The sequence below is a fragment of the Myxococcus faecalis genome (assembly GCF_050039385.1).
GTDB lineage: Bacteria > Myxococcota > Myxococcia > Myxococcales > Myxococcaceae > Myxococcus > Myxococcus fulvus.
In genome coordinates, this window is record NZ_CP144336.1 from 6,864,554 (window position 1) to 6,922,224 (window position 57,671).

Here is a 57,671-nt window from a genome sequence, read left to right on the forward strand (position 1 = left end):
AGGCCCGTGGCCTCGACGACGGCGTGGTCCCCGGGCGCGAGCTCCAATCGCTTGGGGCCGGTGAGCTGGCTGAAGAAGGAGACGAGCTGGTTGGGAGGGAACATGCTGTCGCCGTACGCGTTGGCGATGAGGATGGCGGGCGCGTTGGCGTTGATGCGGTCCACGTAGGTGGAGGCGGAGCGGAGGCGCCCCCACTGCTTGAGGCCCTCGATGTCCCGGTTGGCGAAGTAGTCGTCGATGCGGGTCCGCAGCTCGGGGCTGGGACGGCCGAGGAAGCGCGAGGCCAGGTCCAGCAGCGCCACCGCCTGGGGCCTGCGCGTGTCACCGCCGTACAGCGACGCCACCAGGTCCGTCCATCCGGAGAGCGCGGCCACGGCCTTCACGCGCGAGTCGAAGCCGGAGGCGATGAGGGAGATGCCCGCGCCGTACGACACGCCCGCCAGGCCGATGCGCGCCGCGTTCGTCGGCGTGTTCGCCACCAGCCAGTCGAGCACGCGCGAGGTGTCCGCGATGTCCGCCGGGCCCGCCGTGTCGATTCCACCCCCCGACGCCCAGAAGCCCCGAGGCGTGTACGACAGCGCCACGTAGCCCCGCTCGGCCAGCGCCTTGGCCTGGGCCAGGTACTCCAGGTCGTTGAGTCCCCAACTGGAGATGAACACGACGGCCGGGTGGGGACCGGGCGTCGTCGGGGCGATGTGGTTGGCCTTGAGCACCACCCCGTCGCCCACCGGGATGTCCACGAACTTGAAGCCCGTCGTCGCCGCGGCCGTGAGCACGCCGTGGGCAACCGGGAGCGGCGAGGGCACCGCCGCCGTCGCGAGGACGGGTATCAACAATGCGACGAACAGGGACGAACGGGGGAACCACCGCGAGAGCAGACGCTGCGCCATGGAGCACCTCACCGGACTGCGAGGGGTCGCTCACGGTAGAGAGGGATTGATTCGTCAATCAAGGTTCCCTGACACGGCGTGTTGAGCAGGTTTCATCGCGAGGGGAGGGTGTAGCGGCCTTCCTTGTGGAGCTCGCGGTGGATGCCGTGGAGGAGGTCCGCGGCGCGCAGCTGTTGGGGCATGCGGATGACGGCTTTGAGACACGCGTGGCGGAGCACGTTGATGATGGCGCCGCCGGACAGCTCGTGCTCGCGCGCGAGCTTCGCGAGGTCCACGTCGGGGGCCAGCGGGAAGGGTTTGTCCTTGAAGCACGCCTCCCACAGCCGCAGGCGCTGCGCGGGGCCGGGCATGGGGAAGTGAATCATCGACTGGAAGCGGCGGGCGAAGGCCTCGTCGAAGTGCGCGCGCTGGTTGCTGGCGAGGATGGCGATGCCGGGGAAGTCCTCGATGCGCTGGAGCAGGTAGGAGATTTGTTGATTGGCCGCGTGGTCATTGGCGTTGCGTGACTCGGTGCGCTTGCCGAAGAGGGCGTCGGCCTCGTCGAAGAAGAGGATCCAGCGTTGGAGCTGGGCGTGGTCGAAGAGGCTGGCGAGGTTCTTCTCCGTCTCGCCGATGTACTTGGACACCACCTTGGACAGGTCGACGCGGTAGACGGGCAGGCCGGTGGCCTTGCCGAGCAGGGTCGCGGTGAGGGTCTTGCCGGTGCCGGGAGGGCCGTGGAAGAGCGTGCGGTAGCCGGGCTTGAGCTGCTTCTTCAGGCCCCAGTCCTCCAGGAGCGTCCCCTGGTGTCGGGCCCAGGTGATGATGTCCTCGACGTCGTCGCGCAGGGGCGCGTCGAGCACCAGGTCCTCCCAGCCCTGCATCGTGGTGATGCGCTGCGCGGGGAACTCCGGGCCGAAGGGCGGCTGGTAGTGGGCGCCGGTGGTGAGGCGCTCGAGGGCCTCGGGGGTGAGCTGGAGCGCGGCGGACAGCGGGGGCTCCTCCGGGTGACGGCGCTCCAGTCGCAGCACGCGGCGCGCGAACAGCGGGTGGTCGGGGTGGAAGAGGGGCAGGTGCGTCAGCCGCGTCTGGAGGTCGTCTCCGGCGAGGAGGAACAGCGCAGTCTCGCCGGTGGGGAGGATGCCGCCGTGGGACTGGCCCACGACGCCGCCGAACTCGGTGAAGCGGCGGTCCAGGGCCTGGTTGCGCAGGAAGAGCGGGTCCAGCGCGGCGGGCTGGAGGTGGGGCAGCGCGGCGAGGATGAGGAGCAGTCGCTCGGCGGGGGTGCAGTGGAGTTCGCGGAGCAGCTCGGCGTAGGGGGCGTCGAGGGTGGGGAGGGGTGGCGGAGGGAGGGTGTCGAGGAGCGGCGCGGGGAGGGCGCTTCCGGCGTGTTGTTGGAGTCGGAGGTCCAGCCACTGGGTGAGCCAGGCGACCTCGGCGCGGAGGCACTCGGCGTTGGTGGAGGGCGAGCGGAGGTCCATGGCGCTACCAGGAGACGTAGAGGGGTTGGGGCATCCAGGGGTGGGTGAGGATGGAGAGGCTCCAGGGGACCTGGTCGACGAGCACGTCGAGCGTCTTGCGTTGCACCTGGAGCTTCCAGCGGTCCTCGAGTTGTTCGAGGCGTCCTTCGCGTTGGAGGAAGGTCTCTCGCAGGCCCGCGACGGACGTGCCGGAGAGGATGGTCCAGTTCGCGATGAGGGCCTTGAGGAGCCGGTCGCAGAGGGACTGTTCCTGTGGGGTCATCTCGATGCCGCTGGGGATGGGGGTGGGGACGGAGAGGCCGCAGAGAATCTTGTTGAGGACGAGCAGGGGCTCGGGGGCGCTGGTGCGGCCGTCGACGAGGTACTGGAGCAGGTGCACGGCGCGCGTGGCGGGCTCGGGGTCCAGGCGTGTCTTGCCCTGGTCATCCACGTGCGTGAGGCCCAGCTCGCGGAAGAGGTGGGGCAGGAAGGGGCTGGTGAGGATGAGGCCCGCGTTCTCGATGTAGATGGGGTTGCCGTCGTTGGCACCGTGCTCGTCCGCGCCGAGTTGGAAGGAGGTGCGCTGACGCGAGGGTTTCGTGGCGCGCGCGGGCGGGCGGGGTGGTGTGGTCCAGGCGGCGAGGAAGGTGGAGCGCCGCTGGTGGAGCACGGCGGCCAGGCGGGGGAGGGACTCGTGGTGGGCCAGTTCGATGGCGCGCTCCAGGAGTCGCTCGGCGACGCCGCGTGAGTCCCGGTGCGTGGGGTGGGCGCCGCGCAGGCGGGTGGAGAAGTGCTCGAGGAACGCGGCGATGAGTTGCTCGAGTCCGAGGCTTGCTCCGGGGCGTTTACCGAGCAGCTCCAGGACGAAGCGCCAGAACGCGGAGCGCTCCGTGAGGGAGGGCACGTCGGAGGGAGCGACGTCCTGCCAGGCGGCGATGAGGATTTCGACGGTGGACAGGAGCGCGGTGTGGAGGCGCGGCGCGAGCACCGCGGCGATGCGCGCGAGGAGCGGGTCCGGGAGGATGCGGGCCCAGTGTTCCTGGAGGTGGCGGCGGTGCACGTGACGGCGGATGAAGCCGTGGAGCACGTCCGGGGATTCGTCGAGGAGTGACTGGAGCAGGCGGAGCAGGGCGTCGTCGGAGAGTCCCGCGTAGCGGTCCGCGCTCTCGGCGAGCAGGAAGGCGAAGAGGGCTTCGCGTGCTTCAGGACTGTCGTGCGTGCCGGCGCGTGGAGGGAGTGGAGCGGACTCGGAGGGGCTCCGTGGGACATCGAGCGGGTGGGCGACTCGCGCGGTGGATGGCCGATGACCGCTTGCTTGCGATGCGGTGGGGCGATGGAGGGGGGCTGACTCCGCGCGCGAGGAGGTGTCACCGGGTTGAAGAGGTCTGGCCCCCGCCCGTGGGGCTGTGTCGGAGGGCTGTGTGTCTCTTGCGTGGAGGTCGCCACGTTCGTGATGGACGTGCTTCACGGTCGCGGCGATTGCGTCCGTGTGGCCGTGCGCGAAGTGCTCTGTGGGGAGTGATGCGTGTGCCGCGGGAGGTGGTGCATCCGTGTGGTGCACCGTTGGATGTGTCGCAGGCCCGGAATGCGCGGCACCTCCCGTGTCGACGTTGGGAGGTGCTGAGTCGCTCACGCGCGCATCGAGGGCACTGAGGCTGGAGGGGACTTCGCTTTGGGCGTGCCGACTTGCGCCGTCGTTGCTGAAAGGTGCCGAGTCCCGCGCCGGTGGGACCGAGTCGCTGTGAACGTCGAGTGCATCGGTCCGCGCACGTGCGGACGCCTCGCTGCGACGGAGGAGTTCCTGGGTTCGTTCGTGCGAACTGGGGTCGTCGTGGTCGAAAAGTGCCTCGTCGTGAGCATGCGGAGCTGAGTCGCTGCGACTGAGGAGTTCCTGGGTTTGTTCGTGCGAGCGGACGCTGTCATCGCCAGGAGCGGGCGCGACTTGGGTGCGAGAAACCGAGTCGGTGCGACTGAGGGATGCCCCGGCCCGTCCGCCCGAGTCTTCGCCCTCGAAGCGGAGGGGCACCCCGCTTGGTGCTTGCGAAGCTGCGTCGGTGTGACTGAGGGGTGTTCCGGCCCGTCCGCCTGGGGCAGCGCCCTCGAAGTGGAGGGACACCCCGCTTGGTGCTTGCGAAGCTGCGTCGGTGTGACTGGGAAGGGGGCCAGCTCGTCCGCCCGAGTCTGCACCCTCGAAGTGGAGGGGTACCCCGCTTGGTGCTCGCGAAGCCGCGTCGGTGTGACTGGGAAGGGGGCCAGCTCGTCCGCCCGAGTCTGCACCCTCGAAGTGGAGGGGTACCCCGCTTGGTGCTCGCGAAGCCGCGTCGGTGTGGCTGAGAAGGGGGCCGGCTCGTCCGCCCGAGTCTGCACCCTCGACGTGGAGGGGTACCCCGCTTGGCACGCGCGAAGCTGCGTCGGTGTAGCTGGGGGATGTCCCGGCGAGTCCACGAGAGTCTGAGCTGTCATGACTGAGTGATGCCTCGTCCCGAGCGAGCGAATCGGCGTCGCTGCAGCTGAGATAAGCACGTGAGCCTGATACGTCGTGGCCGGGGGATGCCGCGTCGCTCAAGAGCGAAGGTGCGTCGTTGCGGCTACGAGAACGTCCGGTTCGTTCATACGAGTCGGACTCGTGGCCGAGGGATGCCTCGTCTCCAGCGAGCGAAGGTGTATCGCCAGATGCCCCTGTTCGTTCGTGCGATTCGGATTCGTGGCCGATAGCTGCCGCGTCGCCTGGACGCGAAGGTGCGTCGCTGCGGCTGTCAGAACTCCCTGCTCGTTCATGAGAGTCGGACTCGTGGCCGATAGGTACCTTGCCGTGCTCGCGTGAAGCGGAGTCGCCGTGGTCGAGACCTTCCTCCGCCTGCTTGTTTGCGGCTGGAGCTCCTTGGGCAACGGATTCTCTGTCCTGTCTGCGCGAGGCCGCATGGCCGAGGCCCAGAGGAACGGTGTCTTCTTCGCGTGATGTGGGGCCGCCTTGGTTGAAGGCTGCTTCGTCTTGTCCTGGCGGAGCGTGGTGGACGGAGACACTGCTCTTTCCGAGGGAGGATGCGTCGCCGCGGTCGAAGGATGCCGCGTCTCGCCAGAGAGCGACCGAGTGGCTGTGGGTGCCGGATTCAACAATCTGCACGCGAGGGGCCGAGTCTCCGTGGTCGGTACGGATGCCGTCCGGCGTGCGCGAACTTGTGTCCGCATGAACGTGCGGAGCTTGTTCGCCCGCGCGCCACCGTACGTCGCCATCCTCGTCGCGAGGAGCCTCCCTGAGCGAACCATCAACGTCTCCGGAAGGTGACGTGCCACCTCGCTCACGAAGGTGGCCGAGCGCCGCACCGAAGACCTCCGCATGTTTCTGGAGCACGCCTCCCGATGCGCCCCAGTCCGCGATGACGCGCGACAAGAACCCCTGGGCTTCCAGGGGCATCTCCGCCCCGAACAGTCTCCGCAGCAGTCGGCTCACGGTGCTCCGGGAAAGCGGAGCCGTCTCTCCCAGCAACAGCAGCTCATGGAACACCGTCTGCCGCGCACCCTCGATGCCGCCCGGCAGCACCCGCTCCGGAAGCTCGCTCATCGCCCGGAGCAACGCCCGCATCGACCGGGACTCGCGCGGACGCAGCAAGTCCATCGCCCTGCCGAGAACATCCTCCCCACTCCGGTCGACGAGCACCGTCCGCAAGTCCTCCGTGTCCCGCAGCGCCAGGAGGAAGTGCCGACTGTCCTCAGGAAACGACGTCAGCAGCGCGCCGAGCAACGCCTCCACCGTCGGCCCTGCCTTCGTCCCGAAGCGAAGCCGGCTCACCAGCGCGGACTTGAGCGCATGTGCCTCCCACCGCGACAGGTCCGCGTCACGAACTCCCCAGTCCTCCGTGCCTCCCGGAACCCGCGTCGCCGAGAGCTCCTCCAGGACCACCGGCTTCCCATCCAGCAGCGCCGCGAGCAGTCGCGCGAAGAACAACGGCTTGTCCTCGGCGCGCGCCGCGAACACGGGCAGCGCCGAGCGCAGCGGACTCCCTTCATCTCCGGGGCGCGGCATCAGCCGCACCAGCAGCTTCGACAGCACCTCCTCGGGAATCCGCCGCACCGCCCGGACCAGCCGTGCCAACGAGCCACCCGATTGCTCCCAACCGAGCGCCCGCCGCTGCAGCGAGCGAGGCAGCTCCGGCAGCGTCGCGACGACCCGCTCCGCCGTCAGCTCCGGCATGCGCACGAGCGTGGCCCACGGCAGCTCCCCATGGCGGAGGTAATACCGAAGCGCCTCCGCCAGCTCATACCGCGCCGACGCCGACTCCGTGGTCGCCAGCTCCTCATCGAGCACCGGAGTCTCCACCTCCTCGACCTCGGGGAGCGGCAGCTCGCGCACCAGCTCCCCGATGACGGACGACAGCGACGCCAGCACCGGGTGCCGCTTCCGCACCTGCTCCAACCCGGAGTCCAGCGTCGTCAGCAGCTCCGGATAGTCCAGGCCCTGGCTCTCCGAGACCCCCTCGAGCAGGAGCTTCAACGCGCTCTTTCGGTTGAACTGCGAGCCCGCGTCCTTCACCAGGTACGTCAGCGTCAGCGACCAGAGCAGCCGTGACAGCGCCCGGTCACTCAGCGGCAACACCGGCTCGATGCGATGGAGCGCCTGGAGGCTGACGATGTAGTCGATGAGCAGCGCCGCGTGCTTCGGCTCCAGGAGCATCACGAGCTGCTCCAACTGCCGCTGGTCGAGCTGCAACACCAACCGGTCCAACACCCGCCCGAGCGTGGCGTGCTTGCCCACCAGCCGCACCAGCGAGGCCGGAGAGCTCCGGGCAAGCTCGGCGAAGAGCGCGCCGAACGAGAACGCCACGCCATGCGGTGCCCAGAAGGGCAGGGTGCCATGCAGCAGGTAATGCTCCAGCAACTCCAGCCGAAGCTCCTCCTCGGTCCGAGGCCGGTCCTCCGCCCGTGTCGACGAGCGCCGCTCCCGCACCGCCTGCTCCACGGCCTCCTGGAGTCGCAGGGAGAGCCGCTCCTCCACCACCTGCTCGAAGTCGTCGAACGGCACGGTCCCCAAATCCACATCGAGTCGGTCGAGGCGCAGGTGCAGCCCGGGGACATCCACCGCGTCGAACACCTTCTCGATGATGGCGAGCAGCCGACGCCGGTTGAAGTCACTCAGCCGGGGCTGGAGCGCCAGCGCCTGCTCCTCCGACGCCAAGGTCACCCGCAGCGTCTGCTTGCGGAGATGATGCCGCGAGCCCGTCATGCGGTGTCCGCCCCGGACTCACGGGCCGCCGCTTCCAGGAAGTCCCTCAGCCGCGCCGAGGCCAGCGAGAGCCCGGGCTCATCTGCCTGCCGGAGCGCATTCCTCCAGGCCCAGTAGAGCCGCTCGAAGGCCGCCATGCGCGAGGACCCGAGGAACAGACACTCCGCGACCACCAGCGCGGGCGCGTTGCTCCGGATGACCTCTCGCGCGAACGACTGGAACTCCGGCTCACGCCACTCGCCCGTCGCCGTGGAGATGACCGCCGTCACCGTGAAGCTGTAGGGGAAGGCGTCCTCGCCCTCGCGCCGGGCGGACCGCAGCAGCAGGTGCTCCACGATGTAGAGCTGCGAGCGTTGCCGGTTGAGCTGGCGCGCCTGCTCCACGAGCGCATGCGCCCGCGCCACCGCGCTCTCCACAGTCGGAAACTTCCCCGCCAGGTGCCAGCCCGCCTCGGAAGGCGCCTTGCACACCAGGGACAACGAGGACTCCCCCGGCAGCGTCCCCACGCGGAAGTGCTCCACCGCGCCCGCCGCGCTCAGGAACTCGCCCCCCAGCAGCTGGGAGCGCAGGGGCGGCGCGGGAGGACTCTCCGGCGCGGGCAGCGAGGCGACGGGCGTGAAGCGCTCCTCGAGCATGTCCTCATATCGAGCCAGCGCGCGGCTCTCCGGCGCCGTGCTCGCCGAGTCCGAGAGATTCAACCCATGCTCATCCAGCCCATCGATGAGCGTGCGCGAGTCCGCGACGGGCATCCCCAGCTGGATGCGGCTCTTGATGGCCATGCCCGCGACGTTCCGCGGCCCGGGGCGCTCCAGCGCGTCGATACCGCGTCCACGCGAATGCGTGCTCTCGACCAGGTGCTCGAACAGCGCGAGCTTCGCGCGCAGCACCCGCTCGGCCTGGAGCGCGTCCGGAGTGCCGTCCCACGACGTGCCCGCGACGGAGTCCTCGTCCAGTTGCTCCCCGCAGAGCGCCAGCAGCACATCGAGGAACCGGTTGCGGCGCGCGGTGACGGGGTCCTGGCTTGCGACCAGCTCCTCCAGTCCGAGCGCATAGCCCGGCGAGTCCCCTCCCTCCGAAGGCTCCGCGAGCAACGGCTCCACATCCGGAACCGCGTCGGTGAGCAGCTGGAAGAAGTACGTCCGCTGCAGGTCCGGGTCGCCGGAGAACAGGTCCCGCACGTGCGCGAGCTGCGCGAAGAAGTCCGTGAGGAGCTGCTCGAACACGAGCAGGTAGCCCTTGAGCTGGCGCGCCTGGGCCTGACGCAGCGGCGGTGCGCCCTCGGGGAGGCCCGCGGACCCGATGCCGTAGACCATGGGGTACTGCGTCTGGATGGAGGTGTACGCGCGGAAGTCCTGGCGCTGACCTCGGGGCATGCCGAGGTACTCCTCGTATTGGCTCCCCAGCGGATAGGTGCGGCGCTGCTCGGCCCACAGGCGCTCCAGCTCACGACGCACGCGCGCGGGATGGGGCTTCACCTCCACGCCGTTGCGCAGGAGCCGAATCGAAAACCCGCCCCGCTTCGCGTCCGTGCGGGTGTCGAGCCGCAGCACCTGCTCCGGCGCCACCGGCAGCGCGCCGTCAGGTCCGGTGGCGACCTGGCCACCCGCGCGCAGGCTCACCCCTCGGACACTGGAGACGCCGGGCGTCTGCGCCATGACGCGGACGAGGTCCTGGAGCGCGATGGACGCCGCCTTGGGTTGCAGCTGCGCGTCCGCGATGAAGCCGTTGCGCAGCAGCGGCCCCTCCAGGATTTCATCCGGGGTCCGGCCCGCGTCGAGCAGGGACTTGAGCGACTCGCGACGCGGCTCGGGCGCGAGGAGGTTGCCGACGCGGAAGAACAGCGCGGCGAGGATGTCCTCGGGCGTCCGACGCTCGTCGATGCTGGCCTCGGCGGTGACGACGGCGTCGAGCGGCTCCAGGAGCGAGACGTCGCGGAGGTCCTCGCACAGGGCGCGGTGCCGGCTGTAGACGCGGCGGACGGCGTCGAGGATGGCGTCGGGGGAGCGCTCGTCGGTGGCGCAGTCGTCGCGCCCCGGCGCGAGAATCCTCACGTCGTAGAGCCCCTGGACCTCTCCGGTGGTGACGGGGGTGAGCCAGACATTGGCGACCTGGGGCACGCGGTCGATGAGCAGCTTGCGGTAGTCGCGCTCCGTCACCGGGTCGCACGGGAGGATGTCGAGCGCGGGGAAGAGCCCCTGTCGCGCGGGCTCGATGACGCCCGTGACGGGGTCCACCAGCAGGTCGGCGAGCGGGAACGTCGCGCGGTAGGACAGCTCCGTGAGCGCATAGCAGAGCTGCTGCAGCGTGGTGACGCCGGAGTCACTCGCGTTGTAGTCCGTCCATATCTTCCCCGAGAGCTCCTGGAGGAGCGCGGTGCCCGCCTTCTCGAGCGCGGCGTAGTCCAGGCCCACGTTCGTGGGCGGCGTGGCGGTGACGGTGACGGGCTCTGCCATGGTGTGCTCCGAAAGGGCTCAGTAGCCATCCGCGGCCAGCAGGGCGGCGGGCGCGTCCGCGGCGCTCAGCGCGTGCCGGGTCTCCGAGGTGAGGAAGTACCAGTCGGACTCCAGCGTCTCGGGACGCGGCGAGTGCTCCAGCTCCAGCGAGAGCAGCTCCTCGACATAGGGGCGCGTCTGGATGAAGTCGGAGACGTCCGCGCTCGAGCCGTACTCGCCCTGCCGTGTCGCGCGGGACGCATCGAAGTACCAGGGGGACAGGTACTCCACGAGCTCGCGGTCGAGCCGCTCCAGGCTCGCGCCCGTCTCCTCTCCGGCGCGGAAGCGCACCGCCGCGTCCACCTTCACGCGGACGTAGAGGGGATTGACGGCGCGGACCTGCGCGAAGCCGCTGGCGCGCTCCGCGAGGAACTGCTCGACCTGCTCGAGCAGCTCGGACGTGGCCTGGGGCACCGTCGGGTCCGCCGACGCCGACGCGTCGCGCCCGGGCACCACCACCACGAGCACTGCGCCCGGCACGCCGGACTGACGGGGCGCGTGCGCGGGCAGGGCCTTCACCTTCCAGAGGGACGGGAAGCGCTCCAGGGCCAGCCGCTCGTAGTCCCACGCCAGCACCGCGCGCTCCTTGTGGCGCAGGCGCTCCGAGGCGCGGACCTCGAACGTGTGCGCCGTCTCCGGCGGACGTCCTCCGAACGACGCCATCGGCTGGGAGATGCCGCCGATGTCGGGCAGCGCCTGCACGGACTGAGTGATGCTCCCGGCGGGCACGGGCGTGTCCACATCGACGCCGGGCGCGCTGCGCGTCGCCGTCACCGCGTGCGGCGTGAGCGCGAGCGTCCGGGGGAAGTCGTCCGCCTCATCGGGGACGGAGGCGCGCAGCCACTGGTAGTCGCCCTCGTCGGCGACCTTCGGCATCAGCGTGCTGCCTCGCGAGGTGAAGGTGGGCAGGCCCAGGGTGAGGATGCCCGTGCCCTGCAGTCCCCGCGTCGAGTCCGAGAGGACCTGGTCCGGAGGCAGCGGGCGCCACCCCGTCGCCGTGAGCCACTCCCACTGCACGGTGGGGACCTCGCCCGTCCCGGTGAAGGTGCCGCTCAGCTGGAACAGCATCGTGAGGCCCTGGGCTTCGTCCAGGCCGGTGAAGCCGAGGTACAGGTTCGCGGGGGCCTTGAAGTGGGGGAGCAGCGCGACGGGCCGCTGGGCGTCGACGGTCACCTGCTTGAAGCCCTCGAAGGGCAGCAGGTGGAAGAAGCGCGCCTCGTCGAGCAGGCAGTGCGCGGAGTAGTGCACGGCCAGCGTCCGCACCTGGGGCAGCCAGGGGGGATTCGGGTACTTGATGTCCTTGAGGAGCCGCGACTCCTTCGTGGAGGGTTGCGAGCCGTCGGGCAGCTCCGCCAGCACCGCGTTCAGCACGTTGACGGTGTAGAGCGAGTCACCGAAGGCATACGACGGGGTGGCCAGCCGCAGCTCGAGCGCGCTCGTCGCCGGGTCGTAGTAGTCGGGTGGAGTGCCGGGGGCCACGTCGAACTGCTTCAGCACGGTGTCCTGGCACAGCGTGCCGCGCGGCTCGGGCGGGGGCGTGTCGCAGTCCGGCTTCGTGCGGAAGAGGCAGCAGCGCACGCCCTCCCGGGGGGCGTCCTCGCTCGGGGGAGAGCCGGGGCACCGCGGCGCGTCGGGCAGCACGAGGGGCTGGAGCGTCCAGGCGCCGGGGCGGAGCACGCGCAGGTCCGCGCTGAAGCTCGTGTTGTCGAAGAGGTCCTCCGTCGGCAGCCCGTCCGGCCCCACGCGATAGTCGCGGTAGTAGCCCGCGAAGCCCTCCGTGTCCGAGGGGAGGTTGAACCAGTCGAGCGCGAGCGAGAGCGTGTCGAGGCGTTTGACGAACAGCTCGGTGTGACGCAGGCGCGCGTACGAGCCCACCACGGGCGACGCACCGAAGAGGGCCCACGGGGTGCTCGGGTCCACCTCGCCCTGGGTGTTCTCGATGCTCACGCCCGTCAGCTCGCGCACGTGGACCTGCAGCTCCAGGTTCTGGAAGGCCACCGCGTCGAGCAGCGACACGGGATGGACCTCGACGCCGTTTCGCAGGGCGACGGGCTCGGGGTTCAGCCAGGCGCGCAGCATGGGCAGGTCCGGCGCGGGCGCGGCGCCGTTGGGCACCACGGCGGGCGCGGACGGGGGCAGCTCGAACCAGAGCCCGAAGAACGTGACCACGGGCACCACGCCCACGGGTCCGAGATTCGCGGGGAGGATGGGCTCGTAGCGCTCCACCGTCAGCCAGCCCTCCTCGATGGAGACCTGGAGGGTGAACGACTCGCGCAGCACCTGCAGGAACACGGTGCTCGCGTCGAGGCCGGTGGCCTCGGCGAGCGCCTCCAGTCGGGAGCTCAGGAGGCGAGCGGACTCGGGCGAGAGGGGCACGTTCAACGTCACCACGCGGCTGCCGCCCGTCAGGCTCAGGTAGCCGGAGGCGAGCGCGAAGCCGAGCGTCGCGGGGCCGGTGACGGTGGTGGCGGTGACGCCCTCCCGCACGGCGCCGAACGTCGCCCAGCCGGCAAGGGGCTCCACCGCCGGGTCCGGCGTTGCATCCGGCTCGAGCGGCATCTCCGAGACGAGCACCTGCTTGACGACGGTGAGTGGCGTCGCGCCCTCGACGGGCGCCGCGACTTCCGGAACCAGCGGTCCGCTCAGCACCCGCAGCGCGAGGCGTCGGGCCACGGTGGCGCGCGAGACGCCCACCGCGGTGTCCGAGGCGAAGAGGATGTCCTGGCCGTCCGGACGCTTCCCCGCGGGGAACAGGGTGCCTCGGGGAACGACCTCACTTCGCACCGCCTCGTCATCGGCGAGCGTGAAGGTGAGGTACGTGCTGTCCGGCAGCGCGCCGCGAGGTCGCAGGCGCAGCACGTCGCGGTAATAGAACGACGCATACCGCCCCGACACCGAGTTGACGGTGTCCTGCGCGGTGCGGAAGAGCCGCACGAACGCCATGTAGAGCGCCAGGTGCGGAGGATGGTCTCCATTCGCCAGCACCGAGGGCAGCACCTGCCGCGCGAGCCCCTGGAGCTGCGAGAGCGAATCCAGGAAGGCCCCCAGCAGCGGCTCCAGCTTCGCCATCGCCGAGCGCGCCCGCGCCTCCTTCGTCGCGCCGCGATACGCCGAGCCATCCGCCGGCAGGTCCTCCAGCCCCCAGAGCGGCGACATCCCAGCGACGTCCAAGCGGATGAGCCGCCCCAAGGCCTGCGGCCCGGCCGCGCCCTTCGCCAGGCTCACCAGCGAGCGCAGCGCCCCCGACAGCGGCCCCTCGACGGCCTTCACCAGGTCCTGCCCCAGGAGCCGCGCCGCCTCGCCCTGCGCGCCCAGCCCCGCGCCGCGCAGCCAGAGGTCGAACCGACGCGCCAGCCCGAGGATGAGCTCGAAGCCCTCCGACAGCGTCTGGAAGGCGCGCTCCGGCGTCCGTGACAGGTCCACCTCCCGCTCCGTGCGCAGGAACCGCTCCTCCACCGAGCCCGTGTCCAGCGCGTCGATGGACGCGAGCACCATCACCGGGTCCGCGAGGAAGAACTCCGACCAGTTCCCGTCGCGCTGGTTCTTCAAGTCATAGAAGTAGACGAGCGCCCCGAAGCGCGGCGCGAAGTCGAGCAGCTCCGAGCGCGTGCGCCCGTCCACCGGCGCATACCCGTCCTCCAGCGCGCGCAGCCACCGCGTGAGCTGACTGGGCGCGTCGTTGAGGGCGACCTTGTTGTCGAGCGGAGCCATGGTCTAGGGCCCCGTGACCGGGATGCTCCCCTCCTGCAGATAGAAGGGATAGACGAGGTTGCTGCGCGAGTTCGTCTGCGTGACGACATAGGACACGGTGATGGAGAGCAGCCCGTCCACCGAGGCGTCCTTCTGCACCGTCACCGCGTCCACGACGATGCGCGGCTCCCAGTAGAGGATGGCCTGCTGGACGTAGTCCTGTATCTGCCGCGTCAGCGTGGTGTTCACGGCGCGGAACACCATCTGCCGCAGCTCACAGCCGTAGTTGGGCAGCATCGTGCGCTCGCCCAGCGACGTGGACAGGAGCACCCAGAGGCTCTCGCGGATGTCCAGCTCGCCGCTGGCCATCATCACGCCGCCGGTGCTCCGGGAGAACGTGGGCGGGAAGCTCCAGCCGGTGCCGAGGAACGAAGGGGCCTTGGTCTCCATGGCGCCTCACCCTCCAATCATCACCGTGGGCAGGCCCACGAGCACGGTGCCGCCATGGGCCGTCTTGTCCCCCAGCCGCGCCGCGGGCAGCCCCATCACCTTCACCGTCATGGAGCCCTTCACGATGGCGTCCGGAGGCCCCACGCAGATGGCGATGTCGCCCACCTTCGCCGCGGGCAGCCCGCCGATGAGCACGGTGACGGCGCCAGGGCCCGCGATGGGGCCCCCGACGTGCGGCACCTGCACGGGCCCCACGGGCGTCGTCATGGGGCACTGATGGAAGTCGGTGAGTCGGGCTGCGGGAGGCATGAGGCACTCCTTTCAGGCACGGCACTCAGTTGATTTTGACCAGCGTGCCGCGCACCGTGAGGACGCCGCTGGACGTCACCTCGGCCTGCGCGTTGCCGCTGGCCGCGAACTTCATCGAGGCCTTGTTCGTCACCTGCGCGCCGCTCACGGAGACATTCCCCGTGGCCTCGAGCGTCAGGTTCCCACCCGCCTTCACCGCCACGTTGCGCTTCGCCGTAATCTTCACGTCGGACGCGCTGTCCAGCGCGATGCCCCCCTTGGACAGCGACACGGTGTTGCCGTTGCTGTCCTGGAGCGAGAGGGCCCCGGACGTGTCGTCCAGCTTCACCGTGTGGCCGCCGGGCGTCTTGATGAGGATGACCTTCTTCTCGTCGTCGAACGACAGCTCCAGCTTGGAGCGCGTCACCACGGCCTTCTTCGTGTTCTGCTCGTCCGGCGCCGTCGCGGGCGCGCGCTGCTTGCTGTACACGGAGCCGAGGATGATGGGGTCTCTCGGGTCCTCGTTCATGAAGCCCACCACCACCTCGTCTCCGACCTCCGGGTAGAACAGCGCGCCCACGCCCTTGGACGCGTAGAACATCCCCAGCCGCGCCCACACGCCCTGGCTCGGGTCCTGGAAGAGCGGCAGCCCCACCAGCACGCGCAGCTCCCCGCCGGGGTCCTTGGCCACCTGCTTCACCACGCCCGTCTGCAGGCCCTTGACCGGCGGAAGCTGCCCGGACGCCCCGGGCGCCGCGATGTCGGGGGCCTCCGACGTGAACCAGCGCGAGGACAGCCCGAAGTCCACCGTCGTCAGCCACCGCCCGTCCTCGATGTGGTGCTGCACGCCGCTGATGAAGGCCGTGCCGTTGAAGCGCGGCCCCAGCCCGCCCAGCTCCAGCGTCTTGCCCACCTTGGCGAGCGCGCTGCCCTGGAAGCGCGCCGTGCCGCGAATCTTCGACAGCTTCGACAGGAGCAGCTCCGCCGAGGCCCAGTCCTGGAGGTCCGTGGACGTCAGCTCCGCGCCCGTCTGCACCACCACCTTCTTCGCGCCGAAGACCTTGGCCAGCTCCGCCGAGGAGACGTTGCCCTGCTCCTTCACCGACACCGCGCGAGGCCCCGACTCGATGAGCTTCTGCGCGCCCGCGTCCCAGGTGTAGCCCTTGATGGAGGACGCATCGAACTGCGTCGTCGCGTCCAGCTCCGCCTGCAGGTCCAGCAGCGTGGTGCCGTACGCCACCGCGAGCACCGGCGCCTGGCGCGTGTCCGGCTCCGCCACCGTCACCTTCCCGCCATCCGCCATGACGACCAGGCCGTTGAGCTGCGCCCGCGTCACCATCAGGTCCCAGTCCGTGGCGTAGTACTGGACGATTTCGTCGTGCACGCCGGTGGTGGCCTCCACGCTCCCGGACAGCCCGTTGCGCGACAGCAGCGTCTGGATGAGCGCGCTGTCCTTCACCTTCTCGAAGAAGCCGCTCTTGCGCTCCAGCGTCATCTTCAGCGCCTCGTCGCTCAGCTCCACCACCAGCTTCGAGCCCGACGCCGCGTCGATGTCCAGCCCCTGCCGGCACACCACGCCCTCGAAGATGCGCGTGTTGTCCCCGTCGTAGCCCGCCGAGATGGTGACGCGCGCGCCGGGCAGGAAGGTGGACGTCGCGCTGATGGGGAAGGTGCCCGTGGACGCATCCCCGTCGAACAGCACCAGCTTCGCGCGCGGCAGCTTGTTGACCCCCAGCCACGTGTCCACCGAGACGACGCGGAACGTGGAGGGGATGAGCGCCCCGTTCGCCTGGATGGCGAACGTCGTCAGGGCGCCCGCGTCCTTCGCCGGAGTGGGCGTGCTCATGTCTGGCCTTCCTTCAGCGGCGGGAAGATGAGCTGCGAGCCCACCGTGAGCCGCCGGAAGTCGACCAGGCCGTTGACCCGGGCCACCTCCAGGTAGAGCGTGCTGGTGCCGTAGATGCGGAAGCACATCAACGGCAGCGTGTCCCCCGCCTTCACCGTGCGCACGTGGGTCAGGTCCGGAGAGCTCATCCGGGCCTGGAGCGCCAGCTCCACCTCGTCGTTGTAGCCGAGGAACGTCCCCTTGGCCCGGGCGCGCAGCGGCGTGCCGTCCGGCTTGAACAGCGTGTACGTCATGCTCAGCTTCGACAGCCGGCACTTGAACAGGAACGTGCCCCACGACAGCTTCAGGTAGTTGGGGCTGTGGATGTTCCCGTTGTAGGTGAAGACCAGGTTCTTGAACTTCGACACCTGCTCGGAGATGCCGTCGTCGGTGAAGGGCATCAGCCCCGGCAGCGGGCTGGGCACCACGCCCGTGCCGTCGAACACCAGCTCCAGCTCCACCGTGTCGGAGGGAATCCGGTTGAACTCCGGCGAGCCCCCGCTGCTGCCCTGCGGCTGCACGTCGTTGTACTTGACGCAGTACGTGTGCGAGTACGACGCCGGGTTGATGTACACGGTGTAGCGGCCCACCTCCGACGTGAAGTCGGACTTCTGGTAGGCGAAGACCATCATCTTCTCGAGGCTGCCGGAGAACCCCATGGTCAACGCTCCCGCTGGGCCTTGAGCACCTGGAGCACGCGCCGCACGCACTCCTCCATCATCCGCTCCTTCTCCGCCTTCTCCTCCGCGTGGTTGCAGTCCGCCACCGGCGTGCTGGACACCTCCAGGCCGTCCTCGCCCGAGCCGCCCTTCACGCTGACCTGGATGCCCACCTCGTTGACCTCGAGCGGCATGCGCGCCTCACATCAACCGAGAGGTGAGCTGGGCCAGCTTGATGGCCACGGAGGCCGGGCTGCCCAGGTTCACCCGCTCGAAGTAGTTGTAGGACAGCTCCAAGGACTCGGTGAGGATGCGGTTCTCCTGCGAGCTCATGGGGGAGACCTGCCAGCGCAGCGGCCACGCGTTGACGAAGCCCCACGCCACCAGCGGCAGGCCTTCCTCGTTGAGCAGCAGCACCAGGATGTTCTGCGGGAGCAGGGGCAGGGACAGCCCCGAGCCCACGCTCTGTCCGAACCACTCCGCCAGGAACGAGTCCCGCGTCACCACGCCCCGCTTGAGCACCAGGTTGGAGTACCGGGCCGCCTTGGGCAGCTTGTGGATGAAGCGGTTCTCGCCGCCCTCGGTGACGTCCTCGGTGTCCCAGCGCGCCTCGATGCCGGAGATCTCCTGGAACGACGCGTCCAAATCGCTCGCCGCCGCGAGCAGCGTCGCGGAGCCGAGCACGGAGACGCTGAAGTAGAACGCGCCTGGCGGATAGTAGGGTTCGGACATGGCGATGAGAGGGGATTAAGGCGCGGCGACGACCAGCGTCTCGAAGGCGAGCTCGAGCGTCTCCACGGCCACCTCGTTGCCCTCGGACTTGAGGTCCGTGCCGGAGAGCTTCGTGGGCCACGCGTTGTTCAGCGTCCACGTCATCTTCGGCGCGCCCTGCTCATCCAGCAGACTGATGATGACAGTCCGCCGGGCAATCGTGTTCATCTTGATTTCGTTGTACCAGTCCCAGAAGCGGGCATCGTTCACGAAGATGCCCTTGCGCATCCTCACGTTCCCCACCTTGGCCAGGCCGGGCATCTTGATGGGATAGAAGCTGGGGTTGTTGCCGTGCCGGTACTCGATGACCTGCGTCTCCGTCTCCAGGCCATCCACTTCCTGGAAGCTCACGGAGGTGTCGTCCCCGAGCTGCACGGAGAAATAGAATTTCGGCAACGGCCAGATGTCGTTCTGAACTTCTCCTGCCATGGCGGCTCCTCGTTCGGCTTGAATCGGGTGGAATCAGTCGTGGAACGGCACGAAGGCGCTACGCGCTGGCGCCTTCCATCTTCTGCTTGAAGGTCAGCTCGATGAACTCCGCCGGGCGGATCATCTGCAGGGTGACCTGCACGACCATGTAGCCCTCGAGCACGTCCTGGGCCGTCATGGTGCTGCCCAGACCGCACTCCACGCTGAAGGCATCCGACGCGGTGGCGCCGAGCAGGCCGCCCTGCGACCACAGCCCCTGCAGGAAGCTGGACACCATGGACGTCACCGACGCCCAGGTGCTGCCGTCGTTGGCGGAGAAGACGAAGCGGTCCAGCGAGCTCTTGATGGACTGCTCCACGTAGACGAGCGTGCGGCGCACCTGGATGTAGCGCCAGTCGTTGCTGTTGCCGTCCAGCGTGCGCGCGCCCCACACCACGGAGCCTCGGCCCACGAACTCGCGCACGGCGTTGATGGCCTTTCCGTCCACCGGGACGTTGAGGTCCGCCTGCTGGTCGTTGTTGAGCTTGAAGGTGGTGCTGGTGACGGACGTCAGGCTGACGTTGGCCGGCGCGTTCCACACGCCCCGGTTGGTGTCGTTCCACGTGTAGATGCCCGCCATGGCGCCGCTGGACGGCAGCACGTCGTCCTTGCCGGTGATGACGCGCAGCATGTCCGTGAGCAGGGGCAGCGCGGCGGTGAGGTTCTGGTTGAGCGCCAGCACCTCCTCCTCGAGCGTGACGGTGCCAATCTTGTCGATGTCCGCGTCCACCGCCGTCTTGCGCGTGGGGTTGGTGGCGTAGAGGTTGGCGCTCTCCAGCTTGAGGATGTCCTTGAGCGTCGCCTCCAGGGTGATGTTCCGGTAGTCGAAGTCGCTCACCTCCTGCACGGAGGTGTGCAGGAAGGGGAAGTACGCCATGCCGTAGTTGAGGAACTTGTCCCCGAGGATGCCGCGGTAGTCGGTGATGACCTGCGTGAGGGTGTCCTTGGTGACGGTGGCGGAGCCCCACACGTCCAGGAGCGCCACGCGGTCCTTGAGCTGCCCGCACTGGTCGAGCATCTTCGAGGAGACCTTCTGGTAGTCGGCCAGCGTGGTGAGGTTCACCGCGTCCGGGACGACGAGCATCGTCGGGCCCACCTGCTCGGCGATGACGTCCAGGCCGCCCTTGAGCGCGTCGGCGCCCAGCGTGGCCGTGTAGTCGCCCACGGAGACGATGTACGCGGTGCCGCCGCCGTTCGCGTAGAACAGCCGCAGGCTGTTGAAGAGGTTGAACTGGGTGCCGGTGGAGTTGACCAGGTTGTAGTACTTCCAGGTGGGCGTGGCCGCGTCGTACACCTTGAAGTCGTAGTCACCGGCCTTCTGCTTGGCGGTGTCGGTGACTTCCTCCAGCCGGAAGAGCGGGTCCGGCGCGCCGCCGAACACCTGCTGGTAGTCCGCCAGCGAGTTGATGAGGATGGGCTTGTTGAGCACGGGCTTGCCGCTCAGCTGGGCCGTCTGGGTGTAGCCGATGAAGGCGGGCACCGCCGTCTGGATGCCGACGACGGAGGGTGGGAAGGCGTCCAGCTCGGTGACATAGACGCCGGGAGTCTTGCGTGCGGGTCGGGTGGCCATCGGGTCCTCGTTTCGTGGGTGGCGCTGCTGCTGCTCTGGGGTTTCAGAGGTTCAGGAAGATGTCCGAGTAGTCGCGCGTTGCTTCCGGCGCGGCCCGCGAGTCACGGGAGCGCCGGGTGGGGCGCGTGCTCCGGGGCTTGCCGGGCGCAGGTCCGCTCCGGGGCAGCACCAGCGCGGGCGTGGCGACGGGCACGCGCGACATCAGCGTGTTCTCGAAGAGGCCCTGGGTCCTCAGCCCCTTGAGCTCGAAGACGAAGCTGGAGAGCTCCTGCAGCGGCAGGTCCTGGTCCGCGATGAAGCACTGGGTCACCCCCGCGCCCGGGACGGGGACGGGGACGGGGCCGGAGAAGGTGACGGGCTGGGACGTGTCCGTGTCGACCAGGCGCAGCTGCTCGTAGGTGACACCCTTGGGCGGGACGACGAAGTAGCACCAGCGCGTGCTGCGCCGCTCGAAGCGCAGCTGCAGCTCCAGCGGGACCACGCGCGCGCCCTCTCCCTGCGGAGGCACGTCGCACAGGGGATACAGCCCCGTGTCCTGCGGCGCGGGCTTCGCCAGCATCAGGTCGATGAAGCCCAGCGGCGCGGGGTACGCCTGCGTGTAGAGGACGACCTCCTGGTCCAGCACCTGTCCGTCGGCGGCGAGCTGCCGCAGGGTGTAGAGCCCCTCTGGTACGGCGACGAGGTCCAGGTAGAGGACCGTGCCCACGCGCTGCTCCTCCCCCGGCCCCTTCGCGCGCGCCTGCGCCACCTGCGCGCAGGTGATGAGGTAGGGCGTTCGCTGGGCCAGCAGGGACCTGGGGATGCTGCACGGCTTGCAGAGGACCTGCTCCCCGGACACGTCCATCACCACGACGCGGTCCACCGCGTCGCTCACCAGCACCACCTGCACCTGGGTGCCCACCACGCGCTGCCGGCTGTCGGCGGTGACGTGCTCACCGGGGTTGAGCAGGATGGGCGGGGTGAGGGCGCCCTCGCAGTGGAGCGGCTGGTCCGTGGGGGACGGGGGGCTGCCCACGAAGTGCGCGCCCAGGTTGTTGAAGTAGAGGTTGTAGAGGTTGGGCTGGAAGTCGCTGGGCAGGTCGGTGAAGTTGACGAAGTAGGGCGTCTCGGGGACGAGCACGAACGACAGCCACGTCCACTGGCCCTGCTGGCTCCTGCGCTCCACCGCGGAGAGGAAGGCGTCCAGGCGGTTGGAGTCGAAGAGCACGGAGAAGTCCGTGCCCTCGTCGAGGAAGAGCAGGCCCCAGTCGCGCATCCGCGCTCGCGTGTCGGCCGTGGGCTGGCAGCGCAGCACGGGGCAGCGGTCGTCCGAGCCGTTGAAGTACGTGTGGCGCAGGTCCACCGTCACCAGCCGCTCGTAGGCGTAGCGGCGCGCGGGCCCGTCGTTGCGGTGGGGCACGGGGCCGGGCTGTTGCCGGGGGCCGGGCCTCAGCCGCGAGGGGCCATCCAGGGAGCGCTCGTAGGCGCGGCGGGCGCGGCTCATGGCTCCTGCTCCCGGGGCTGCCCTGGCGCCTCGACACCCTTGGCCGCCGGCACCTGGGCCTGCATGGCCGTGCCCCGGTAGGGAATCATCCGGACCTTGTAGAAGACGGACGGCAGGTACTTCACGCCCGCGAGCCCCATCAGGTGGTTGAGGCCCAGCAGGTCCAGGTTGACGAACTCGAAGGTGAGCTTGTCGATGTCCGGGTCCAGCCCGGGCAGGCTCTGCTGGGTGAACCAGGGCGTCTGCTGGAAGTAGCTGATGACCTGCGAGATGGCCTCCAGGCCCACCGCGTACGCCTGGTCCTCGAAGTTGGCGTACAGGAGGACGAAGAGGTCGATGTAGAGCGGCGGGGAGACGATGCCGTACGTGTCCTGCGACACGGGGGCGTTGCGGTTGTACGTGCTGATGATGGTCTCGTGCTGGAGGTTGGCCAGGTACATCACCACCGCGTCACGCGCGGGCGCGGCCGGACGGCCCTCGGGGTCCGTCAGGTTGGAGAGCACCACCCAGGGCTCCTGCCGGGGTGCGAGCTCCGCGTTGCGGATGAACTCATCCAGCCGCGCGCGGATGAGCTCCAAGGTGCCTCCAATCTTGCCCAAGACATACCTCTCTCAGCGCGCCCCCGGGGCACGTCTGTCTTCAAAGGTGGAGTGAGACCCGGAGGGCCGCCGGGCTTCTTCACGAGGGCGCACCGGAAGAGGGCGCGACGTCGTTGCCGCTGAATGCGCTCACGCGAGGGTTCTGCTCGCGGAGTGAAGTCACAGTAACAGGTAAAACCTGTGTGTCAAACGAGGGGGATTGGGCAGACGTGGCGGGGAGGATGTCTGTTGAAACCCGTCGTGTCTGTCTTTGGCGTCTGGGGAAGGAGGCCGCGCGGGGAGGGGTGGCGGGGCGCGGTGATTCCGACGCGCGGCATTCCCCTCCCCGAGGGACGCACGGGGCCCCAGGCCCGTCAGCCGGGGCGCACCTGGAGGGTCCGGGCGGCGGGTGTTCCCGGACAGCGCGGGTCGGGTGGGGCGGCCCGGGCGTCGACGGGAGAGGGTGAGTCAGCGCCGCCCGGGCCGGATTGTCGGCCTCGCGCGCGTTCGGGCGGGGGGGGACGGAGGTAGGGCTCCGCAAACGAATGAGTCCGCCCTTCTTTCGAAGGACGGACTCGGTGTGGTTCAGCGTCCCCGATGAAGGGGCCGATGGGAAGGAATCAGGCGAGCGACGCGGCGTCCAGGCCGGCGTCGGCCATGAGCAGCGCCAGCTCCGCCTTGAGCTTGTCCTTGGCGCGAATCTCCAGCTGGCGGGCGCGCTCGCGGGAGAAGCCGAAGTGCTCGCCCAGCTCGCTGAGCGTCATCTCGGAGTCGCCCATCACCCGGTTCTCGATGATGAAGCGCTCGCGCGGGTCCAGGCGGCGCAGGGCGCGCTGCACCAGCTCCCGGGTGAGGCCCGCCTGCTGGCGGTCGGCCACCTCGTCCTCGTGCGAGGCGGTGGCGGACTCGACGAAGTCCAGGTGCGTGGCGTCGCCGTCCTCGCCCACGGGGGCGTCGAGCGACAGGTCACGCCCGCCCATGCGCTGCTCCATCTCGCGCACCTCGGAGGCCTTCACGTTCAGCTTGCGGGCGATCTCCTCCGCGTTGACGATGTTCGCGTCGCCGGCGCCCATGCGCTCCAGCTCGCGGCGGGTGCGCGCCAGGCTGAAGAAGAGGCGGCGCTGCGCCTGCGTGGTGCCCAGCTTCACCAGGCTCCAGTTGCGCAGGATGCAGTTCTGGATGTACGCGCGAATCCACCACACCGCGTAGGAGATGAGGCGGATGCCCTTGTCCGGGTCGAACTTCTGCACGGCCTTCATCAGGCCGATGTTCGCCTCCTGGATGAGGTCCGACATCTTCAGGCCGTAGGAGCGGTACTCGTAGGCCACCTTCACCACGAAGCGCAGGTTGCTGGTGACCAGCTGGTGGCCCGCCATCAGGTCGCCCTTGCGGAAGCGCCGCGACAGCTCCTGCTCCTGGGGCTGCGTCAGCAGCGGGTACTGGTTGATCTCCGAGAGGTACGTGGAGAGGGAGTCCGGGGAGGAGAAGTGGGAAGAATCCTGCATGGCGTCTCTCGGGGAAGGGGGCCGTTGGGAGCCGCGCCTCGGCGGCACGGGTGGGGTCCTTCGCAATGCGCATGCCACGGGCCACTTGCGCCATTTCCCAATGAGTCCAGGGGTTTGCATCGAGGCCCAGGGGTGCTTAAGGGCGGACCTCTTTCGTTTTTACAGGGGGCGGATCCGAAGACTCTTCCGACTGTCTTCCAGTCGACGGAGCCTGGGAGTGGGTGTCGGGAGGAGCGCGGGCGAGCGGGGAGGCGGCTGTGCGCGGGGCGTCTCGGGTGGGTGGGATCGTCGCCACCTTGGGTGGATGGCGGACCTGTTCCAGCTCTTCGCGGTGTCGGCGGTGGTGATGGGGGTGTCGCAGACCGTCGCGCGTGAGCGCATCTTCGCGCCGCTCCGGGCGCGGCTGGGGGGCAAGGAGACGTGGTGGGGGTATCTGGTGTCGTGTCCCTACTGCGTGTCCCACTACGTGGCCTTCGTGCTGGTGCCGTTGACGGGGACGTACGCCATCGACGTGGTGGTGGGAGGCTGGGTGGGGTGGGGCTTGAGGTGGTTTCTCTCCGCGTTGCTCGTCACCGTCATCGCGGCCTTCTACCGGGTGCTCTTCTGGTTCGTGGACGAGAGCCAGGGGCTGGTGCGCCGGCGTCAGCGCACCGAGGACGAGGAGACGGCGACGAAGCGGCTGGTGCGAAGACAGGTGGAGCAGAAGGTCTCGGGTGAACCCCCGGAGCCGCTGCCTCCGTCACCGCACTGAGGCGCGGGGCTACCCGTGGCCCGGGCGTCATGAGAAGAAGGAGCCCGTCTGGCGTCCGGAGGACGACTTGAAGCCAGGGGCTCGATGACGGACGAATCGAAGCAGGCGGCCGTCCCGAGCGGGCGCGCCTGGGTGGTGTTCGCGGGGATGGTGGTGGTGGCGCTGGGGTTCTTCGCCCGGGCCGCCTTCTCGAGCGACGTCTTCATCGCGGGCGACACGCTGCGCGCCTTCTATCCGATGCGGGCCTTCTGGGCCGAGCGCGTGTCCGCGTTCGACCTGCCCGAGTGGTACGCGTACGACGGCTTCGGGCAGTCCTTCCTGGGCATCTTCCTGTCGGGCGCATTCCACCCCACGTCGCTCTTCCACCTGGTGCTGCCCCTGGGCGCGGCGGTGAAGCTCACCGTGTTGTCCTGCTACCCGGTGGCCATGCTCGGGGTCTGGGCGCTCCTGCGCGAGTACGGCGTGCCGCGACCGGGCGCGCTCTTCGGCGCGTGCTGCTTCGCCTTCAGTGGCTACCTGGTGTGCATCACCAACAACCCCACCTATCTGCTGGCGGCGAGCACCGTGCCCGCGGCGCTCTGGGGCGCGGTCCGGTTCCTGCGCGCGCCCTCGGCGCGGCGGCTGGCGGTGGGGGCGGGGTTGTTGGCGCTGGTGGCCTTCGCGGGGGACGCGCAGGGCTTCGCGATGACGAACGCGCTCGTCGTGCTGGTGGCGCTGGTGGACCCCGAGGCGGGCGGCTGGCGGCGTCGGGTGACGACGTGTGCGGCGCTGGTGGTGACAGGCGCGCTGCTGTCCGCGCCGCAGCTGTTCCCGGCCGCGGGGCTCGTGTTGTCCGGCGAGCCGGGGGCGCGCTCGGTGGTGGAGGCCCAGCGCTTCTCGCTCCACCCCTTGCGGCTGGGGGAGCTGTTGATGGGGCCGTACCTGGCGGACAAGCACGGGCTGCGCGGCGTCCCTGACGTCGTCGTCTGGAACCTCGTTCCCTCGGGAGGCTTCGGCCGGGTCTGGGTGGATTCCATCTACGTGGGCGCGCCCGCGTGTGTGCTGGCGCTGGCGGGGCTCTGGGCCTGTGCGCGGCGGCCGAGGGCGTGGGTGCTCGCGGGGGCGTGGGTGCTCCTGCTCGCGCTCTGCCTGGGAGACTCGCTCCCTCTCTATGGTTGGGTGTACCAGGTGCTGCCCTTGTGGCGCCCCTTCCGCTACCCGGAGAAGCTGGTGCCGCTCGTCACGCTGGGTCTGGCGGTGGCGGCGGGGCTCGGCTGGAAGCACTGCCTGGTGGAGGACGGCGCGCGCCGCGCCGTCGTGGGCGCGGGGCTGGTGCTGGGCGCGCTGGGGGCCGTGGTGGCGTTGGGGGAGGTGGCGGGCGGGTGGTGGACGCGCGGCGTGCTGACACCGCGCTGGCCGGAGGTTCCCCCAGTCGTCGTGGGGGGGCTGTCGGGCAACGTCGTGTGGGCGGGCGCGGTGACGGCGGTGCTCGCGCTGGCGTGCGCGGCCCTGGCCTGGCCGTGGGGGGCGGCCAGGCTGCGAGCCGGGCTCTTCGTGGCGCTGGAGCTGGGCGCGTTGGTGTGGGCGCACGAGCCGCTGTACGTGCTCGCGCCGGCGGAGTTGCTGGAATTGTCGCCGCCCTTCGCGGACCGGATTCGTGAGCGGGTGCCCGCTGGCGAGCCGGTGCGGGTGGGGTCGTCGGTCCGCGCCATCGGCAACGCGAGGGCGGTGCCGGGGCTCGACCATCACGGCCGGCTGAGCCTCGGCTTCACGACGGGGCTGCTCCCGGACACGGCGACGCTCTGGGGATTGGAGAGCGCCAATGGCTACATGCCCGGGGAGAGCGTGCGGGTGCGCGGGCTGAGGCGGGATGTGTCGCGCTGGTACGGGGAGCTCGCGCCCAGATTGGGCACGCCCTTCTCGGTGCACAGCACGCGCGCGGGCTCCGGCGTGGTGTTGCCCCCCACGGTCCGGGTGCTCGCCGAGGACCCCTTGTTCGAGACAAAGCTGGTGGAGCATCCGGAGGCGCTGGCGAGGGTGCTGCTCGCCCGGCCCCGATGTGTCGCGGGGAAGGATGAGGCGCTGGGTCTCCTGCTGACGGGGCCGCTTCCGCCTCGCGATGTCGCCGTCGTGGAGTGCGCCGGCGGCCCCCTGCCCGAGGCCTCCGAGCGGCTGACGGGCACCGTGCGCGTGGATCGTCCTTCGCCCGAGCACCTGCTCGCCGAAGTAGAGGCCTCCGAGCCCGCGGTGCTCGTCATCAATGATGCCTGGCAGCCCGGATGGACGGCGTGGGTGGATGGACAGGAGGCGGCCATCCTCCCCGCCAATGTCGCGGTCCGCGCGGTGGCGGTCCCCGCGGGCCAGCACCAGGTGGAGCTGCGCTACCGGACACCCGGGCTGCGCCTGGGGCTCCTCGTCGCCCTGGGCACGCTGCTCGCGTTGGCCGTCCTCGACGTCCTGGGCAGGCGCACCGGGAGGGGGCGCCCCGGATTCCAGGGGGTTGGAGCGTCCCAGGGGCCCCGACGCAACTTCCCGATGCCCGTGTGAGAAAATGATGGGAACGCCCAGCACCCCCATGGGCCGGAGCCCTTCATGAGCCCCATCGACCGTAACCGCCCCGTCTCCACGCCCGTCGCCCCGTCGCAGACCCAGCGCGCGTCGCTGAAGAACCCGCTGGGCGGGCTGGTGGAGGCCGCGAAGAACGGGCTGAAGGAGGTCCCTCGCTTCCTGGAGCAGGGCAAGGACGTCTTCGAGGCCACGCACCTGAGCGAGGTCAAGCGCCTGTTCGGCGGCGACGCCAAGCCGGACAAGACGCTGGACGGCAAGCTGATGGGCGCCAAGGGCCAGACCTTCCCGCCCGGCACGCCGCTCAAGGACATCCCTGGCGTCACGCCGCAGAACAACCCGAACCCCGACAAGACCGTCCTCTACATCAACGGCATCCTCACGCCGGCAGCGAACCAGCTCAGCGAGATGCGGGCCATCGCGGAGAAGGCGGACGCGCGCGTCATCGGCATCCACAACGCCACCGAGGGCTTCGTCGCGGACCTGGCCCAGTGCGTGGGCGACAAGCTGGACAAGGGCAAGAACCCCGCCGTGGACACCCTGGCGGACACCGTCTACGGCGAGCTGAAGGCGGGCCGCGAGGTCCACCTCATGGGCTACAGCCAGGGCGGCCTCATCACCGCGCGCGCCCTGTTCGACGTGGAGCGCCGGCTGCGCATCGAGGACGGCATGTCCTCCTCGCAGGTCGAGAAGCTCATGGGCAAGCTGAGCGTGGAGACCTTCGGCGCGGCATCCACGCGCTACCCGGACGGCCCCCAGTACGTGCACTACATCAACAACGCGGATGCCGTCCCCACCCTCACCGGCCTGGGCGGCAGCTTCGACCCCATCGCCTTCGCGAAGGACGCGGGCAAGGGCGCCGTCGTGCACCGCTTCACCGATGGCAACCTGAACCTCATCGGCAACCACATGATGGACACGATGTACGTGAAGCACCGCGTGCCCTTCGAGCAGGCGCGCGCCGGACAGTTCTGACGTCGTTTCAGACGACGACCTTCCACTGGCCGAAGTGGTGGCGAAGAAAGACCTTCGAGGTCCCCTCCCCGGCACCTCGGGTGGCCATGGACCTCAGCCGGAACTTGTCCCTCCTGCTCAGGTCCCTCCAGGGCAGGAACGGGTGCGCGTGACGTGAGCGCCAGAGCACCACGCCCCTCCAGCCCCCTTTCATCGACTGGTCGTAAAGGAAGGACTCGAGCTTCTGGGTGAGCGACACGGGCTTCAGCTCGGGGCTGAGCAGGAAGTCGAGCACGGCGAGCTGTCTGGATTCGACGGCCCTGACCACGGCGCTCGCGATGACCACCGAGCGCAGGTTCGGGAAGGCGTGCTTCGCGAGCAGGGCCTGGACCTCGCTCACGGCCCCTTCGTCGACGGCGCGGTAGAGCGTCTGGGTTTGTCGCTGCTCGCGCCAGACCGAGAATCGCCAGAGCAGGACCAGCGCCGCGAATGGCAGGACCCCAAGACCCCAGTCCCTGAGTGTGTTCATGGGACCGTCATAATCGCGAACCCGCTCCCTCGAAAGGAAGCGGGCGCGTCCTGCGTCATCGCCCCGGTGGCTTCAGGTCCGCGGGCAGTCCCCCCGACGTCGGAGGGCGCTCCAGCGCGGAGGGCGTGAGCCCCTGGGTGGAGAGGGGGCCCGCGTCCTGCTGCGAGCCCGAGGGCTTCTTGTCATCGTCCGAGCACGCGCCGAGCACGGCGCAGGCGGCGAGTACGGCGCACAGATGGCGGGTCATCGTTCCTCCTTCCCGCCTCAGTACTTGACCCAGATTTCCGTGCCGGGATGAATCTCCGTCAGCGGCGTCGTGTCCGGTTCGGACGCGATGAGCTCCTTCGTCACCGGGTTGGCGCTGTACGCGCTCTTGCCCGACCAGACGATGAGCGCGTCCTTGAACACGCTCAGGTCATGCACGTGCTCCTGCACGGTGTACTTGTTCCAGCCCGGCGTGCGCGCGGGGTAGATGAAGACGGCGGGCGCGGGCTCGGCCTGCGGCTCGCCGCCGGCGTCCGTGGCGCCGTGCTGGTGGTCCCCGGACGTGCCCACCCACTCCACCGTCGTCTCCTGTCCCTGCGCGTCGCGGCAGGTCTGCGTGGTGGGGAAGTACACCATCGCGAACGGCGTGTTCGGCATGCGCGCGCGCAAGGAGACGCGGTGCGCATGCGTGTCCGCGGCCAGCACCTCGGCCGCGGAGGAGCGGGTCCAGGTGATGGACTTCACGTTGCCGCTCGCGTCCTTCTCCACCACCGCCTTGCCGAACTGGGAGTCCAGCGGGCGCACGGAGGTGACACCCTCGGGGATTCGAATCTGGAGCCGCCAGGTGTCCGCGCCGCTGCAGCCGTGGCCGACCGTGAACTGCACCTCGTAGGACGTGCCCTCGATGGCGGGGCCGGCCCCGGAGGTGCCGATGTGGGCCTGGGCGGCCGTGCCGACCAGCAGGCCCGCGGACGCGAGCAGGAGTGGGAGTGAGGTCTTCAAGCAGGGCCTCCAGTGGAAGGGTTTGCGCTGGAGCACCGGGTTAACAGACGGCCCGCGCGCCACCGATGTGGCCTTTTGCCGCAGCCCGGGGGGCATCCCAATCACTTGCCAGCGACAATCATCCGGAGACCGGAGGGTGCCGCGACAATTCGCCGCACCTGTCCATGACTGACCTGGGGCTCACCACACGCCCTGCTCTCGCAGCAGGGTCCCCAGGGGCCGCGCGCCGCCGCGGTGGGACTCGAAGAGGCTCGCGGCGAGCTGCCGCGTGGGGTGGGCCCAGCCGATGCGCTGCTGCCCCTCGTGAGTCACCGGGCCGCAGTGGATGAGGGACGCGCGCAGCTCCTCGTCGGAAGTGAACACCGCGTGCTCCAGGGGCAGCGGGCTCTGACTGGCGAGGAACACCTGCCGCCCTCCCATCTCCCCGAGCGCGGCCTCCACCCAGCGCGGGTGCAGGCCGTTGGCGGGCTCGTCCAGGATGGCGAAGTCCTCGTTGACGTCCAGGTAGTACAGGAGCGACAGCAGCCGCTTCTGGCCGAAGCCCAGCTCGGCCTGTGACAGCTCGCCCCCGTCGCGGCGCGCGAAGTGGAAGGTGAAGCCGCCGAAGCCCACGCGCCCGCCGTTGTCGTACGAGCGCTTCTCCAGCACCTCCACACGCAGCCGCCCGGAGGCCATCCCCGCCATGTCCACGAAGCGCGCGAGGAACGAGCGCTCCAGCGCGTCATGGCGCAGCTCCAGCGCGTCCACCAGGGGCTCCAGCTCCACGCGCTCCTTGAGCCACCCTGGCATCCAGGACGGCAGCGCCATCAACCCCAGCGGGAAGATCTCCCCGTCGTGCGCCTCCATCGCGTAGCGGATGGCGCCCAGCTTCTCGTACATCCCCAGCGCCTCGTCGAAGCGCTGGGGCGCGAGCAGGAAGGTGCGGCGCAGGAGCGTCTTGAGCCGCTCCTTGAGCCCCGCGTCGATGTACTGCGCCGTCATGAACAGCAGCGTCCACACCGAGCGGTCCAACAGCGACCAGTGCATGGTGCGAGACCACGCGCTCTCTCCATCCACCTTGCAGTCCAGGCCCTCCGAGTCCGCGCGCAGCACCAGCCGCGTCGAAGGCGACGACAGCCACAGCTCCACCTCGATGAGCGGCTGAAGCCCCGCTTCGTGCGTGGGCACGCGCAGCGGCAACAGCCCCGCGCCCTGCCGGGGCGTCGCGTCCGCGCGCTCGGGCACCCGCGTGTCGTTGCGCGCGAAGACGTGCAGCTTCATGCCCGGGAAGGCCAGCTCGTACTCCAGCGCGAAGCGCTCGTGGATGAGGCCGGAGAAGTCCGAGCCGAGCACGGTGGACAGCAGCTCCAGCAGCGTGGTGCGGCCGGTGCCGTTCTCACCCAGGATGAGGTTGAGCGTGGGCCCGGGGGTCAGCTCGGTGCCGGGGGCGACGCCGCGGTAGTGGTGGACGGTGAGCCGGGTGAGCTTCATGCGAGGTCCTCACCCGGCAGCTTCGTGCTCCCGGGGTCCGACGGGAATACTCCACCCACCGGAGTGTCTGGTGTGCCGCCCGGAGCATGACGCGTCCGGGCATGCGCGAAGCGTTTGGTGGGCTCCGGACTCGTCTATACACTCCGCGCGCTTTCGCACCCCTCAAGAACCCTGGATGCAGAATCCAGAAAGGATGAAGTGAGGACGATGAAGAACGTTGCCCTCGGTTGTCTGTTCTCTGCGCTGGTGGCCCTCGTCGCGGCCCCCGCCTCCGCCCAGCTGGAGCTGCCCGCGGCCAGCCCCTCCGCCAAGGTGACGCAGGAGGTGGGCGTCACGTCCATCTCCGTCGACTATTCCAGCCCGGCGGTGAAGGGCCGCAAGGTCTGGGGTGACCTGGTGCCCTGGGACAAGCCGTGGCGCTCGGGTGCGAACGCGGCCACCAAGATTACCTTCAGCCACGACGTCACCTTCGGTGGCAAGGCCGTGCCCGCGGGCACGTACTCCATCGTCACGCTGCCCTCGCAGAAGGGCTGGAAGGTGATGCTGAACAAGGAGCTGGGCCTGTTCTCCACGCCCGCCCAGTACTCGCCCGCCAACGACATCGTCACCGTCGCCGGCACCACGGCGGCGATTCCCAGCCGCGAGCGCCTGACGTACGTGTTCAGCAACACCACCGAGGACACCACGTCGCTGGACCTGGAGTGGGAGAAGCTGCGCGTCTCCGTCCCCATCAAGGCGGACACCGCGACGCTGGCCAAGGCGAACATCGAGAAGGCGGTGGCGCAGAGCGCCAGTGAGCACGCCCAGGCGGCCCGCTACGTGGCGGAGTCCACCAAGGACTACGCGGCGGCGCTGAAGCTGGCGGACGCGTCCGTGGCCATCGACTCCAACTGGTACAACCAGTGGATTCGCGCGGACATCCTCGCCAAGAGCGGCAAGTACGCGGAGGCCCGCAAGGCCGCGCAGATTTCGTGGGACCTGGGCCAGAAGGCCCCGAACTTCTTCTACAAGGACCAGGTCTCCAAGGCCCTGGCGGACTGGAAGAACAAGTAGCCCTCCGTCCCGGTGGAGCCCTCCTTCAGCGTCGGGGGGCTCCGCCCGCGAGTCGCCGGTAGAGCGACTCGTACCGGTCGATGGCCGGCGCCTGCCTGAAGCGCTCGACGACGTCGGCGCGCGCCCGGAGGGAGAAGGCCCGCCACCTCGCCGTGTCACGCAAGAGGCCCAGCACGTGGCCCGCCATGGCGCGCACGTCCCCCAGCGGCGCCAGCAGGCCCGTCTCGCCGTGGCGCACCACCTCCGGGATGCCGCCCACGTCGCTGGCCACCACGGGCACCCCGCAGCTGAGCGCCTCCAGCGCCGCGAGCCCGAAGCTCTCCTGCTCACTGGGCAGCAGGAACACGTCGGACGCGGCGAGCACCCGCACGAAGCGCTCCTGCTTGCCGGGGAAGGCCACGCGGTGGGCGAGCCCCAGCTCGCGCAGCATCCGCTCCGCGGGCTCGCGCTCCGGCCCGTCGCCCACCATCACCAGCCGGCACGGCCGCTCTCGGTGCACCTGGGCGAAGACGGCCACCACGTCGGTGATGCGCTTGACGGGGCGGAAGTTGGAGACGTGCACGAGCACGGGCTCGTCGTCGCCCAGGTCCGGGAAGAGGGCCTTGAGCTGTGCGCGCTCGCGCGCGGGGGCGTACGCCTCCGTGTCCACGAAGTTGGCGATGACCTCGATGGGGAAGCTGTCGGGGATGCCGAAGCCGCTCCACGTCGCGTCGCGCAGGAAGGCGGACGGCGTCGTCACCGCGTCGCTCTTCAGGATGGAGAAGCGCGTCATCGGCAGGTAGCTGGGGTGCACGCCGACGAGCGTCGTGTCCGTGCCGTGCAGCGTGGTGACGACGCGCGGCGCCTGGTCACCCAACACCTCGCGCGCCATCCACGCCGCCGTGGCGTGGGGCACCGCGTAGTGCACGTGCAGCACATCCAGGTGCGCCTGGGTGGCGACTTCAATCATCTTGGACGCCAGCGCAATCGGGTACGTACCGGAGCGCTGGAGCGCGGGGTAGTCGCTCTCCTTCACCTCGTGGAACGACACGCCCCTGGGCAGGGCGGCCAGCCGCACCGGCGGCTCGCGCGCGATGAAGTGGACCTGGTGGCCCCGCTCGGCCATGGCCAGGCCGATGCCGGTGGCGACCATGCCGCTGCCACCGAATGTCGAGAAGCAGGTGATGGCGATGCGGAGGGGAGGGCTCATCGGCGGTGAGGGAAGAACAGGGGCTTCTCGAAGCTATTCCGGCGGAAGTGCTCCACCGGGTCGACGAGCCCCAGCGTCTCCCGCACCACGTACGGCTCGCCGTGGGCCACGCCGACCTGGGCGCCGTAGAAGCGGTCCCTCGCCTCCAGGGAGGAGAGCGACAGCGCGGAGCCCACCAACGTCGCGGGCGCGCCCGGGCGGGGTTCCACCTGACTCGCGTAGCAGCGCACGGCCGCCGTCTTGGTCTCGTAGACGGAGGACACGTCCACCACGAAGCTCGGCTCGGCCAGGTGGCGCAGCGGATAGTAGAGGACCTGTCGGGGCGTGAAGGCCGCGCCGGGGGGCTCGGTCTCGAACTTGCGCACGCCGGAGAAGAACAGCGCGCGCGTCACCAGGGCGCTCGCGGCCTCGTGGTCCGGGTGGCGCTCCTCCTCCCACGGCACGATGACCAGCTCCGGGCGCAGCCTGCGCAGCACCTCCACCACACGCGCGACGGCGGACGCGCGCACGCGCTCGGCCTCGGGCGCCTCGAAGCCGGCCCACGGGCTGAGCCAGCCGTCGGGCAGCTCCAGGTTCTCGCGCACGGCCAGGCCCAGCACCCGCGAGGCGGCCTGGGTCTCCTCCGCGCGCGACTCGAGCGTGCCGCGCGAGCTCTTCTCCCCTCGCGACAGGTCGATGATGCCCGTGCGGTGGCCCTGGCTCGCGAGCCGCGCCATCAGCCCGCCGCAGAACAGCTCCACGTCGTCCGGGTGGGGACCGAAGGCCAGCGCCTCCAGCCCGTACGTCGCGCCGCTCGCGCTCATGGTGTCAGGTCCTGGAGGTCGCCGGAGAAGGGGATGCAGGCGTCGAGCACCTGGCGGGTGAAGGCCCGCGTGCCGAAGCGGCACGCGTGGTAGGCCATGCCGTGGATGCGCTCCTGCGGCGCGCCCTCCGGCAGCAGCATGGCGCGCAGCCGGTCCACGCGCTCGGTGGTGACCTCGTCGCGCAGCGCGAGCGCCCGGCCGTAGCGGGCCGACAAGCGTGACACCGCCGCGCGCACGGTGCCGCGCGTGCGCTTGAGCGCGTCCAACAGCCGCGGGTCCAGCTTCAGCATCGACTCGCCCAGCGTGTCCAGCTCGGCGGAGAACGCGCCGAACAGCCGCGCCTCCACGGCGCCCGCGGGCTCGAAGGGCTCGGCCGCGTCGCGCGTGGCCAGCTTCGTCAGGAGCGCTTCACGCGGCTGGCTCGCCTCGTCCGCGGTGAGGCCCAGCTTGTGGAGCAGCCTGCGCGCGCGGTCATCAAGCACCCGGAAGCGCGCGCGCGGCACCACGAGCGGCATGGGCAGGCCCGCGTGCGCGTAGAGCGGCGCCAGCTGCGCGAAGTAGGAGACCTCGCCCGGGCCGCCGACGTACGCGGCGGTGGGCAGCCACGTGTCCTGGAGCAGCGGGCGCAGGAGCGCGGAGGTGGTGAAGCGCAAAGGCTCCTGCTCCAGCGCGCGCAGCAGATCCTCTGTGGTGACGGTGGCGCCGCGCGGGTGGCCCACGAGGCTCCACGTCTGGGGCCCCGCGGGGTCCAGCCGGTAGCGCGCGCCGTCGACCTCGTCCGGGGAGAAGAAGCCCAGCGGCGAGCCAGGGCGGATGTAGACCTGCTCGGAGAAGCCCGCGCGGGTCAGCTCCTCCACGCGCTGGGTGAGCGCGGTGGAGAGGGTGGCCGCGTGCTCGAGCGAGCGCCGGTGGATGGGCGCGGCCAGCGGCGCGAGGCGCGCGTCCCTCGGGTCGAGGAACACCAACCCCTCTTCGGCGAAGAGGGTGGAGAGCACCTCGGTGAAGGCCTCCGCGAGCGTCGCTTCGGGGCGGTAGGCCCACTCGAGCAGGGAGAGGTGCTCCTCGGCCTGGGGCTCCGCGCCCAGCTCCGCGCGCAGCGCCTCCAGGGCCTTGAGGACCCCGGGGCCCAGCTTCTGGTGGGCGATGGGCGCGCGAGAGAGGGCCGCGTCGGGGAGGTCGAGCGACACGCGACAGCGCGCGCCCCTCGGGCTCGCGACGAAACAGTGGTCGACCTCCGGCAGGTCATGGTCCTCGGTCTGGAGCCAGAAGACGGGAACACAGGGGCGGCCGGTTTCTTCCCGGAGTTTTCGCGCGGCGACGATGGCGGCGGCGGCCTTGTAGAGCGTGAAGAGCGGGCCGAGGAACAGCCCCATCTGTTGTCCCGTCACCACGACGATGGTGCCGGGCTGGGCGAGCTCCTCCAGATGTCGGGTCCTGGCGGGGCTCGGCGCCAGCCGGGCGTTCTGGGCTCGCAGCACCTCGAGCAGCGCGGGCGGGACGGAGCGGGTGGAGGCAGCGGCCGCGGCCTCCGCGCGAGCGGCGCGGTGGCGGAAGCGGTCGGGCAGGAAGGCGAGCGCGCGTGGGTCTCCCTGGAGCCACGCGGTGGGAAACGAGGGCGTCACGGTGCGCGGTGATAACAGGTCGCCTCTCCTCCGGCACGCAGAAGGACCGTGGCGCACACTCGACGTGCCAGCGTGGCTGGCCGCGTCATCGCGGATGAAGGCCGCGCGCGCGTGAGGCGGGTCCTTGTTGTAGGGTCCGCGGCGGATGCGAACCCTGCTCACCTTCGGCATGACGCTGGCCATGAGCCTTGGAATCGGGACCACGGCCTTCGCGCAGACACCTCGACAACCGCACGCGGGAGAAATCGCGGCGGGCCTGCGGCGCCTCGGCGTGACGGGCAGCGTGCTCTACGTCGCGGCCCACCCGGACGACGAGAACACGCGCTTTCTCGCCTGGCTCGTCGGAGAGCGCGGCCTGCGCGCGGGCTATCTCTCGCTCACGCGCGGCGATGGCGGACAGAACCTCATCGGCACCGAGCAGGACGAGCTGCTCGGGCTCATCCGCACCTATGAGCTGCTCGCCGCGCGCCGCGTGGACGGCGCCGAGCAGTACTTCACGCGCGCGCGGGACTTCGGCTACACGAAGTCCGCCGACGAGGCGCTGCGCATCTGGGGCCATGACGCGGTGCTGGCGGACGTGGTGCTCGCCATCCGCCGCTTCCAGCCGGACGTCATCGTCACGCGCTTCAACACGAAGCCGCCCAACCACGGACACCACACCGCGTCCGCGCTGCTTGCCGCCGAGGCCTTCGCGGCCGCCGCGGACCCGTCGCGCTTCCCGGAGCAGCTGTCGCTCGTGAAGCCGTGGAAGGCGGACCGGCTGCTGCACAACGTCTCCACGTGGAGCCTGAAGCCGGACGCGGACATGTCCGCCTATCTCAAGGTGGACGTGGGCGGGTACGACGCGCTGCTCGGGCGCTCGTGGGGAGAGATTTCGGCGGAGAGCCGAAGCCAGCACAAGAGCCAGGGCTTCGGGGTCCCCGCCGAGCGCGGTCCGCTGCTCGAGTACTTCCAGCCGCTGGACGGCACGCGCCCCAAGGCCGACGTCTTCGAGGGGCTGGAGCTGTCCTGGCGCCGCTGGAAGGGCACGGAGAGCGTGGCCCGCGCGGTGGAGGAAGCGCAGAGGGGCTTCGACGCGCGCGCGCCGTATCGCTCGGTGCCCGCGCTGCTGAAGGTGCATGAGGCGCTGTCCGCGCTGCCGGACGAACACCCGTGGAAGGCCGTGAAGCTGCGCGAGACGGAGGCGCTGGTGGCCGCGTGCGCGGGACTGTTCCTGGAGGCGCGGGCCGCCGAGGCCACGGGCACGCCGGGCACGTCGGTGGCGGTGACGCTGCACGCGCTGAACCGCTCGCCCGCGGCGCTGAAGCTGGTGAGCGTGACGCTGCCGGGTGGGGAGCGCGTGGCGGTGGACTCGGTGCTCGCGGAGCACGCGCCGCTCAAGCTGGAGAAGAAGCTGGCCCTGCCACAGGACGCGGCCGTCACCACGCCGTACTGGCTGCGCAAGCCCGCCTCTGGCGGCCTGTTCGCGCTGGACGACTCGGACCGCGCGCTGACGGGGCTGCCCGAGGCGGGGCCGGCGTTGTCGGTGTCGTTCGTGTACGAGGCCGCGGGGCGTCGCCTCACGGTGACGCGGCCGGTGGTGCACGTGTGGACGGACCCGGTGCGCGGGGAGCTGTACCGCGCGTTCGAGGTCGTCCCCGCCGTCACCGCGACGCTGGAGCGGGACCGGGTGATGTTCCCCAACGGCGCGGCGCAGTCGGTGGCCGTGGTCCTGGGCGCGGGGCGTGGGGACGTGAGCGGCAAGGCGCGGCTGGAGCTGCCGAAGGGCTGGCGCTCGGAGCCCGCGGAGCATGCGTTCCAGTTCGCCACGCGCGGTGATGCGCGCACCGTGCACTTCAAGGTGACGCCGCCCAAGGGCGCGACGGAGAAGGGGCGCCTGCGCGTCGTCGTCGACGTGGGCGGGCGCGCCGAGTCGTGGCGGGTGCGGACCGTGTCGTACGAGCACCTGCCTCCCCTGGCGGTGCGGCAGGACTCGGAGGCCACGCTGGTTCCCTTCTCGCTGGCGACGAAGGTGAAGCGGCTGGGCTACATCCCCGGCCCCGGGGACAAGGTGGCCGAGAGCCTGGCGGCGGTGGGCTACGAGGTGACGGTGCTGCCCGAGGAGCGGCTGGCCGCGGAGACGCTGGAGCGCTTCGACGCCATCCTCGTCGGCGTGCGGGCCTTCAACGCGAACCCGCGCCTCGCGGTGCACCGCGAGCGACTGCTCGACTACGTGAAGCAGGGTGGGCGCCTGGTGGTGCAGTACAACACCAACAGCCGCGTGGGACCGCTGTCGGCGTTCGTCGGGCCGTACCCGCTGGAGATTGGCCGCGAGCGTGTGACGGACGAGACGGCGGTGATGACGCCGGTGTCGGCGGACGAGCCGCTCTTGCGCGCGCCCAACCGGCTGACGTCCGCGGACTTCGACGGCTGGGTGCAGGAGCGCGGGCTGTACTTCGCGTCGAAGTGGGACGACAAGTACCGCCCGGTGTTCGCGATGAACGACGCGGGCGAGGAGCCGCTGAAGGGCTCGTTGCTCGTCGCGCGTCATGGCAAGGGCGTGTTCGTCTACACGGGCCTGGCCTTCTTCCGTCAGCTTCCCGCCGGGGTCCCCGGCGCCTACCGCCTCCTGGCGAACGTCCTCGCGCAATGAGCCCTCCCGTGAATCCCTCCTCGTCTCCCGCGCCCGTCGAGAAGCGGCCGGAGCTGGATGACGCGCCGCCGCTGCTCGGCTCGTGGCGCAACATCTACCTGCTGGTGGTCGGCTCCTTCGTCCTCTTCGTCGTCCTGTCGGCGGCGCTCACCTGGGTGTACTCGTGACCTTGCTCGACTGGGGGGTGTTGGTCGGGACGATTGTGTTCATCGTCTCGTGGGGGTTGTGGAAGTCGCGGGGCTCGAAGAGCACGGAGGAGTACCTGCGGGGGACTCGTGAGCTGAAGTGGCCCACCATCGGCCTGGCGGTGATGGCCACGCAGGCCAGCGCCATCACGTTCCTCTCCGTTCCGGGACAGGCCTACGAAGACGGCATGCGCTTCGTGCAGTTCTACTTCGGGCTGCCGTTCGCGATGATTCTCATCAGCGCGGTGTTCGTCCCCATCTACTACCGGCTGAACGTCATCACGGCGTACCAGTACCTGGAGTCGCGCTTCGACCTGAAGACGCGCCTGTTCGGCGCCTTCCTGTTCCTGGTGCAGCGGGGGCTGGCGGCGGGCATCACCATCTACGCGCCGTCCATCATCCTCTCCACGATTCTGGGCTGGGCGCTGGAGCCCACGGTGGTGGCGATGGGGGCGCTGGTCATCCTCTACACGGTGACGGGCGGCTCCACCGCCGTCAGCCAGACGCAGAAGCAGCAGATGGTGGTGATGATGGGCGGCATGGTGGTGGCCGCGCTGGTCATCCTCTGGCGGCTGCCCTCGCACGTGTCGTTCGGTGACGCGGTGGACGTGGCGGGCGCGTTCGGTCGGATGAACGTGGTGAGCTTCGATTTCAACGTGCAGGACCGTTACAACTTCTGGTCCGGACTCACGGGCGGCTTCTTCCTGGCGCTGTCGTACTTCGGCACGGACCAGTCTCAGGTGGGCCGCTATCTCACGGGGCGCTCCATCACGGAGAGCCGGCTGGGGTTGTTGTTCAACGGCGTGCTGAAGATTCCGATGCAGTTCCTGATTCTCTTCGTCGGAATCCTGGTCTTCGTCTTCTACCAGTTCAGCACGCCCCCCCTGCTGTTCAACGAGACGCTGGGCGAGCGGATGCGAGGCTCCGGGCAGGCGGCGGAGTACGCGGCGCTGGAGACGAAGTGGGAAGAGGTGCAGTCGAGCAAGCGCGCGCAGGTGGAGCGGTACCTGTCGGCGGAGGACGAGGCTTCGCGCACGGGTGTGCGTGAGGCGCTGCGTGCCGCGGCGGGAGAGGCGAGCCAGGTCCGCAAGGACGCCAAGGCGCTGGTGACGCGGGCGCTGCCGGGGGCGGAGACGAAGGACTCTGACTACATCTTCATCAGCTTCGTGAAGCGGTGGCTGCCCAGCGGGCTGTTCGGTCTGCTCATCGCGGTCATCCTGTCCGCGGCGATGAGCTCCATCGCGAGTGAGCTCACCGCGCTGGGGGCGACGACGACGGTGGACTTCTACCGGCGGGTGTTCCGTCCGGAGGCGTCGGACCGGCACGTGCTCATCGCGTCGAAGTTGTTCACGGTGTTCTGGGGATTGGTGGCGGTGGGGTTCGCGACCTTCGCGTCGCTGCTCGACAACCTCATCCAGGCGGTGAACATCCTGGGCTCGATTTTCTATGGGACGGTGCTGGGCATCTTCCTGGTCGCGTTCTTCCTCAAGTTCGTGCGAGGGCATGCGGTGTTCGCCGCGGCGGTCATCTCGCAGGCGACAGTGATTGGGCTCTTCATGCTCAGTGACATCGGCTACCTCTGGTACAACGTCATCGGCTGCGCGCTCGTCGTGGCGCTGAGTCTGGTGGCGCAGTCGGTGCTGCCGCGTGGACCGGAGGCCGCTCCGGCTCCGGGGGCCTGAGCAGGGCGCGGGCTACGGCGCGTCGCCGAGCGAGGCCCGGGTTGCCTCGATTTCCGCGAGGGACATACCTCCATCGCGGAGCCAGCGGCCTCCGCCCGGGCCCTTGCATCTGCTGGCGCAGAAGGCGTCCTTGTCGTCGAGCGGGAGTCGCAGGCCATCCGAGAAGGTTCCGTCGTGACAGGCGCACACGGTGCCGATGTCCGCGAAGCCGACGTAGGCCACTCCGAAGACCGCGCTGCTCAGGATGGCGATGAGAAGCCAAGGCCGTTGGCTCATGGGTGGACCTGTGTGGACCGGGGCATGGCGTGAGCCTATCCGGATGGATGCATTCGAGCGCAACGGGCTTTCAATAGAAGACATCCCCTGGAACTGGACGGCCTCGCGTTCCGCGAGCTGCGCACTCGCTGAGCCGTCGCGGTCCGCGGAGTCGGCTCAAGCCGCCACGGCCTCCGTGATGCTCATCGCCGTCGGCGTGGGCAGGATGCGCGAGAGCTTCAAGTCCGCCTGGGCGAAGAGCTCGCGGAAGTCCTCTTCCGTCCGCTCGCGCCCCGGAAGCGAGGCCAGCATCATCACGTCCAGCACCTTGCCCCCGTGCGGCCCATTGCCCGGAGGAATGACGGTGTCCACCACGAGCACGCGGCCTCCCTCCGCCATCGCCGACCGGCAGTGGCGCAGCAGCGTGACGCACGTCTCGTCGCTCCAGTCGTGGAGGATGCGCTTGAGCACGTACGCATCCGCCCCCGCGGGCACGGACTGGAAGAAGTCCCCCTCCACCAGCTCGCACCGCTCCGTGAGTCCCGCCCGCGCGACCCGCGACCCCGAGAGCACGTGCGCATGGTCGAAGAGCACGCCTCGCGCCTGGGGCGCCGCCTGGAGCACCTCGATGAGGAATCCGCCGTGCCCACCACCCACGTCGACCACGCGCCGCAGCGGCGTGAAGTCGTAGCTGCCCGCGATGGCCTTGTTCTCCATGTCGGAGAGGCTGGACATGCCCTGGTGGAAGATGTCGCCCTGGACCGGGTCGCTCGTCAGGTAGTCGAAGAAGGGCTTGCCGAAGATGCGGTCGAACGGCGTCTGCCCCGTGCGCACCGTCTGCGTCAGCTCGCCGGTGGGGGCCCAGAAGATTCTCTGCGTCAGCATGCGCACCGCGCTGTGCAGGGAGCCGGGCGCATCCGTGCGCAGGTACTCCGCGGCGGGCGTCAGTGAGAAGCGTCCTGCTTCATCCTCGGCGAAGACCTCCACGCTCGCGAGCAGCCGGAGGACCCGATAGAGCGACTGCGCATGCACGCCCAGCTCCTCCGCGAGCGATGCCGCGCTCCGAGGCCCCTGGACCAGGCGGTCCGCGACGCCCAGTTCCGCCGCCGTGGACAGCGCGCCGGAGAGGATGAAGCCAAAACCCAGGTCGACGATGCGCTGCGCGGGATGCACGGTAGGTGGAGTCATGACGACATCTTCACGCAGTCCTCCGACAGGACGCCGATGGCCTGACACACCCGCAGTCCCAGGTGGATTGGCGTGCCGCGTCAGCGCGACGTCAGAGCAACGACTCGATTTCGGTCGTCAACGCCTCCACGGAGGGCACGTCGTCCTCCTCGAGCGGCGCGCTGACGTGGAGGGTGCCGCCTTCGAGCCCCAGGCGCCTGGCCCCTCCCTCGATGATGACGCGCTGGATGCCTGCCTTCACTGTCTCGCGACCGAGCTCGGTATTCGCTGTCGCCTTGAGCGCCCCCGCCACGGCATTGGCGAGCAGGACCAGCCCCCGGAGCGGCTCACCGTCCGCGGTCTTGTCGATGGCGGGCTCCCAGCTCAGCTCGCCGCCCAACAGGGCCACCAGCTCCTTGCGCTGGGCCTCCATCAATCGGCGCGCTCCAAGGCGCGTGGGTGCGGGCTCGGCGAGCGGGGACAGGCCCTCGGGCGCCAGCGTCCCGACAAAGCCCGCGGCGTCATGCACGGTGAGCGCCTCGATGGACCCCAGCGCGACGTACGTCGCATCCGTGCCCGCGTCATTCCGCGACGGTGCGCCGCCGCGAACGAGGACGAACACCTCCTGGCGCAGCTGCGCGAGCGCCAGGATGGTGCCGCTCAGCTCCCGCCCGCTGCGCAGATGCAGGGTGACGCGGGGCAGCCGGACCTGCTCCCCGCGCAGCTCGCGCTTCTGGAGCGCCGCGAGGTCATCCAGCACCTCCGCGAGCGGCCGCGCCGACAGCGCACGCAGCTTTCGTTCGTCCTCGGTCATGGGCGGGGCCTAGAGAATCGCCTCGATGGCGCCGCGCAGGTCGTCCTCTCCGTAGAGCTTGTCCGAGTAGCCGTAGAAGCTCTCGCGCACGAAGAGGGTGTTGTCCTTGATCTCCACGCTCTTGTCGCCCGGGTTCTCCGCGCTCTTGGCGACGTTCTGGAAGACGATCTTGCTGAACTTCGCCTTCGCGGCCTCCTTCCCGAGGTCATCCGCGCAGATGCTCTTCATCACGTTGACGACGAGGCCCGGGCCGTACGACTCGTAATAGTAGTCGTAGCAATCGAGGATGGTCTTGTCCTCGGGGAAGCTGGCGGTGTCGATCTCGAATGGCATCTCGAAGCCGATGGCGGCATTGAGCTCCGACTGGAAGCGCGGGGAATGAGAATCCCGGATGGCCACGATGCGACGACGCTCTGCGAGACCCATGGTGTGTTCCTGTCTCTGAAGGGTGTGGGACGAAAGCACGCAGTGTCCCCACCCCGGTCTCCCACGTCAACCGGATGGGGCCTCCCAGGGACGCCAATGGCATGACATCCCGGGCGTCCCGGGCGGTTTGTCCTCCTGCCGCCGGCTGGACAATCTGTGTCGCAACACCTCGCACCCAACTGTGCAGGTCAGCCATGGCGCGAGTGTGAAACATGGTCGCGCGCACGCGAATGCGTTAGGTCTGCGCTCCCACCGCCGTCGCACGCGCTGCCCGCGCGCAGGGAGGCACGTTTCCCATGTTGGACTCCGCCGTACCGTCCTCTTCCGCTGTCTTCGAAGTGAAGGGCGAGGATGGCCATGTCATCTCCGACGACTTCTCCCGCCTCGACCTGGACCTGGTGCACGGCTTCCTGACGAAGACGTACTGGAGCCCGGAGATTCCCCGGGAGACGGTGGAGCGGGCCTGGCGTCACTCGCTGGCCTTCGGTCTGTACGCGGCGGATGGCGCGCAGGTGGGCGGCTGCCGCGTGGTGACGGACCGGGCGACCTTTGCCTACCTGGCCGACGTGTTCGTCCTGGAGTCACAGCGTGGCAAGGGCTTGAGCAAGTGGCTGATGCGGGTCGTCTTCTCCCACCCGGACCTCCAGGGGCTGCGCCGTTTCATGCTGGCGACGAGAGATGCACATGGGCTGTACGCGCAATACGGTTTCACGGCGCTGACGGCACCGGAGCGAATCATGGAGCGCGTGGACCCGGACGTGTATCGACGAAAGAAGCAGGACGCGCGCTGACGCAAGCGGCCCCGGCCGGGCTATCTTCGCCCGGACGAGGAGCGGCCCATGGCGAATGGACAGAGGCGGGGCGCGGGGCCCGGCCGGAACGAGGAGCCCCGCATCGCGCCCGAGGACGAGGACGCGACGCGCGACATCCCGATGTCCTACGCCCCGGAGGAGACCCGCGTGGCGCCTCCGGATCCGCCCGCTTCCGAGACTCGAATCGGTCCCCAGGACCTGGTCGACGAGCAGGAGGACATCGTCACCGAGGCGCGCAAGGGGCAGAGCGTACCGCCGCCGCGAGGTGTCGCCGGTCGAGGCCCCGAGGCCCGTGGCGCGGCCCGGGGCCAGGAGGTCATCGTCACCGAGGCCCGCTCCCATCGGAGCCCCTCCACGGGCGATGCACGCGCGGGCCGGGGCCAGGAGGCCATCGTCACCGAGGCCCGGCCCAGCCGACCTCCCGCGCGAGGAGGCGCGGAGAGTGACCTGCCACCGAAGGGACGCACCGCTGGCCGCGCCCCACCGGAGGACCCCAGGGGCCGCGCTGGTGCACGCGGCGCCCAGGAGCGCATCCAGGAGTTGGACCTGGATGAGGACGAGGACACCAACGCGTCCGCCGCTCACGCCGGAGGTGACGACGAGGAGTTCCAGCTCTTCACCAGCGGCGGTGTCGAGGACGAGCACCTGCCCTTCGCCACGGAGCTTCGAGGCGGAGGCTCGGCCCCGGCTGCGGGGATGCGAGAGGGCGCGGCCCCGGCGGCGCGAGGTGGCTCGGCTCCCGCGGGGATGCGAGGAGGCTCGGCGGGGGAGGGGCGAGGTGGCTCGGCGCCAGCGACGGAGGTGCGCGGAGGCTCGGCACCCGCGACGGAGGTGCGCGGAGGTCCAGCCTCCGAAACAGAGGTCCCCGGTGGCCCTCCCCGCGTGGAGCGGGTGAAGGTCCCCGCGAGCAACTGGCTGTCACGCGGGAACGAGAAGCCGCAGGCCTCCGGCGGGCTCGCGGCGGGCGTCGTACGTCTCAGTCCCCTGGAGCCCGCGGCGGGCAAGGTGGCCGCGGCGGCCGAGGAGGGCCCCGCGCTGCGGACGATGTTCGCCAACCACTCCGCGCTGCTCGCGGAGCAGCTGCGCGAGGCCCTGTCCAAGAAGATGTACGGGCGCGGACCGCACCGCGTGCTGCGCATCGACGAGCCCGAGGGCCCCAGCACCGCGGGCGGCAAGCTGGCCCGGCAGAACATCTCCCTGGTGCCGCGCAAGGGCTCCGGCCCGTCCCTGGTCTGCGGCTGGGTGGACGTCTCCAAGCGCGAGGCCCAGCTGCGCAACCACGACGCCGTGGCGAAGCGCTACGAGTCCCACCACGGCGAGCCGCTGGAGCTGGTGGCCGAGGAGTACGAGCGCTTCCTCAACGACGTCGAGGAGGTGCTCGCCAAGGCCGTCATCAAGGTCCGCCTCATCGTCCCCGAGGAGCAGGCCGGAGCCCGGATGGTGGCTCCGGCCGTCCAGGCCCGCGCGAAGGGCGGCGTCCCCATGGTGCTGGTGCTCGTGCTCATGGGGCTCGCCTTCGCGCTCGGCCTGTTCGTCGGGAAGACGCCGGGCTGAAGCCCGCGTCAGGCCGGCGGCGGCGCCTCGCGCGCCCAGTGGCGGTGCGCGGCGATGGCCTTGGCGAACATCTGCCCGAAGCCCCGCGTCTCGTTCTTCGCGCTGCGGATGACGCCCAGCGCGTCATCCAGCCCCTTCGCCATCGGCGTGGAGAACCCCGCGGCGTCCAGCATGGAGGTGGCCGCGCCCGACAGCGCCAGCGCCTTGCAGTGCACGTACGCCTCGCGCACGAAGTCCACCGCGAGCGGCACCTTCTTCAGCGTGGCCACGCTGCGCTCGCCGCCGGGCACGTAGACGGCGTCGTACAGCACGGAGGACGCCGTCAGGTACGTCTTCACCGGCTTCTCCTCGCCGCCGTCCGCGCTGGCGACGGGGCCGAGCGTGGGGCCCACCACCTCCACGATGGCGCCCAGCCCCTCGAGCGTCTTGCGCACCTGCGACAGCTCCCGTCCGGCGAACCCGTCCGCGACGAGCACCGCCACCTTGCGCGTCATGATGGAGTCATGCGGCGTGTTCAGCTGGCTCAACGCCGGTGACGCCGTCAGCTTGGAGACGGGCTTGCTCTCCGGCTGCTTGCCGAGCTTGGGCGGCGCGACGCCCACCGCGTTCGCCACGCGCACGGCCATGTCCCGGTCGATGTTCACCAGGACCTTGTTCACCACGCGCTCGCGAATCTCCTCGCGCTCCACCTTGCCAAGCTCGAACTCGAGCGCGGCCACCAGGTGCTCGCGCTCGGGCTGGGACAGGCTGTTGTAGAAGAGCGTGGCCTGGCTGAAGTGGTCCGCGAAGCTGCCGCTGCGCGCGCGAATCTTGTGCCCCTCCACGCGCTCCTGGCGGTGGACGAAGGCGGACTTGGGGTTGGCCAGCATGGGGCAGCCGCCGCCCAGCGAGTTGGGGTGGTAGTTCGCGCGGCTGGTATTGATGCTCTGGCGCCCGAAGCCGTCCTGCTGGTGGTTGTTCACCGGGCAGACGGGCTTGTTGATGGGCAGCTCCGCGAAGTTGGGTCCACCCAGGCGCGTCAGCTGCGTGTCCAGGTACGAGAAGAGGCGCGCCTGCAGCAGCGGGTCATTGGTGAAGTCGATGCCCGGCACGACGTTGGACACGCAGAAGGCCACCTGCTCCGTCTCGGCGAAGAAGTTGTCCGGGTTGCGGTCCAGCACCAGCTTGCCGACCTTCTGCACCGGCACCAGCTCCTCGGGCAGCAGCTTCGTCGCGTCCAGCAGGTCGAAGCCGTACTTCAGCTCGTCGCCCTCGGGGATGAGCTGCAGGCCCAGCTCGTACTCGGGGAAGTTCCCGGACTCGATGGTGTCCCACAAGTCCCGGCGGTGGAAGTCCGGGTCCTTGCCGGACACCTTCTGCGCCTCGTCCCAGACGAGCGAGTGCGTGCCCAGCACCGGCTTCCAATGGAACTTCACAAGCGTCGCCTTCCCCTTGGCGTTGACCAGCCGGTAGGTGTGGACGCCGAAGCCCTCCATGTGCCGGAAGGAGCGGGGGATGGCCCGGTCCGACATCAGCCACATCACCATGTGCGCCGTCTCCGGGACGAGCGACACGAAGTCCCACAGCGAGTCGTGCGCCGAGGACGCCTGGGGAATCTCGTTGTGCGGCTCGGGCTTCACCGCGTGGACGAAGTCGGGGAACTTGATGCCGTCCTGGATGAAGAAGACGGGCATGTTGTTGCCGACCAGGTCGTAGTTCCCCTCGGGCGTGTAGAACTTGGTGGCGAAGCCGCGCACGTCGCGCACGGTGTCCGCCGAGCCGCGCGAGCCGCCCACGGTGGAGAAGCGCACGAAGACGGGCGTCTTGAGGCTGGGGTCCGTGAGGAAGCGCGCCTGGGTGTAGCGCTCCAGGGACTCATAGACCTGGAAGTAGCCATGCGCGCCGGCGCCCCGGGCGTGCACGGCGCGCTCGGGGATGCGCTCGTGGTCGAAGCGCATCATCTTCTCGCGGAAGTGGAAGTCCTCCAGGAGCGTGGGGCCGCGCAGGCCCGCCTTCAGCGAGTTGTCCGTCTCCGAGATGGGGATGCCCTGGTCCGTCGTCAGCACCGTGTCCTCCTGGTGCATGCGGTAGGGCTCCAACTGCTCGTTCTTGCTGGGAGGCGGCGGTTTCGGCTTCGACGGAGTCTTTCGCGGCGGCATGAGAACTCCCGGACGGCGAGGAACGCGCCGGCACCTGGCGCGCTCGCGGTCTACGCCTCGCGCCGCATGAGAGGGGAACGGCGCGTGCCCCGTGGCACGCGAGCGTTCACCACCCGCCATGTCTGCCTTCAGGAGGGCCGAGAGGTCGACACTCCGGACGCCAGACGCGACGACGCCCCCGCGATGGGGGCACGGAGGCGTCGGGAGTCAGCGTGGCCGAGGCGCGCTCGGCCCTCGCCGTTCACGGTGTGGGCTGGGCGACGACCGGCGCGGCGGCAGCGGCCTCGGCGGCGGCCTTCTCCTCGGCGGCCTTCACGGCGGCCACGCGCGCGGTCTCGGCCTCGGCGCGCTTCTTCACCTCCGCCTCCACGACGCCCTTCAGGTTGGCGAGCCCCTTCTCGAAGTCCTTCCCCACCATCGCATCCATGTCCATGAGCAGGCCGAAGGCCTTGCCCATGAAGTCGTTGGTGCCGCTCATGGCCCAGGTGACCTCGGTGCCGCCGGCCACCGGCTTGAAGTGGAAGTCCGTGAGGTTCGTGGCCGCCCAGGGCTTGATGAACTCCAGCTTGACGCGCACGTGCTCGGGGGCGCGGCTCTGCTCGATGGTCATCCGGCCCTCGCCCACCTGCTCGTTGCCGGTCCACGCGTAGCCCGCGCCGACGCCGCTCTGGGGGCCGGAGTAGGTGGTCTTCATGTTCGGGTCCAGCGCCGCCCAGGGCGACCACGCGTTCCACTGGTGGAAGTCGTTCACCTGCGCGAAGGCCACGTCCGAGGGGCCGGGCAGCGTCGCGGTGCGCTGGATGGTGAACTCGGCGGGGCGGGAGGCGATGACGCCCACCAGGATGAGGATGGTGGCGGCGAGGCCGACGAGCAGCTTCTGGAGCATGGGGTGTGCGGTCCTTGTGTCCGGGCGGCCGCCAGCAGGGCGCCGACCCGGGGGCGCGTCATAGAGGCTCCCCGCCGGCCGGCACAAGGCACCCCGTGTCGAACGCAGGGCTTCTCTGGGGTGGAAACGAAGCGGGGCCCGACCCGGACGCGCCGTGTCGAGCCCCGCATGCCCTGGGCGCCTTGGAGGGCGCGAAGGGGTGTCAGTTGTAGGTGGCCGTGTATGTGCCAGCGGGAGCGGCGTCGATGAACGCGAAGCTCACACCCTTGATGGTGCGAATCACCGTCGTCACTGGCGAGCCGGCGCGGGTGACGGACGTCAGGTTGCGGCCGTTGGCGGCGCGCGTGGGCACCATCAGCGACAGGTTGCGCGCCGGGTTGATGACGTTGAACGTCAGCTGCGTCCCGGTGAAGGCCAGCGACGACACCTGCGTCGCCTCGCGCGCGTCGACCCAGTCGAGCAACTGGCGCGCGGTGATGACGGGCACGCCGTCACGCTTGGCGGCGGCGATGATGGTCGCCGAGCCGGAGGTCCCCGCCGACGAGTGCGAGTCCACGTGCATGTTGGCGTTGATGGCGGCGTAGTAGCCCTTGGTGCCGAGCGCGTTGGCCAGCAGCGTGTCGATGTGCGTCGAAAGCGTCTGCCCGGACTCATCCGTCAGCTGCGTGGCGAGCTGGTAGACGTCCAGCGGCGTGCCGTCCAGGTCCGCGAAGCGCATGGGCAGACCGGTGCCGGTGAAGAGGCCCGGCCGGTCGAGCACCCACTCGTGGGGCCAGTAGTAGTAGTTCGTGTCCAGGCGGATGCCGTGCAGGCGCGACACCTTGGGCTGGGTGGACCAGTCGCTGAACGCGATGCAGTGCGTGCGATTGGTGGTGGGCGAAGGCACGAGCGGATAGGCCTGCGCGAAGCCGTCGAGCTGCGGGGTGAAGAAGGCCGGGTCCAGCGTGTTGGCCGTGTAGTCCGCGCAGCCGGTGTTCACATGCAGGGCGTACTCGAAGCCCTGGGCCACGTAGCTGTTGGCCTGGGTGGCCGTCAGCCCGCCGACGTAGTCGTAGATGGTGCCGCGGATGCACTCCCAATCCGCCACGCTGCAGCCCGGGGCGCTGTCGGTCAGGTACTGGTTCCACCGTGTGGTGGTGAGGCCGCTGGGGTGTCCGTCGCCCGTCATCACCACCACGGCCTTGTGCGAGCGAGGGAAGTACCACAGGCGCGGCAGCGGCACGGAGCTCGTCTGATGCAGCACGTTGGCCAGCAGGCGCTGCTGCTCGTCCGCCTGGGGAATCTGGACCTTGTCCATGTTCACCCAGTCCGGCTGCGGGTCGAACGCCGCGTTGCCGTAGAACATGTCGTTGGCGCGAGCGCCCGGGCCGATGGTGGAGCCGTCCCGGTTCTGTCCCTGCCACGCCGGGTTGCCCTGGCGGGTGAGGACCACCGACTTCGCCAGGTCGTACATGAAGGCGGTGGCGGTGCCGCTGCCCACGGTGCGCTGGCTGATGGCGGTGTACGTCGTCGGGGTGGCGGCGTCCGAGTAGAGCGTGGCCACGGTGCGCGTGCCGGCGGTGACGGTGCGGCGGTCCGCGGGGCCGTGGTACTGCATCGTCTCCGCGGTGATGCCCGTGCCCGGCGCCTGGGTGGTGTTCACCAGGAGGTAGCCATTGCTCAGCGTGCCCTGCGAGGCATTGAGCCCGAGCAGCGACTGGAGGTTGGCGGCGGGGCGCAGCGCGATGAGGCTGCCGCCCGCGTTCACCCAGTTCGTGATGAGCGTCACCTGGGCGGCGCCCAGCGTCTGCTCGCCGAGGATGAGGACCTTGTAGTCATTGAGCGACACGCTGACGCCCAGGTTGCCCGCGTCGGTGGTGGCGAAGGACGCGATGCCCTCGGCCTCCAGGATTTCGCGCAGGTAGTCCGTGAAGGGATTGCCCGGCGCGGTGGCCACGAGCACGGGGCCGGCGCCCTGGACGCCCGGACGGGGCGGCGGGCCGTAGGACTCGAAGATGACGTCCACCCAGTAGTTGGTGTTCTGGTGGCTGCCGCTGGGGAAGGTGGACGCGGAGGCGTAGGTGTAGACGCCGTTGCCGCCGGAGGTGGTGGCGCCGGGCAGGGCGTGCAGGGGAGGCGCGTCCACACCGTTAGCCAGGCCGTTGTTGTTGAACGAGTAGCCGCCGAGCGGCGCGAAGTACGACGCCACATACGTGGTGCCGGCGGTGATGGCCACGGGCGCGCTGAAGGTCACCTCCTGCCAGCCGACGGCCGTCTCGTTGGTGAAGGTGGCGGTGGCCAGGTTCAGGCCGGTGGCGCTCCACAGGTTGCCCACGTGGGTGCCGTTGTTGCCGGCGCCCTTGTAGAAGCGCACGCCCTTGACCTGTCCATCCACGTCCGAGCGGAACTTCACGCCCAGCTCCACGGGCAGCGTTTCGGTGGAGGTGGCGTTGGCGGGCAGCGCGTTGGGCGGGAAGATGCGGTAGGCGTCGTCCTGCGGCTGCGTCGGGGGCGGCGCGCCGGTGGCCTGGAAGACCACGTCCACCCAATAGTTGGAGTTCTCGAAGCTGTTGACGGGGAAGGTGCCCGCGGCGCCGTAGGCGAAGATGCCGTTGCCGCCGCTGGTGGCGCCCGGCAGCGCGAACAGGGGCGGGGTGTCCTGTCCGGTGGCGAGGCCGCCCTGCTCGAAGGCATAGGCGCCCACGGGCGCGTGGTAGGACGCGATGTACGTCGTATCCGCGGCGATGGTGACCGGCGTGGAGAAGAGGACCTGCTGCCAGCCGGTGGCCGTCTCCCCCGTGAAGGTGGCGAACGCCAGGCGCTGGCCATTGGCGCTCCACAGGCTGCCCACGTGGGTGCCGGTGTTGCCCGCGCCCTTGTAGAAGCGCACACCCAGCACGTCGCCCGTGACGCTCGTCTTGAACTTCACGCCCAGCTCCACCGCGGCGGAGTCGTTGGTGACGGAGGCGACGGGGGGCGTGGGGTTGGAGGGCCAGAGGGTGACGGGCTCGGCCGGGCGGAAGACCACGTCCACCCAGTAGTTGGAGTTGCCGAAGGCGGTGGCGGGGAAGGAGCCGGCGGCGCCATAGGTGAACACGCCGTTGCCGCCGTTGGTGGGGCCGGCGAGCGCGTGCAGCGGCGGGGCGTCGTGGCCCGCGGCCAGGCCGCCGTTGTTGAACGCGTAGGCGCCGTTGGGCGCGTGGTACGAGGCCACGTACGTCGTGTTGGCGCTGATGCGCACCGGCGTGGAGAAGAGGACCTGCTGCCAGCCGGTGGCCGTCTCGCTGGTGAAGGTGGCGAAGGCCAGCCGCTGACCGGTGGCGCTCCACAGGCTGCCCACGTGGGTGCCGGTGTTGGTGGTGCCCTTGAAGAAGCGGATGCCCAGGATGTCTCCCTCGACATCCGAGCGGAACTTCACGCCCAGCTCCACGGCGGCGAAGTCATTGGTGACGGACGCGACGGCGGGGGTGGAGCCGGGCGTGAACAGGGTGAACGTCGGCTGGGCCCGGGCGGCGGCGGGCAGCATGAGCAGCACCGCGGCGAGCAGCGCCAGCGTGGGGACACGCGGCACGCTCGCGACCCGAGCGGGTCGTGACTTCGGGGGTGTCATTCGGACTTCTCCTTGGGGGGATGGCACGACAGGGCAAGGCAGGCACGGCGGCGCCATGTCTAACCCAGACATCGTGCTCATTTCCAATCGAAGTCTCTGACTGAACGTTCGCGATTCATTGACATCTCGCGCAACTTTTCGTCTGTATCGAGCGCGCGCTGAGATGGGAAACCACGTCGGACAATGGAGGTACGGGGTGCTCCAGGTGGGTGTCTCAGGGCATGTCGGACGGCTGCTGTAGAACGAGTCGCCGCGAGTCGTGTCTCGGGTTGGTGCCGAGCGACCCGTGTGTCTCGGGTCGCCCGGGGAGCCCATGGGAATCAGGCGGGCAGCGAGCCCTCGCCGGTGGAGAGGATGTTCATGAAGTCCTTCACCTTGCGCACGTAGGTGGCGTCACCGGTGCCGGCGGGGATTGCATCCGGGTTGCTCTTGTCCACGCCGTTGGGGCCGGAGTTGTAGGCGCGCAGCGCCAGGTCCCAGCCGCCGAACTGCTCCTTCATGTCCTTCATGTAGCAGGCGCCCGCGAGGATGTTGGTGGCGGGGTCGGAGAGGTCCTTGCCGGCCAGCTCCGGGTGCTTCGCCTGCAGCTCCTTGAAGGTGTTGGGGTTGACCTGCATCAGGCCGGTGTCCGTCAGCCCGTTGCCGCCGTTGGTGGTGACGGCGGCGAGGTCACCGCGCGACTCCTGCCAGATCTGCGCGGCGAGCATCTCCGCGGGCACGCCCGTCTTGGCGGCGGCGGACTCGATGGCGCTCCGGAACTTCTCCAGGCCCGGGGGCAGGTTGCCGCCGAGCTTGCCCGAGCCCTCGGTGGGCACGGAGGACTTGGAGGTGGTGCCGGGCGGCGTCAGCGGGGAGGCGCCGAAGTGGGAGGGCGGCGTGGAGGCGTCGCCGATGCTGGGGGGCGGAGGCGGGAGGAACGGGGCGCCCGTCGGCGTGGGGTTGAGGTCCAGCGGGGGACGGCCGCTCGACGTGGGCGCGGCGGAGAAGCCGCTGGTGTCGAACGGGGACGTGCCGGGCTTCGCGCCCTGGAGGCCCTGGAGCCCCTGCGCGCCGCCCTGGGCGGACAGCTGGGAGACGACCTGGACCAGCGTGTTCATCACCGAGAGGGTGCTCTCGAGCAGCTTGCCCAGGTGGGCCTTGTTGGAGGAGCCCAGGTCGAAGCCGTCCTGCTGGAGCCCGGGGCCGCCGGTGCCGCACCGCTGGGGCGTGGTGGGGCGGATGCACGAGCCCGTCTCCGCGCCGCGCAGCGCGGAGGTCTGGGGGGCGGACACGGCGGTCTTCTGCAGGGGCGCGATGCTCATGGCGGAGGCCTCGGGGGAAGGAGTGTGGCGACCCGGGAGGCCATAGCAGCGCGTGTGCCAGCGCCTCCGGGGAGGAGGGCGGCGTGCAAACCCTGGATGTTGCTGGGAGGCGCGAGCGCGGGCGGCTCACGCCCTGGTGACGGCAGACATCAGGCCGATGTTCGGCCTCACCAGGGGGCGTGGATCAGCACTCGGGGAGGCCGACGCTGAGGTTGGCCACCTCGAGCACGTTGACGGCGAGGCCGCCGCGGGCGGTCTCCTTGTACTTGTCCTTCATGTCGCGGCCGGTGTCGCGCATGGTCTTGATGACCTTGTCCAGGCTGACGAAGTGGCGGCCGTCGCCGGAGAGGGCCATGCGGGCGGCGTTGATGGCCTTCACGGAGGCCATGGCGTTGCGCTCGATGCAGGGCACCTGGACGAGCCCGCCGATGGGGTCGCACGTGAGGCCCAGGTTGTGCTCCATGGCGATCTCGGCGGCGTTCTCGACCTGGAGCGGGGTGCCGCCGAGCACCTCGGTGAGGGCGCCGGCGGCCATGGAGCAGGCGCTGCCGACCTCGCCCTGGCAGCCGACCTCGGCGCCGCTGATGGAGGCGTTCTCCTTGTAGAGCACGCCGATGGCGCCGGCGGTGAGGAGGAAGCGCACGACGCCGTCCTCGTTCGCGCCGGGGGAGAAGCGCCAGTAGTAGTGGAGCACGGCGGGGATGATGCCGGCGGCGCCGTTGGTGGGGGCGGTGACGACGCGGCCTCCGGCGGCGTTCTCCTCGTTGACGGCGAGCGCGTAGAGGTTGACCCAGTCGAGCACGGTGAGTGGGTTGGTGAGGCCGGCCTCGGGGCGGCTGAGCAGGCGCTGGTACATGGAGCCCGCGCGGCGCTCGACCTTGAGTCCTCCGGGGAGGATGCCGGTGGACGCGCAGCCGCGGCGCACGCAGGCCTGCATGACCTCCCAGATGCGCAGGAGGCCCGAGCGGATGTCCGCCTCGGAGCGCCAGGTCTTCTCGTTGGCCATCATGAGGGCGCTGATGGGCATGCGCTCGCGCTCGCACAGCTCCAGCAGGGTGGCGGCGGACTGGAAGGGAAAGGGCAGCGGGGTGGCGTCCGGGCGGAGGGGGTCCTGTCCGGAGGTGGCGGTCTCGTCGACGACGAAGCCGCCGCCGACGGAGTAGTAGACGCGCGAGGCCAGCTCCACGCCGTCGGCGCCGAACGCGGAGAAGCGCATGCCGTTGGGGTGGAAGGGCAGGGTGCGGCGGCGGTGCATGACCAGGTGTTCGCCGTCGCGGAAGGTGATGTCGCGCTGGCCGAGCACGCTGATGCGGCCCTCGGTGCGCCAGCGGGCGACGATGGCGGGAATGCCCTCGACGTCGACGGCCTCTGGGGTGTCACCGCGGAGGCCGAGCACCACGGCCTTGTCGCTGCCGTGGCCCTTGCCGGTGGCGCCGAGCGAGCCGAACAGCTCGACCTTCAGGCGGGTGAGTTTTTCCAGATGCCCCCCTTCCGCCAGGCGCACGACGAACGAGCGCGCCGCGCGCATGGGCCCCACCGTGTGAGAGCTCGAGGGACCGATACCAATCTTGAAGAGGTCGAAGACGCTGACAGCCATCGCGGGCGCAACATGCCACGTTTCCACTTCCGTCCCACTGTGACGTCGCGGTTCCCTGTGAGGCGCGTGACTTCTTGGCGTGCCAAGGAGCACGGGGTTGTCGGGACACCGAGCAGGCATGCGCGGTGGAATGACGCGCGTCACCTAAGGAGGACGCACTGCGTCGCGACTGCGGGCTGTGCGGCGGCTGTGGTGGACGGAGTGTTCTTGGGGGACTGGAACCCGCGTGTCGGGCGTCAGGCGACGGAGCGTTCGGGGAGGGCGATGACGGTGGCTTCACCGCCGCGCTCCTCTTCGTTCATGGCGAGTGACTTGCGGTACTCGGCGGCCTCTGCGAGTCGGGTCAGCTCGAAGTCGCCGTGGTGCTTGCGCACGGCCTGGGCGATTTCGTCGAGGGTGGCGCGGAAGAACTCCTTGCGCTCGTTGACGCGGTTGACGCGGCGTTGGGCGAAGGTCTTGTGCAGGGCGGCTTCGAGCGAGGGCGCATCCGCGGTGCGGATGATGGCGTGGACGTCGAACTCGAAGGGGACGGAGGCGTCGCCGAGCTCGTCGATGCGGTCCTGGGGGACGAGCCGTCGAGTCATGCCGACCTTGTAGATGTTTTCGCCGAAGGAGCCGATGTTGGAGATGACGTAGACGTGGCCGGTGCGGGTGAGCTGGGCCTGGGAGATGGCGCGCTGGCGCTCCTGGTCCTCGACGACGCGCCGCTCCAGCTCGGCGATGCGCTCCAGGAGCTTCGCTTGCGCCGAGCCCTGGCTCTTCTCCAGCTCCTCGCGGGCCTTGCGCAGGGCCTCTTCGTCGCGCTGGGCCTCGCGTTCGGCCTCCAACTTGGCGCGCTCCAGCTCGCGCTGGGCGGCCTCCTCCTCTCGCATCTGCTCTCGGATGCGGCGCTGCTCCTCCTTCTCCTCCTGGCGCTTCTCCTCGTACTCGTGGGCGAGGCGGAGCTCCGCGAGCTTCAGCTTCACGTAGGGCTCGGCGATGGAGCACTGCTGAATCTCGGTGAGGGCGTTGATGGCCTCGGCGGACTTCTGGATGCGGGCCTCCATGGCCTTGATGTTCTTGTAGGTGACCTTGGCGACACAGGCGTCGGCCTCGCCGTTGAAGGCTCGCAGGATGAGCCTGAGGGTTCGGTCCGTCTGTTTCTTGCCTTCGGCCTTGCTGCCATTGACCTCCCATTGGATGCGACAGGACGCGGCCTGTTTGTTCTTGAGCAGGGCTTTCTGTTCCTCGCGGAGGCGGTCGAGGCGCTGCTCGTACTTCTCCGAGGAGGAGAGGTTGTAGATGGGCTTGTAGAGGCCGTAGGAGCGCAGGACGGCTTCTTCCTCGAGCGGTTGCAGCTCGGCCCGTAGGTTGACGATGAGAGCCTCCAGGCGGGCCTTCTCCTCGCGGACCTGGGTGGCCTCGGCATCGAGGCGCGTGCGCTCCAGCCGGATGGCGTGGTTCGTGGAGGAGTTGATGCGCTCCACCTCCTCCCTGGCGTCACGGATGGCGGTGTCCGCGAGCTCGCGCTCCCGGGCCAGCTCCGCCGCCACGCGGGTCCGCTCGGTGGCGAGCATGTGCTCGGACTCGGCCTGGGTGCGCTCCAGCGCGGAGAGGACACGCTGGCGCTCGGCCTCCACGTCGAGAATGGGCTTGAAGCGCGCCTGGAGGGCACGCAGGCGCAGCGCGGTGCGAACCAGGAGCCCCAGGGACAACAGGCTCGAGAGTGCCAGGACCCAGACGACAGGCTGCATACAGGTATCCCCCGTGAAGTCCCCGCGTCCAAGGTCCGCGGAGGTGACCCACTGTGCGCCTGTGGGACGACCAGGGGAATCACACCCGGGTGGTATTCCCCAATGCCACCGTGGAAGCCCGCTTCCGTCATGCTCCCCAGATCCGAGTCTTCGAGCGAGGGACCGACCTGCTCACGGATGTGGAGCCGACGATTCTCTCCGCCCAGTACAACACCCTCAGTCCCGTTGCCGAGGAGGTCTACGTCCGCGCGGTTCCCGACCCGGCTGCGTTTCGAGAGCTCTGTGATGCGCACTGCTCGCGGGGGCCATCCTCCAGGCCCTGCAGTCCTGAGTGGGAAGGATGCGGGTCCCTCGTAGGGACCTATGAATCCCGTCCACCATGAGCATCGAACTGTATGCGTCCCCACCCCTGGGGGGATGAGGCGGGAGGCCCCATCCGTCCAGGAGCCTTGGTTCGAAGTCTCTCGCGGTAGACGGCCGTCCATGCTGCGGGACACCGATTCGGTGGCTGCTCACTCTGGCGATTGAGCGCGTGCGGAGCTGGACCGGGCCTCTCGGCAGCAAGGGGCAAGACCCCAATCTTGTGTGTGGGATTGGAGGCGATATGCCTCTGCTTCCCTGGAAAGCCAATTGCAAGGGGGTCGTCAGCTTGGGAGTGCTCCGCACTTCTCTGCGCCTTCGCGAATTGATGACCCAGGACAGGGCCTCTATCGGTGTGTGTGCGGAATGGCCCGCCTGGATCTGGTGTGTGAAATCTAGACGTCAGTGATTGGGGTGGACATTGGGACCGAGAGATAGGCAGGGGGGCTCGATGATGTCGGGTCTCTGGGTACTTGTAGCGTTGGTGCTCCTTGGGGGAATGACCGCACGCGCCGAGCAGAGGGCTCCGACGTGGGTGAAGACCTATCCCCCGGTCGCAGAGGACGCGCCGTTCGAGCTTTCCAGTCCGCTTCTGCGGTCCGAAGCGAGGGAGTTGGGGGAAGACGGGACGCGAGCCTATGAAGATGCTCGTGCGGTATGGGAGTCGCAGCGAGACGTTGCTCAATCCGAACTCTCCGAAGCATTGACCAGGTCCCATGACGCCCTTGGCGAACGGGCTCCTTGGTGGACGCGATTCTGGCACTCTCCATGGCCGTCGGACTCCGAGAGGAGTGCGCTCGAGAAGTCGCGCGAAGTGTTGCAGGAGGTCCTGCAGCAGCTCCATTCCAAGCGCGACGGAGATGCGGCCACGCGTGCCTATCGCGCGGACGTTCAAGCGTCGATCGAGCGGCGGCTCCACGACCTCGAGAAGCGCATGCAAGGCGGCTACGCACGTGCATGGCTCCTGCTGCGGGACGGAGATCCGCATGATGGAGTTCTTGAGTTGAGGTCGAAGTCCTTGGCCTGGGAGACCCAACTCACTGTCGATGATGTGAGCCAGGTCGCTCGCATCGAGAAGCTCTCCGCCACCGACTTTCAGGAAGGTGTTGTCGGTCAGCCACTTCCGCAGCCCGTCACTGTGCGCGTGACGACCGCCAACGGAGAGCCGGTGTTGGGGGCTCCGGTGACGTTCAAGGGGGGCGCTCCTTCGGTGCCAGGGTTCCTCTCGGTGTCGGGGGGAACGACCCCT

General features: G+C 69.7%; 43 protein-coding genes (2 of these 43 running past the window's edge). 10 read left to right on the plus strand and 33 right to left on the minus strand.

Going from position 1 to position 57,671, the window contains the following annotated elements:
• From VZQ01_RS27570 to VZQ01_RS27645, 16 genes are all read right to left on the minus strand, one after another.
• Window positions 1-890 carry the 5' portion of a CocE/NonD family hydrolase gene (locus tag VZQ01_RS27570; protein WP_426745130.1) on the minus strand. It extends 721 nt beyond the left edge of the window, so only the first 890 of its 1,611 coding nucleotides appear in the window; its start codon is at window positions 888-890; the stop codon falls past the left edge of the window.
• A gap of 92 nt (window positions 891-982) precedes the next feature.
• On the minus strand, window positions 983-2,350 hold the full coding sequence (locus VZQ01_RS27575) for an ATP-binding protein (protein WP_408889263.1): 1,368 nt from the start codon (window positions 2,348-2,350) through the stop codon (window positions 983-985).
• A gap of 4 nt (window positions 2,351-2,354) precedes the next feature.
• Window positions 2,355-7,550, minus strand: coding sequence for a contractile injection system tape measure protein (locus tag VZQ01_RS27580; RefSeq protein ID WP_426745131.1), 5,196 nt, complete (start codon window positions 7,548-7,550; stop codon window positions 2,355-2,357).
• Window positions 7,547-10,003 carry a baseplate wedge protein gene (locus VZQ01_RS27585; protein WP_426745132.1) on the minus strand — a complete coding sequence of 819 codons (2,457 nt, stop codon included), beginning with the start codon at window positions 10,001-10,003 and terminating at the stop codon, window positions 7,547-7,549. Before VZQ01_RS27585 ends, VZQ01_RS27580 begins: the two co-directional genes overlap by 4 nt.
• 18 nt (window positions 10,004-10,021) lie before the next feature.
• The gene (locus VZQ01_RS27590) at window positions 10,022-13,753 is read right to left on the minus strand and encodes a baseplate J/gp47 family protein (RefSeq protein ID WP_426745133.1); all 3,732 of its coding nucleotides are present in this window, start codon (window positions 13,751-13,753) and stop codon (window positions 10,022-10,024) included.
• A 3-nt stretch (window positions 13,754-13,756) separates the two neighbouring features.
• Window positions 13,757-14,182, minus strand: coding sequence for a GPW/gp25 family protein (locus VZQ01_RS27595; protein WP_426745134.1), 426 nt, complete (start codon window positions 14,180-14,182; stop codon window positions 13,757-13,759).
• Between the two features lie 6 nt (window positions 14,183-14,188).
• Window positions 14,189-14,491, minus strand: coding sequence for a PAAR domain-containing protein (locus VZQ01_RS27600; RefSeq protein WP_046716010.1), 303 nt, complete (start codon window positions 14,489-14,491; stop codon window positions 14,189-14,191).
• Window positions 14,492-14,516: 25 nt separating this feature from the next.
• A complete protein-coding gene (gene vgrG, locus VZQ01_RS27605) occupies window positions 14,517-16,316 on the minus strand; it encodes a type VI secretion system tip protein VgrG (protein WP_426745135.1) in 1,800 nt (599 codons plus the stop codon).
• On the minus strand, window positions 16,313-17,014 hold the full coding sequence (locus VZQ01_RS27610) for a CIS tube protein (protein WP_141329741.1): 702 nt from the start codon (window positions 17,012-17,014) through the stop codon (window positions 16,313-16,315). Before VZQ01_RS27610 ends, vgrG begins: the two co-directional genes overlap by 4 nt.
• A gap of 2 nt (window positions 17,015-17,016) precedes the next feature.
• Window positions 17,017-17,208: a DUF5908 family protein gene (locus VZQ01_RS27615; RefSeq protein WP_223748300.1), complete on the minus strand. Its 192-nt coding sequence runs from the start codon at window positions 17,206-17,208 to the stop codon at window positions 17,017-17,019.
• 7 nt (window positions 17,209-17,215) lie between these two features.
• The gene (locus VZQ01_RS27620) at window positions 17,216-17,746 is read right to left on the minus strand and encodes a phage tail protein (protein WP_046716006.1); all 531 of its coding nucleotides are present in this window, start codon (window positions 17,744-17,746) and stop codon (window positions 17,216-17,218) included.
• 15 nt (window positions 17,747-17,761) lie between these two features.
• A complete protein-coding gene (locus VZQ01_RS27625; RefSeq protein WP_046716005.1) occupies window positions 17,762-18,214 on the minus strand; it encodes a phage tail protein in 453 nt (150 codons plus the stop codon).
• 58 nt (window positions 18,215-18,272) lie between these two features.
• Window positions 18,273-19,823: a phage tail sheath family protein gene (locus tag VZQ01_RS27630; RefSeq protein ID WP_223748301.1), complete on the minus strand. Its 1,551-nt coding sequence runs from the start codon at window positions 19,821-19,823 to the stop codon at window positions 18,273-18,275.
• 43 nt (window positions 19,824-19,866) lie between these two features.
• Window positions 19,867-21,306 (minus strand): hypothetical protein, encoded by a 1,440-nt coding sequence (locus VZQ01_RS27635; protein ID WP_426745136.1) that lies wholly within the window; start codon window positions 21,304-21,306, stop codon window positions 19,867-19,869.
• Window positions 21,303-21,905: a Pvc16 family protein gene (locus tag VZQ01_RS27640; protein ID WP_426745137.1), complete on the minus strand. Its 603-nt coding sequence runs from the start codon at window positions 21,903-21,905 to the stop codon at window positions 21,303-21,305. Before VZQ01_RS27640 ends, VZQ01_RS27635 begins: the two co-directional genes overlap by 4 nt.
• A gap of 599 nt (window positions 21,906-22,504) precedes the next feature.
• Complete coding sequence (locus VZQ01_RS27645) at window positions 22,505-23,389, minus strand: RNA polymerase factor sigma-32 (protein WP_141333508.1); 885 nt, start codon at window positions 23,387-23,389, stop codon at window positions 22,505-22,507.
• A 304-nt stretch (window positions 23,390-23,693) separates the two neighbouring features.
• Here VZQ01_RS27645 and VZQ01_RS27650 point away from each other — a divergent pair, with 304 nt between their 5' ends.
• The 3 genes from VZQ01_RS27650 (at window position 23,694) to VZQ01_RS27660 (ending at window position 27,659) form a co-directional block, all read left to right on the plus strand.
• Entirely contained in the window at window positions 23,694-24,140 is a 447-nt protein-coding gene (locus VZQ01_RS27650; RefSeq protein WP_223748304.1) for a hypothetical protein, read from the plus strand.
• 84 nt (window positions 24,141-24,224) lie between these two features.
• Window positions 24,225-26,666 (plus strand): YfhO family protein, encoded by a 2,442-nt coding sequence (locus tag VZQ01_RS27655; protein ID WP_426745138.1) that lies wholly within the window; start codon window positions 24,225-24,227, stop codon window positions 26,664-26,666.
• Window positions 26,667-26,711: 45 nt separating this feature from the next.
• Window positions 26,712-27,659, plus strand: coding sequence for a hypothetical protein (locus VZQ01_RS27660; RefSeq protein ID WP_426745139.1), 948 nt, complete (start codon window positions 26,712-26,714; stop codon window positions 27,657-27,659).
• 7 nt (window positions 27,660-27,666) lie between these two features.
• Here the strand turns inward: VZQ01_RS27660 and VZQ01_RS27665 are convergent, their stop codons facing one another.
• From VZQ01_RS27665 to VZQ01_RS27680, 4 genes are all read right to left on the minus strand, one after another.
• Window positions 27,667-28,167, minus strand: coding sequence for a hypothetical protein (locus VZQ01_RS27665; RefSeq protein ID WP_426745140.1), 501 nt, complete (start codon window positions 28,165-28,167; stop codon window positions 27,667-27,669).
• Between the two features lie 55 nt (window positions 28,168-28,222).
• A complete protein-coding gene (locus VZQ01_RS27670) occupies window positions 28,223-28,414 on the minus strand; it encodes a hypothetical protein (protein ID WP_426745141.1) in 192 nt (63 codons plus the stop codon).
• Between the two features lie 17 nt (window positions 28,415-28,431).
• Window positions 28,432-29,154, minus strand: a complete 723-nt coding sequence (locus VZQ01_RS27675; protein ID WP_426745142.1) for a DUF1775 domain-containing protein — start codon at window positions 29,152-29,154, stop codon at window positions 28,432-28,434.
• 180 nt (window positions 29,155-29,334) lie between these two features.
• Window positions 29,335-30,624: an AAA family ATPase gene (locus VZQ01_RS27680; protein WP_267699594.1), complete on the minus strand. Its 1,290-nt coding sequence runs from the start codon at window positions 30,622-30,624 to the stop codon at window positions 29,335-29,337.
• Window positions 30,625-30,831: 207 nt separating this feature from the next.
• On the opposite strand from VZQ01_RS27680, the gene VZQ01_RS27685 reads away from it, so the two are divergent.
• Window positions 30,832-31,677 carry a DUF2911 domain-containing protein gene (locus VZQ01_RS27685; protein ID WP_194869242.1) on the plus strand — a complete coding sequence of 282 codons (846 nt, stop codon included), beginning with the start codon at window positions 30,832-30,834 and terminating at the stop codon, window positions 31,675-31,677.
• A 25-nt stretch (window positions 31,678-31,702) separates the two neighbouring features.
• Here the strand turns inward: VZQ01_RS27685 and bshA are convergent, their stop codons facing one another.
• From bshA to bshC, 3 genes are read right to left on the minus strand one after another with little or no spacing between them, the layout of a single operon-like run.
• Window positions 31,703-32,866: an N-acetyl-alpha-D-glucosaminyl L-malate synthase BshA gene (gene bshA / locus VZQ01_RS27690; protein WP_141326300.1), complete on the minus strand. Its 1,164-nt coding sequence runs from the start codon at window positions 32,864-32,866 to the stop codon at window positions 31,703-31,705.
• Window positions 32,863-33,669 carry a bacillithiol biosynthesis deacetylase BshB1 gene (gene bshB1, locus VZQ01_RS27695; RefSeq protein ID WP_223781555.1) on the minus strand — a complete coding sequence of 269 codons (807 nt, stop codon included), beginning with the start codon at window positions 33,667-33,669 and terminating at the stop codon, window positions 32,863-32,865. The genes bshA and bshB1 overlap by 4 nt, the downstream gene beginning before the upstream one ends.
• On the minus strand, window positions 33,666-35,291 hold the full coding sequence (gene bshC, locus VZQ01_RS27700) for a bacillithiol biosynthesis cysteine-adding enzyme BshC (protein ID WP_426745143.1): 1,626 nt from the start codon (window positions 35,289-35,291) through the stop codon (window positions 33,666-33,668). The genes bshB1 and bshC overlap by 4 nt, the downstream gene beginning before the upstream one ends.
• Before the next feature lie 145 nt (window positions 35,292-35,436).
• Here bshC and VZQ01_RS27705 point away from each other — a divergent pair, with 145 nt between their 5' ends.
• Genes VZQ01_RS27705 through VZQ01_RS27715 form a run of 3 tightly spaced genes read left to right on the plus strand, consistent with a single transcriptional unit; the run spans window position 35,437 to window position 39,790 of the window.
• Window positions 35,437-37,923: a PIG-L family deacetylase gene (locus VZQ01_RS27705; protein WP_426745144.1), complete on the plus strand. Its 2,487-nt coding sequence runs from the start codon at window positions 35,437-35,439 to the stop codon at window positions 37,921-37,923.
• Window positions 37,924-37,931: 8 nt separating this feature from the next.
• Window positions 37,932-38,090 (plus strand): hypothetical protein, encoded by a 159-nt coding sequence (locus VZQ01_RS27710; protein ID WP_223748556.1) that lies wholly within the window; start codon window positions 37,932-37,934, stop codon window positions 38,088-38,090.
• Window positions 38,087-39,790, plus strand: a complete 1,704-nt coding sequence (locus tag VZQ01_RS27715) for a sodium:solute symporter family protein (protein ID WP_426745145.1) — start codon at window positions 38,087-38,089, stop codon at window positions 39,788-39,790. Before VZQ01_RS27710 ends, VZQ01_RS27715 begins: the two co-directional genes overlap by 4 nt.
• A gap of 12 nt (window positions 39,791-39,802) precedes the next feature.
• Here VZQ01_RS27715 and VZQ01_RS27720 read toward each other — a convergent pair whose 3' ends face one another.
• The 4 genes from VZQ01_RS27720 to VZQ01_RS27735 all read right to left on the minus strand — a co-directional run bounded on the left by VZQ01_RS27720 (window position 39,803) and on the right by VZQ01_RS27735 (window position 42,452).
• Window positions 39,803-40,066, minus strand: coding sequence for a hypothetical protein (locus VZQ01_RS27720; RefSeq protein WP_426745146.1), 264 nt, complete (start codon window positions 40,064-40,066; stop codon window positions 39,803-39,805).
• 156 nt (window positions 40,067-40,222) lie between these two features.
• On the minus strand, window positions 40,223-41,233 hold the full coding sequence (locus tag VZQ01_RS27725) for a methyltransferase (protein WP_426745147.1): 1,011 nt from the start codon (window positions 41,231-41,233) through the stop codon (window positions 40,223-40,225).
• Window positions 41,234-41,324: 91 nt separating this feature from the next.
• Window positions 41,325-42,026, minus strand: coding sequence for a hypothetical protein (locus tag VZQ01_RS27730; RefSeq protein WP_426745148.1), 702 nt, complete (start codon window positions 42,024-42,026; stop codon window positions 41,325-41,327).
• 9 nt (window positions 42,027-42,035) lie between these two features.
• Entirely contained in the window at window positions 42,036-42,452 is a 417-nt protein-coding gene (locus VZQ01_RS27735) for a hypothetical protein (RefSeq protein ID WP_426745149.1), read from the minus strand.
• A 296-nt stretch (window positions 42,453-42,748) separates the two neighbouring features.
• On the opposite strand from VZQ01_RS27735, the gene VZQ01_RS27740 reads away from it, so the two are divergent.
• Both VZQ01_RS27740 and VZQ01_RS27745 read left to right on the plus strand, forming a co-directional pair.
• Entirely contained in the window at window positions 42,749-43,243 is a 495-nt protein-coding gene (locus tag VZQ01_RS27740) for a GNAT family N-acetyltransferase (RefSeq protein WP_223748321.1), read from the plus strand.
• Window positions 43,244-43,291: 48 nt separating this feature from the next.
• Window positions 43,292-44,818, plus strand: a complete 1,527-nt coding sequence (locus VZQ01_RS27745) for a hypothetical protein (RefSeq protein ID WP_426745150.1) — start codon at window positions 43,292-43,294, stop codon at window positions 44,816-44,818.
• 8 nt (window positions 44,819-44,826) lie between these two features.
• Here the strand turns inward: VZQ01_RS27745 and VZQ01_RS27750 are convergent, their stop codons facing one another.
• The 6 genes from VZQ01_RS27750 to VZQ01_RS27775 form a co-directional block, all read right to left on the minus strand.
• Complete coding sequence (locus tag VZQ01_RS27750) at window positions 44,827-46,956, minus strand: catalase (protein WP_426745151.1); 2,130 nt, start codon at window positions 46,954-46,956, stop codon at window positions 44,827-44,829.
• 241 nt (window positions 46,957-47,197) lie between these two features.
• Entirely contained in the window at window positions 47,198-47,842 is a 645-nt protein-coding gene (locus VZQ01_RS27755; protein WP_426745152.1) for an SRPBCC family protein, read from the minus strand.
• A gap of 202 nt (window positions 47,843-48,044) precedes the next feature.
• Window positions 48,045-51,431, minus strand: coding sequence for a DUF4082 domain-containing protein (locus VZQ01_RS27760; protein ID WP_426745153.1), 3,387 nt, complete (start codon window positions 51,429-51,431; stop codon window positions 48,045-48,047).
• A 320-nt stretch (window positions 51,432-51,751) separates the two neighbouring features.
• Entirely contained in the window at window positions 51,752-52,732 is a 981-nt protein-coding gene (locus VZQ01_RS27765; RefSeq protein WP_426745154.1) for a lytic transglycosylase domain-containing protein, read from the minus strand.
• 184 nt (window positions 52,733-52,916) lie between these two features.
• The gene (locus VZQ01_RS27770) at window positions 52,917-54,329 is read right to left on the minus strand and encodes an L-serine ammonia-lyase (RefSeq protein WP_223781566.1); all 1,413 of its coding nucleotides are present in this window, start codon (window positions 54,327-54,329) and stop codon (window positions 52,917-52,919) included.
• Between the two features lie 236 nt (window positions 54,330-54,565).
• Window positions 54,566-56,062, minus strand: coding sequence for an SNIPE associated domain-containing protein (locus VZQ01_RS27775; RefSeq protein WP_426745155.1), 1,497 nt, complete (start codon window positions 56,060-56,062; stop codon window positions 54,566-54,568).
• 1,174 nt (window positions 56,063-57,236) lie between these two features.
• Between VZQ01_RS27775 and VZQ01_RS27780 the strand changes: the two genes are divergently transcribed.
• Window positions 57,237-57,671: the 5' end (the start) of an RHS repeat-associated core domain-containing protein gene (locus tag VZQ01_RS27780; protein WP_426745156.1), read on the plus strand. The gene runs 8,622 nt beyond the window's last position; the window shows 435 of its 9,057 coding nt (coding positions 1-435); it begins with the start codon at window positions 57,237-57,239; its stop codon lies off the right edge, out of view.

Excerpts from the sequence above, each read along its gene's own strand:
- VZQ01_RS27750 (WP_426745151.1), bottom strand. The coding sequence starts at position 46,956 with ATGCCGCCGCGAAAGACTCCGTCGAAGCCGAAACCGCCGCCTCCCAGC.
- VZQ01_RS27655 (WP_426745138.1), top strand. The coding sequence starts at position 24,225 with ATGACGGACGAATCGAAGCAGGCGGCCGTCCCGAGCGGGCGCGCCTGG.
- VZQ01_RS27745 (WP_426745150.1), top strand. The coding sequence starts at position 43,292 with ATGGCGAATGGACAGAGGCGGGGCGCGGGGCCCGGCCGGAACGAGGAG.
- VZQ01_RS27770 (WP_223781566.1), bottom strand. The coding sequence starts at position 54,329 with ATGGCTGTCAGCGTCTTCGACCTCTTCAAGATTGGTATCGGTCCCTCG.
- VZQ01_RS27595 (WP_426745134.1), bottom strand. The coding sequence starts at position 14,182 with ATGGAGACCAAGGCCCCTTCGTTCCTCGGCACCGGCTGGAGCTTCCCG.
- bshB1 (WP_223781555.1), bottom strand. The coding sequence starts at position 33,669 with ATGAGCGCGAGCGGCGCGACGTACGGGCTGGAGGCGCTGGCCTTCGGT.
- VZQ01_RS27635 (WP_426745136.1), bottom strand. The coding sequence starts at position 21,306 with ATGAGCCGCGCCCGCCGCGCCTACGAGCGCTCCCTGGATGGCCCCTCG.
- VZQ01_RS27600 (WP_046716010.1), bottom strand. The coding sequence starts at position 14,491 with ATGCCTCCCGCAGCCCGACTCACCGACTTCCATCAGTGCCCCATGACG.
- VZQ01_RS27775 (WP_426745155.1), bottom strand. The coding sequence starts at position 56,062 with ATGCAGCCTGTCGTCTGGGTCCTGGCACTCTCGAGCCTGTTGTCCCTG.
- VZQ01_RS27585 (WP_426745132.1), bottom strand. The coding sequence starts at position 10,003 with ATGGCAGAGCCCGTCACCGTCACCGCCACGCCGCCCACGAACGTGGGC.
- vgrG (WP_426745135.1), bottom strand. The coding sequence starts at position 16,316 with ATGAGCACGCCCACTCCGGCGAAGGACGCGGGCGCCCTGACGACGTTC.
- VZQ01_RS27730 (WP_426745148.1), bottom strand. The coding sequence starts at position 42,026 with ATGACCGAGGACGAACGAAAGCTGCGTGCGCTGTCGGCGCGGCCGCTC.
- VZQ01_RS27620 (WP_046716006.1), bottom strand. The coding sequence starts at position 17,746 with ATGTCCGAACCCTACTATCCGCCAGGCGCGTTCTACTTCAGCGTCTCC.
- VZQ01_RS27685 (WP_194869242.1), top strand. The coding sequence starts at position 30,832 with ATGAAGAACGTTGCCCTCGGTTGTCTGTTCTCTGCGCTGGTGGCCCTC.
- VZQ01_RS27735 (WP_426745149.1), bottom strand. The coding sequence starts at position 42,452 with ATGGGTCTCGCAGAGCGTCGTCGCATCGTGGCCATCCGGGATTCTCAT.
- VZQ01_RS27660 (WP_426745139.1), top strand. The coding sequence starts at position 26,712 with ATGAGCCCCATCGACCGTAACCGCCCCGTCTCCACGCCCGTCGCCCCG.
- VZQ01_RS27575 (WP_408889263.1), bottom strand. The coding sequence starts at position 2,350 with ATGGACCTCCGCTCGCCCTCCACCAACGCCGAGTGCCTCCGCGCCGAG.
- bshA (WP_141326300.1), bottom strand. The coding sequence starts at position 32,866 with ATGAGCCCTCCCCTCCGCATCGCCATCACCTGCTTCTCGACATTCGGT.
- VZQ01_RS27755 (WP_426745152.1), bottom strand. The coding sequence starts at position 47,842 with ATGCTCCAGAAGCTGCTCGTCGGCCTCGCCGCCACCATCCTCATCCTG.
- VZQ01_RS27650 (WP_223748304.1), top strand. The coding sequence starts at position 23,694 with ATGGCGGACCTGTTCCAGCTCTTCGCGGTGTCGGCGGTGGTGATGGGG.
- VZQ01_RS27625 (WP_046716005.1), bottom strand. The coding sequence starts at position 18,214 with ATGGCAGGAGAAGTTCAGAACGACATCTGGCCGTTGCCGAAATTCTAT.
- VZQ01_RS27665 (WP_426745140.1), bottom strand. The coding sequence starts at position 28,167 with ATGAACACACTCAGGGACTGGGGTCTTGGGGTCCTGCCATTCGCGGCG.
- VZQ01_RS27680 (WP_267699594.1), bottom strand. The coding sequence starts at position 30,624 with ATGAAGCTCACCCGGCTCACCGTCCACCACTACCGCGGCGTCGCCCCC.
- VZQ01_RS27645 (WP_141333508.1), bottom strand. The coding sequence starts at position 23,389 with ATGCAGGATTCTTCCCACTTCTCCTCCCCGGACTCCCTCTCCACGTAC.
- VZQ01_RS27740 (WP_223748321.1), top strand. The coding sequence starts at position 42,749 with ATGTTGGACTCCGCCGTACCGTCCTCTTCCGCTGTCTTCGAAGTGAAG.
- VZQ01_RS27760 (WP_426745153.1), bottom strand. The coding sequence starts at position 51,431 with ATGACACCCCCGAAGTCACGACCCGCTCGGGTCGCGAGCGTGCCGCGT.
- VZQ01_RS27705 (WP_426745144.1), top strand. The coding sequence starts at position 35,437 with ATGCGAACCCTGCTCACCTTCGGCATGACGCTGGCCATGAGCCTTGGA.
- VZQ01_RS27580 (WP_426745131.1), bottom strand. The coding sequence starts at position 7,550 with ATGACGGGCTCGCGGCATCATCTCCGCAAGCAGACGCTGCGGGTGACC.
- VZQ01_RS27765 (WP_426745154.1), bottom strand. The coding sequence starts at position 52,732 with ATGAGCATCGCGCCCCTGCAGAAGACCGCCGTGTCCGCCCCCCAGACC.
- VZQ01_RS27615 (WP_223748300.1), bottom strand. The coding sequence starts at position 17,208 with ATGCCGCTCGAGGTCAACGAGGTGGGCATCCAGGTCAGCGTGAAGGGC.
- VZQ01_RS27725 (WP_426745147.1), bottom strand. The coding sequence starts at position 41,233 with ATGACTCCACCTACCGTGCATCCCGCGCAGCGCATCGTCGACCTGGGT.
- VZQ01_RS27720 (WP_426745146.1), bottom strand. The coding sequence starts at position 40,066 with ATGAGCCAACGGCCTTGGCTTCTCATCGCCATCCTGAGCAGCGCGGTC.
- VZQ01_RS27630 (WP_223748301.1), bottom strand. The coding sequence starts at position 19,823 with ATGGCCACCCGACCCGCACGCAAGACTCCCGGCGTCTATGTCACCGAG.
- VZQ01_RS27610 (WP_141329741.1), bottom strand. The coding sequence starts at position 17,014 with ATGGGGTTCTCCGGCAGCCTCGAGAAGATGATGGTCTTCGCCTACCAG.
- VZQ01_RS27590 (WP_426745133.1), bottom strand. The coding sequence starts at position 13,753 with ATGGCTCCGCTCGACAACAAGGTCGCCCTCAACGACGCGCCCAGTCAG.
- VZQ01_RS27670 (WP_426745141.1), bottom strand. The coding sequence starts at position 28,414 with ATGACCCGCCATCTGTGCGCCGTACTCGCCGCCTGCGCCGTGCTCGGC.